Raw genomic sequence first — 43,575 nt, forward strand, 5'->3', positions numbered from 1 at the left:
AGCTGTTGGGTCTCTCAAACAAAAAGAATAAAACAGTCTACTCTGTAACATCGCGAAGTAAACTCGCTCCCACCACAACATCAACAAAGCGCAGCACTGGTAGGAGGCGGTTTACCCGCCGAGCTGTGTGACTAGAGACGAACGCATGGTAATAATCAACAATGCGATAGGCTTTCTAGCACGTGGATCCATTTACTGAAGTTTCTAGATTAAAGTTATAGTGATGAAGAGGGTTTGAAAAAACTCCATGCGATAAAACGGCTTATCTTATTACCTTGACCCATCTCTATTATTCTCACTTGTTCTGCTGCGACTTTTCTAATTTGCTTTTGAAGCGGTTTTATATTGTCTTTATTAGAGATGAGAGATGTAAACCAGTAAATTTGCTCTTTGTACATCGCACTCTCAGCTATCATATTAAGCAAGAAGCGTTTTTCTCCACCTTCACACCATAATTCTTGAGCCTGGCCGCCAAAGTTTAGTGAACTTTGTGGCGTTTTATTGAGGTTTCTCCACTTGCGCTGTGTTCCTTTGTTTGCTTCGGCTTCACTAGAATGAAAGGGCGGGTTACACATTGAAAAATGATAAAATTGGTTTGCTTTTATGATTGTCTTAAAAAATTGATTAGGCTGCTTTTGCTGAAGAACCTTTACTGGCAACTTATTTAATTCTGCAATGGTTTTAGCACATTTTACTGCAACAGGATTTATATCGGATGCTACAAAACGCCAGTTATATTCCCTTGAACCTAAGATGGGGTAGATCAAATTGGCACCGGTGCCAATATCTACGCCTTGAACTTTGTCAGGCAAATCACTTTCGTCGAGTAAATCTTTGAGCGCGTGAATGTAGTCTGCTCTGCCTGGCACGGGGGGGCATAAAAACTGTGGGGGGATATCCCAAACTTGGATATCGTAGTCTGATTTAAGCAATGCTTTATTTAACAGTTTCACGGCATCTGGGTTTGCGAAGTCGATACTTCTGATACCATCAGCTCGTTTGTAAGCAAAATCTTTTAAAATGGGTTCGAGTGTTATGAGCTTATCGAGATCATAGCCAGAGTTATGCTTGTTTCTTGGATGCACGGGGTTCTTCGAATAAATAAAAAGATTATAACACTTTTAATCGAACTCTTAAGTCTTGAAAAAATACTTTATCTTAAAGACATACCAACTTTTGCTTGCCTTGTTTTGGAGTTTACTTATCAACCACTCAACTGGTACGATGAGGAACAAACGTTTAAAAAATCAAAACAAAGAAATGGTAGAGCAAAAATCTCTGTTAGTAGATATAGAGGATGGGCACAAACTCCACCTCAGATATATAGCGAAACCCGGTAGTATTGGTCCTGTTGTATTCTTTATGCATGGTGCGGTCGAGAATGGTAAAATTTTCTACACTGAATCTAATAAAGGATTAGCCCCTTTTTTGGCTGAACATGGTTATCGTTGTTTTGTGGGTGATCTTCGTGGTCGAGGTGGAAGCACGCCAAAAATTGATTCAGAAGCGACTTACGGACAAACTGAATCAATTTTGTACGAAATTCCTGAAATGCTGAATTTTATCGAGCAATACACTGGCTCTAGAGCACAATATTGGGTTGGGCATTCTTGGGGGGGCGTATTGATGAATAGTGTTTTTGCACGCTTTCCAAGTGAAATTCAGCACGTGAAAGCTTGTGTCTATTTTGGCTCTAAGCGTAGCTTGTATAATAATCACCCCAGTAAATTACTTAAAGCAAACCTGTTATGGTTTAATGTTGCACATTACTACTCCAAAAAGTATGGTTATCTACCAGCGAAGAAGCTCGGTTGGGGAAGCGATGATGAGTCTTTAAAATCACATGCTCAAAGTGCTGACTGGGCACAAAAGAATCCTTGGATAGATTCAGACGATGGCTTTGATTACTCCTCTGTTTTACAACATATAATGTTACCACCGACTTTACACATAGCGGGAGTTAAAGATAAGGCGCTTGCTCAACCTGTTGATATTAAGGCTTTCATAAGTGAGTCAGGAAATGGGATCCAAGAGCTTAAGATTTATGGGAAAACACACGGCCATCAACATAATTATGGGCACATAGATATGTTAACCCATAAACATGCACGTGATGATCAATTTAAAGATTTGCTTGCGTGGTTTGATCGCTTTGCGGTTGGGGGATCATCTTCTCAATAAACCCTTCATAACGCTGCCACTTTTCTAGTGGTTGCGTACTGATTGGCTTTCTAACTTGGGCTTTGCTCAAGGTATGCACTGGCTTTTTAGACTTATGAAAGTCCAAGCATTCAGGTTCGTACTTTTGATACAAAAAGCCCAAACATTTCTTGATGGTTTTTTCTGGTTCAGCAATCAGTTGTTCGTAACTAAACGTGAAAATGTCCCTTTTCATAAATTGGTAAAAATGAGACATAAGGTCGCTTTGCGCTTGTGCATACAAGGCAAACTCACTTAAAGAGCAAAAATAAGGTTCACTTTCGGCGAAATGGTTACTGTATACTGACCAAGCTGTTGCTTTGAAATTGCGTGTTAAATGAATTACTCGCGCTTCGGGGAAGAGCTTGTGGATTAACCCCAGATTTTGAAAATTCGCTGGTAGCTTATTTATCACAACTTCTTCAGATACTCTATGTCTTTTTATTTCATCGACATAGAGAATGCGGCAATGATCTAACATCGAATTACTGAGTTGGTTTAAGCATGCGGGAAACTCAGCATTATTACGCATACTGAGGTAGGGGACAATTTTGTCACTGATCACTGTATTCTCGCCAAGAGTTCCAATATTTGAGTGTTGCACCAACATTTGCTCAAGGAGCGTAGATCCTGTTCTTGGCAGACCAACAATAAATACCGGTGTAAATGTTGTTTTTACTTTATCACTGGGTTTATTAAAGAAAGATTGGCCACAATATCGTTTAATCGATTCAAAAAATGGAAGCATATCTAGAGTGCGAAACTCACTCAAGGATAGCTGAGTTTCATTTGCTAGCGCAAAATGCTCCTGCGCGAGCTTGTAATCACCTAAACGCTCATGACATTTTGCTTTTGCATAGTAGACAACTGTTTTCAGTCTAGGGGTTTCAAACTCCTCCTCAAGTTTAGTTAATTGAATTAAATAGCTTGAGAGCGCGTTTGGTTTTGACATTTGTACGAGTTCATAAAGCATAAATGCAGTCACCGCGCTGTGTGGGCAACTCAACCCAGCTTTAAAAACATTTTTTGCCTGCTCGATGAAGCCATAGTCCAGATAAAATTGGCCGAGTTGATAATGGGCTTGGGCATTATGTTTTGCCACGCTAAGCGTGTATTCAAGTACGGTTTTGGCGTCGACTGGTGAGCCAACCGCTAAAAAAGCGTCTGCTAATGCAAAAAGTGGCTCGAGCATTTTTGGCAGGTGTTCACAGGCTCTTTTTAAGTAGTAGATTGCATTATCATACTGCTCTAAACGCATACAGATACGACCTACACCAAAAAGAGCCGCGCCATTTTTTGGTGATTGTTTTAAAACCGATTTGTACATAAACTCGGCTTCTCGAAGTTTGTTCTCTGCCAACAGCTCGTTGGCTCGCTGTAATAACAACATGTGCTAATAGAGTTACTTAATCAATTTTCAATAGAATAAAAATAAAAAGGCGAAATAGCTATTGCTAGTTCGCCTTTGTTTCTGGGTTACAGTAAAAGTTAGAACGTATATGTTGCTTTGACGTAGTAGAAGCCGCCATTTATACCGTATGGTGAGGTTTCGTAGTATTTGCCACCCCAGTTATTATTTGGAATGCCAGTTGCGTCATAAAAATCAAGTTCTTCAGGATCTTGGTCGAAAATATTATTTGCACCAACAGATAAGCTAATTGAATCTGTTGCAAAATAAGTTAACTCTGCATCGAACGTGATAGTTGCATCAGCTGTTTTAGCCGTTGCGTCATAATCTACGTGGACACCTTGATATTCACCGTAGTAGTTCATCCGAACAAAACCTGAAAAAGTATCCCACTGTTGGGACCAAGTTAGTGTGCCTCTGTGTTTTGGCAGGTCGTTTTCTAGACGAGATACCTTGAAATCACCAGTAATTGCAGAAAACCGGTCTACTTCGGTTTCATTCCAGTTGTAGGCTGCACTGAAGGTCGCGTAACCTCCAAGCATGTCCATCGAGTAGTTACCTACCAAGTCGACCCCTTGAGTAGTGGTATCGAAGTCGTTTGTAAAGAAACTAACTTGAGCTAGATTATCTACATTTGGTACACCTGCCGCTTTAAGTGCCTCTTTATCAGCATCACTCAACACAATTTTTTCTGATTGACTCAAGCGATCAGTGACTTCTATGTTGTAGTAATCCAATGTGATAAACAGGTCACCAGAACGGTATACTGCGCCTAAAGTAAAGCTTTCTGACTCTTCAGGAGTCAGCTCTGTACCACCTAGCTGCTCTGAGACAGGGTTAGTTGGTGGAAGTAATGCAGAGTCAACTAGCACACCGCTACTTAAGTTTGTTTGAACGTTAGAGACATTTGCTTGACCAACCGTTGGTGCCCTAAAACCGGTGCTCACCGAGCCACGTACAGAGAAGTCTTCGGTAACGTGATATTGACCAGTAATTTTGAAGTTGGTGGTTGAACCAAATGTATCGTAGTCTTCGTATCTTAGTGCCCACCCCATTAAAAAGTCTTCAGTAAATGGGGTTTCAATATCGATGTAAGCAGCGTAGTTACGACGAGTGTATTCTCCGGCTGCTGACGGTTTAAAGCCAGGGAAACCATTAGAACCAATACCAAAACCTTGCTGCGTAAGTGGGCCTGCGATAAATGATGCTTCATCGCCTGCAAGTACCTCAAAGGTTTCTTCATGCCATTCGAGACCCGCGGCAACATTCACGTCATATGCAAGATCAAAATCATAGCCTTTAGAAACATCGAAATTGAAATTCTTTTCTAATTGTATGTACTTACCTGGGCTGAAATCCATTGGCGTGTCAGCACCAAGAGATGCGTTTACCGTATTGGTAATGAAATAGCGTGACTCATTACGTCCTACTGAGCCACTTAAATCCCAGTAGCCACCTTCCAAAAAGCCATCTTGAAACTCACCTTCAACACCGATAGTCAAAGAGGTGTCAGTAATGTTGCCACCAAAGTTTGGAGTAAAACCGCCAGGTAAAATTTCATTAAACGCGAAACAGTTGCGGCCTAACTCGGTATCGGCTGCAATTAATTGATAAGCCGGAATATTTTCAACGTTTCTGTCAGTAAGGTTGACGACTGGACACTCAATACCAACGCCAACGCCATCTAGGTCTCCAACTAGTAGTGTTTCTCCACCGTCGTTAGAATACACACCGGGGCGGGTCTGAGGGTTCCGGTAGTAGAACCCCCCTTTGACGTCGCGTTCTGAGTAATTACCAAACATATAGAAGTGCGCATTATCTGTAACGTCTACACCAACATTACCAAAGATACTAATATCATCTTTAATTTCTGGAGCGCCCCATATTTGTGCTGGGTCACCAACACCTTCTACACCCGCACCGATGTAAGCGGCAGCGTCCGGACGTTGAACACTTCTGCTTGTCGCATCAGCTTCCTTATATTGGAAGCTAAGGTTTGCAAAGCCGTTATCGGTAAATGGCAAACCGACATTACCTTCTATAACAGTTGTGTCGCCATCCCCTTCATAATACTCACCTTGGCGCACTGAGAAAGAGCCTCCCTCACTTGCGTCTTTCAGTACGAAGTTCATTACACCAGCAATAGCATCTGAACCGTACTGTGCAGCAGCGCCATCACGAAGAACTTCAACCTGCTTTAGCGCAATACTTGGGATCACTGAAATGTCAGGACCTTGTGCACCGTCGTTAATACCGCCTCCAAGGAAAGCAATAACGGATGAGCGGTGACGACGCTTACCGTTTAATAGAATAAGCGTACTATCTGCTGGCAAGCCACGTAGGTTGGCTGGTCTTACTAAGGTTGCTGCATCGCTGATAGGGTTCGCATGCACGTTTAGTGATGGAACTGAACCTTTGAGCAACTCAAGCATATCTGAGCCGGCTGCTTTGGACATATCTTCTGCGCCGATGATATCGATTGGAACCGGCGACTCGCCAACAGAACGAGGCGCAGCCCTTGAACCGACTACAGCAATCTTTTCTATTTTCTCATCGACTTTGGGTTTATCGGCCTCTTCAGCTATGGCAGTTGTTGTAAGAAGTGATGTTGTTGCAGCTGATGCTAGCGCAAGGCGAATTGCACGGCGCAGCGTGTTACTATTTTGTTTCATCCTGTTTCCCCAGTTGATTGTTGTTGTCATACCAATAAAAAGGTCATTTATAATATTTTTACCTTTAATACACATATAATTTAATTTGCTATGTGTTGGCAAGCGCTTTTTTAAAATTAGCAGCGATTTAGAAAACTGCAACTTTCTGAATAACTTTTTGTTTCCGCTATAAAGAATGTCAAAACCCTAAATATAAGTTGTTGTTAAAGATGATGTTTTATGGCTTTTCTTTGGTTTCTCACATTAAGCTTAATTTGTTGCATATCTATGATGATAAAATAGAGGAGGAAGGTAACAGCGAATATTGAGTTTTTGTTTATTATTTAATCATAATTAAAGCTCACGTCTTGGTTGCAGAGGTGTGATCGAGAATTCTAGCTATGTCGTGGGGAAATCATATTGAGTCGGGTATTTTATACAAAAAAATTACCCCTCTACTTGGCTAGCACATATTTTTGTACTAATGGCTAATAGCTAAAAGCGCGTAAACTTTGATAGACTTGGGTTATCACTATTTTTGAGTTAATGAATGAAACTGATCAAAGTTGTTCACAAAGCACCGATGCGCGTTGCTCGGATCAGTAAACGCCGGCAGCAGATCAGATTACGCCGCGCTATGGTTGCGCTTAAATGTGCCCTTGAACAAGAAAAGCAAGAAACCAAAGAAATGCTTGAAATTTATAAACGCTACACCTTGGGAAAAGCAGATAGGACTGAACTAAAGACTGCTAACGCACAACTTGTTGATATACTGAAAGGCCTAGGACTAGGCGTATTTGCGATTTTGCCTTTTGCTCCTATCACTATTCCAATTATTGTAAAAGTAGGTAGCTTAGTGGGGGTCGATGTGTTGCCAAGCTCCTTTAATTTGAAAAAAAAGCCGACAGATACCAAGAATTCGTGAATTTTCTTTTTAGGCTTGTTAATCTACGTAAGGACATTATAAATTTGAGGCCTACATGAACAATCTAGTCGTTCACTCTTCTATGGGTACACCCATTTCTCTTTTTTCCGCGACAGACCTAGTATCGTGGCAAGCAAAGCAATCAGAAACCGTTCAATTACTTATTAATACTGCAAAACTTCAGTCACAAAAAACGATTGTCATTCCCGCTTTAGGCTCTAATGAGGTTGAGCGAGTCATCGTTTTGATTGAAGAAGAGGGAGATTTTTGGGCTTTAGGTAATCTTGCTAAACAACTACCAAAAGGCACTTACACTCTAGATGTTGCTGAGGAGCTGGTTGAAGCTAACGCTACTGCCTTTTTGCTCGGTGCATACCTGTTTGCCGCTTACAAAGAGCTTGCACCTATTGTTGCTAAGCTGGCTATTGCCGATGAGCAGACTTATCACAAAGTCAAAGCGACAGTTGAGTCGATAAACCTTGCTCGTGACTTAGTAAACACACCTGCCGCAGATATGATGCCACAGCATATGGCTGAAGTGATGTCAGAACTTGCTGAGCAATATGGTGCTGATTTTAATCAAATTGTTGGTGATGAATTACTAGAACAAAACTATCCGACTATTCATATGGTTGGTCGTGCCAGTGATAATGCGCCAAGATTATTAGACTTACGGTGGGGGGATGATAAGCACCCTAAATTGACGCTTGTGGGCAAGGGAGTGTGCTTTGATTCCGGTGGACTTGACCTGAAACCTGCGTCTGGTATGCGCAATATGAAAAAAGACATGGGCGGTGCTGCCCATGTTATTGCACTTGCTAATATGGTTATGGCAGCAAAATTACCGGTGCGGTTACGCGTGCTTATCCCTGCGGTTGAGAATGCTGTTTCGCGTAATGCTTTTAGACCAGGAGATGTGATAAAAACACGTAAAGGTATCACCGTTGAAATAGACAATACTGACGCGGAAGGGCGATTGGTGCTTTGCGATGCGTTAGCAGAAGCACAAACGGAATCTCCAGCGCTTTTAGTCGATTTTGCTACGTTAACCGGTGCATGTCGCATTGCTTTGGGAACTGAGCTTCCTGGTTTTTACTCGACAGATCAAAAAATTGCTGCTGAGTTAATGGAAATAGGGCTGAGCAATGCCGATCCAATTTGGCAGCTGCCGCTATTTGATCAATATAAAGCGTTATTTAAGAGTGATGTAGCTGATATTGCCAACTGTGGCTCAACGCCATTTGGTGGCTCTATTACTGCGGCACTTTACTTAAAAGAATTTGTTGAGCCTCAAACTACACCTTGGCTTCATTTCGACGTTATGGCGTGGAACTTAAGAGCACTTCCGGGTAGGCCGGTCGGCGGTGAGGCGCTCGGATTGAGAACGATGTTCAGCTATCTCGAGAAAAAGTTTAGCTAACTGCTTTATTTACCTGTTGTAAAAAAGCCCAGCGATGATTAAGCGTCTGGGCTTTTATTTATTAATTAAACGCTTTTTTCTGGAATATTTTCCAGTATTCCTTTCATTTGTTGCCAATACAGACCTACGCTTGCGATCTCTACTTTTTCTTCAGGAGAATGCGGAAACTTTATGGTTGGGCCAAAAGAAATCATATCCATATTTGGGTATGGCTCTTTAAATAGACCACACTCAAGGCCTGCATGGATCACCATTATATGCGGCTTCTCACCGTAGATAGATTCATACATATCGCGGAATATCGCCAAAACTTGCGAGTTAGGATCTGGCTTCCAGCCGGGATAAGCTCCGCTAAATTCAATGTCGGCTGCGCCCAGTTCAGCGAGTGATCGTAGCATACCTTCGACATCACTTCGGCCTGAATCAATTAATGATCGGATCAAGCAAAGCACCTCAAGGTTTTTCTCTGAGGTTGAAATCACCCCCATATTAAGAGAGGTCTCAACAACCCCTTTTATATCATCGCTCATTCGAATAACGCCATTTGGGCAGGCGTTCAGTAATGCTAATACTTTGCTTTGGCTTTTTGTTGTGAGTGCTAAATGATGGTTATCGATGGTGTTGAGTGCAAAAGTGATCCCTGATTCAATAGCGCTAAGCTCTTGCTTTACTGTGGTTTCATATTGTTCAACTAGAGACTGAAATTGGTCAACCTTGCTGCTGTCAAAGCTTACCATGGCATAAGCTTCACGAGGGATCGCATTGCGTAGCGAGCCGCCTCTAATATCAATAAGTTTGAAGTCAAAATCTGCAATGTGGTGCTTTAAAAAACGTGCCAAAAGTTTGTTAGCATTTGCGCGTCCAGTATGTATGTCAACGCCTGAATGCCCGCCGCGTAAGCCTTTGAGAGAAAGCTCGAAAACTTGATGATGTGCAGGTATTGCTTCTCTTTCAAGCGGTAGCGTCATTGAGGCATCGACTCCTCCTGCACACCCCATGTAGATCTCGCCTTCTTGCTCAGAATCTGTGTTGAGTAAGATTTCACCGTCTAACCAGCCTGACTGCAAGCCAAAAGCACCACTCATCCCAGCTTCTTCATCAACGGTGAGCAATACTTCCAGTGGACCGTGCTTGATGTCGTCTGCGTCCAGTACAGCAAGGCATGATGCCATACCAATACCATTATCAGCACCTAATGTAGTGCCGGTAGCGGTTACCCAACCATCATCAACAAATGGCTTGATAGGATCGGTAACAAAATCATGAGCAGTATCATCATTTTTCTGAGGCACCATATCAATATGTGCTTGCAGCACTACGGGTTTGCGGTTTTCCATACCAGCGGTTGCTGGCTTTTTAATGAACACATTACCAACTTCGTCACGGCGAACTGCTAGGCCTTTACTTTCGGCCCATTCAACAATGAAGCCTGCTAATGCTTCTTCATGTTTTGATGGGTGAGGGATAGCACAAATTTGGTCAAAGAATTTCCAAATGGCTTGAGGTTCTAATTGGCTGACTTCTGTATGCGCTTTAAGCACAGTGAACTCCTTGGGTGGATGGTAATAATGCAACAATGTTACCATCCACCCAAGGGCAAAATCGAGTTATTCAGGCCATACTTTACCTAAGGAGTACGGCTTGAGTGTAAAATAGGCGATTACTGACCTCTACTTACCGCAACCGCAGGTGCAATTAACTCAAGTCCGGTTTTATCACAAGGAGGTAGGCTGGCATCAGAGCTGGCAATTGGGGTTACTCTATCACCCCATTTTAGATAGCTTGCGGCCCATGTTAAGCCTGCTCCAAACGCCGCTGACATGATATTTGCGTGTGGTTGGATCAAGCCATTTTCTACAGCTTCACATAGTGCAATCGCAATGGTTGCAGCAGATGTATTGCCGTATTTATCGATATTAACCATTACTTTATCGTCTGCGATTTCCAATCGACTTTGAATGGCTTGAATAATACGAAGATTTGCCTGATGAGGGATAAGTACATCAATATCATCTAACGATAGTGAAGCTTGTTTTAATACGTCATCACAAGCTTCACTCATGCCCTTTACGGCACGCTTAAAAATTTCACGGCCTTCAAACGACAGATCCGACGGCCCAGTACCCGCACAGCGATCCATGTCGGTACCATAATTTGGGATGTGAAGAATGCTGCGATCTGAGCTATCACACCCTGTTTTGGTACCAAGTAAGCCCGCAGGCTCCTCGCTCGCCTCCAAAACGACTGCACCAGCACCATCACCAAACAAAACTGCGCTGTCACGCTTTGCCCAGTTAACGTACCAAGTCATGCGTTCAGCGGCTACTACAACCGCTTTTTTGATCATGCCAGCTTGGATTTGAGCTGTGGCGTTTTGTAATGCGTACAAAAAGCCGGAGCACGCAGCGTTAGTGTCACATGCTGCCGCACCAACTGCGCCAATGTTTTTCTGTACCAAAGAAGCAGTGTTTGCAACCATGGTTGAAGGGGTACAAGTTGCAAGTAGCACCAAGTCAATATCTTTGCCATCTACACCAGCACAGGCCAGTGCATGTTGGCTTGCAACCGTAGCGAGATCTGCAGTGCTAACATGACTGACACGTCTAGCTCTGATCCCTGTTCTTGTGCTTATCCACTCGTCGTTTGTATCAACGACAGTACTTATTTCGTCATTACTAATGCTTGCTGGTGGAATACATTTCCCCCAGCCTGTGATTTTTGCGTAAACCATAGTGTCTCTTAATCTAATCCGACCAGTCGGCCAATTTTTTCATTTATACCAAATCCTTCATGGTATTGCCATAAAAGCGATACATGCCATCGACTAAGACGTGATTAACTGATATTAATCACAGTAATTTTAACTAAAATCGGTATAATTTTGATAAAACCGTCAAACTCAAACCATATGATGAACATTGCGTTTTCACCAAGCTCTGCATTGGGGCAACTTTTATTATTGCGCTCAGTGGCAATTGTTATACAAATACTGATGTTGCTATTTGCAGCGCTGGTATTTGGCAAGCAGTTTGACTTTGTTGCTGTGGTCGGTGTTGTGGCAGCTGAGTCGGTTTTTCAATTACTGAGTATCTACGCCTACCGCCATACTAAAGAGGCTGAGCCGATAGGTATGACGATGCAGCTGCTAGCAGATATTCTATTTTTGACTATTTTGCTGGATTTGACAGGGGGAGCTACCAATGCGTTTGTATCCCTGTTGGTTCTGCCAACAGTGATTGCTGCGGTAACAATACCGACGTTGAATATGTTAGTGGTATCGGCAAGTGCGATTGGTGCTTACGTTTATTTGTACATAAAAATGTCCCATGAGCATGTGCATCATATGGATATGTCGACACACCTACTAGGTATGTTGGTAAACTTTACCTTTACAATCATTGTTGTGGCAACTGTTGTAAGTTTATTGGTAAAGCAAAATCGTAAGAAAGAGCGAGCTATAGCGTCACTGCGAGAACAACAGCTACAGCAGGAACAAATTATTGCGTTAGGAAGCGCTGCTGCACAAGCGACGCATCAGCTAGCTACGCCTATTGCGCATTTGGCATTGTTACATGAGGAGTTAGATGAACTTTATCCTAATGAGCCATGTGTAGCGGACATGTCTGAGCCACTGTTCCGTTGTAAGGAGCAGCTTGATGTATTCAGAGAGTTCACCGAGTATTTAAAGTCAGCATCAAAAATAACTATTACCATTGAACGCTTTGCTGAGCAGTTGAGCGAACTAGTTAGCTTACAGTTTCCAAACCAACACTTTCATTTTGAATTAGAGAATCTCGAAGGGGAGTTAACCGATGATCCCATGCTCGCGCCTTCTATTTTGAATCTGATCAGTAATGGTGTTAGAGCGAACGAGCAAGCTGGTCAAGTTGATATCAAGATAAAGCTAAATTCAACAGACTCAGAACACCGTATTACGATCCTTGATAGTGGATTGGGCATAGATGAAGAAAAGCTCAAGCAGCTTGGACAGCATGTGGTGAATAGTGAGTCAGGGTTAGGTATGGCTGTCCTGCTTAGCCACGCCACAATAGAGCGGCTTGGTGGACAATTAGCGATAGAAAATTGCATCTCAGGCGGAACAAAGTGCACTATCAAATTACCAAAGGTGAGAGATGAAATTATTACTCGTTGAAGATGATGTGCCATATGCACAAACGCTTATGCGTCGGCTAGAAAAACATGGGTTAACTGTTCAGCATGTCACAACTATAGATGAGATGTTAACAGCAGTTGATTCTTGCTCATTTGACTACTTTTTATTAGATATGAAACTGGATAAGGCAAACTCTGTTAATTTTATCGCCACAATCAAACAGCATCATCCATGCTCTAAAGTGGTACTGTTAACAGGCTATGCTAGTATTGCCACCGCGGTTGAAGCTATCAAACTTGGCGCAGATGATTACCTCACAAAACCAGCAAGCACAAGCTTGATTTTACAGACTTTATTGGGTGAAAAAACCGACAATCTTGAAGCCGAAATTATGTCTCCAGAGCGGCTTGAATGGGAACACATTCAACAGGTTTTAAAGGCGAATGACGGAAACATATCACAGACCGCACGTCAGCTAAATATGCACCGACGAACATTACAGAGGAAATTACAAAAGAAACCTGCTTATAAGTAAGTTTTCACATATACTGATTATTAACTAAACTGAAATATGCTGAGTCAGTCGATGATACTCTCATTTGAAGCATTGAATCTATGGGCTATTTTGCTTGCTGCGCTCTCGTCCTTCATGTTGGGCGGGATTTGGTATTCACCTGTGTTATTTCAAAAAACGTGGCTAGAGGGCTGTGGACTTACCGAGTTAGATTTACAAACAAGCGACCCAAAGATGACATTTGGTATGGCGTTTTTGTTATCGCTGCTAGCTAGCGTATTTATGGCGATGGTAATTGCACCATCATTTTCATTGATTGGTGCTACCGCCTTTGGAGCTGGAGTTGGGATCTGCTTTGTCGCGAGTGCCCTAGGAATAAGTTATATCTTTGAACAGCGTCCATTGAAGTTGTTTTTAGTCAACGGCGGCTACCATATGTTACAGTTCACACTTATCGCGTTTGTGTTACGTATAATGAGTTAAAGGAAGATGGCAAAGCCAAACAAAAAAGGCCCAGTAAGAACAGTCGATATTTTTTGCGCCAGTTGCAAACAAAAGTTGTTTAAGTATCGTAAAGGCGGAAAAGGAAGCCTAGTGAAGTGTTTCAAAGAACGTATAAGTCAAGATTTTACAGCGGAGCAGACAAGCTGCCCAAGTTGTGGCAGTGTGTTTGCCCGTGATTCACTTGTTCGTGGAGCTCCTGCATTGAAAATCATTGGCGGAAAAGTCACATTCAAATAATGGCGCTAATGTTTTTTTAGTTCTCGCTAAAAGACAGACAAATGTCCTGTCCTGATTTTTTTAGTTTGTTACTATCTCGCCGTTTGTCTTTGCTGTTTCAATGAATGAAAGCGACCCTTCCCATGGAACTGGGCCAGCCTATTGGGTCTTGCAAAATGGAAAAAACATGATCGATTTAATGTTCGATATTATAGGTATGAGCGGTACTTTCCTAGTCGTAGGTGCGTTCTTTATGTTGCAGCTTGAGAAAGCATCACCAGAGAGTTTAACCTACAATCTGATGAATTTAACTGGCGCGATTCTTTTGCTTATTAGCCTTTGCTATAACTTTAACTTAGCAAGCTTTGTTATTGAGCTATTTTGGATCGCAGCTTCGCTTATAGGCTTGTTTAAGTATTTTAAAGCTAAAAAGGTAGCAGCAGCCTAAAAGAAAAGATTAATCAAAAACTTGCGTAGTAGCAAAGAGCAAGTATTATTAAGTTAATCATATGCTGCTACGTAGGTTAGATTACTCTAACGCTACGAGTGAAGTGTGGGAACATAGAGCTCGTAATATATGAAAAATTTAAGTGCCTTAATTAAAGTTGCGCTGTTTATAACTCCTCTTACCGCTGTCGCAGAGCAAGAAGCGACAAGTTCAGATCTCTATCAACTCTCATTTGAAGAGTTGCTGAATGTTAATGTCTCAATAGCCACGAAAACCGATGAGACTAGAGCTTCAGTCCCATCTAGCATTACAGTATTCAACTCAGAACAGATAAATAGTTTAGGTGTTGATAATGTATATGATTTGATGAATTTCGTGCCTGGGTTTCAGTCGACGCGAGGTGATTGGGTCGGCGCTGTACCAAAAGAGCATACCCGTGGGGTGTATTTAGATACGGGACATGTGTTGGTGATGATTGATGGGCAGCGACTGAATGAGTCATCTTTTGGTAAAGCGTCCGTCTATACGCCGTTCATTCCTATTGATATTGTGTATAAAGTTGAATTTATCCGAGGCCCCGGCTCTGCGCTTTATGGTAGTAATGCTTTTCTTGGTGTTATGAATGTGATAACCAAAAAGCAAAGTAACCAGTTGTCTATTGGATACGCAGAGCATGGCGGTGTTCAGGCTGCAATAAATCTGTCTACACAACTAGCTGATGAGAATGAACTTTACGCTAACGTCGGGTTCAATAAACGCTCTGGAGAGGACTACTTTTCTGGCACCGTTAAGGATCCTTTGGAGTCACTATTCATTACGGTAGGTGGGAAAGCACAAGCGCTGAGCTGGCAAATTCGATATAACCGAACTCAACTTGATGAATTTCTTAACTTAGCGCGTTATTCTCGTGAAAATGAGCACAAAAGCGAAAACTATGCTGCGATATTAGCTTATCAATCGCAACTCTCAGAGCGACTAAAATTAACGCACACCGTGAGCTTTATCGAACATAATATTGACAGTGCTGGGCTGATCGTTACCGCTGACGAAATAGGGATCACGCAAGGAGGGGACTTTTTAGTTGGACCTGCTTGGCAGTCAAAGGATTTAACCTACAACTTAGATGGTGATTTTGAACAGAGTAACACATTGCACTGGAACTTTGGTATTGAGTTGTCAGAGGAAGAACAAAGCAAAGCAGGAGTCAGAACAACTTATTATGATCAAACTGTAGGCGATATTGTTATATATAATCGTAATTATCTAGGTGGTGTTCGGACTATCATGGAATATGCGCCATTTTACCCGTTACTTCAAGATTTTGACTCATATGCAGGCTATGTTCAGTCCAAATATCTTTTTAACGATAGACTTAGTATGTTTGCTGGAGTTCGCTATGACGAAGTCAAAGACATTGATGATAAGCTCTCACCAAGGCTTGCTTTTGTATATAGCTATAACAGTGTAAATACGCTGAAGCTACAGTACGGCGAGTCATTCCGTACGCCTGTCAGTAATGAATTGAACTCTAATGATGATGTGACGACGGGGAATTCAAATTTAACGTCAGAGTATGTAAAAACAACAGAGCTTGTTTGGCACTATCAAGACGAGTCTAAGCAGTTTGATGTCGTGTTGTTTGATAACGAATTGGAAGACTTCATTAATTTAGTGCCAATAGATGATGAACAGGCAGAGTTCACTTTTGACAATGTCTTCGAGACCAGCATGCAAGGTATTGAGATCAATGCCAATATAAACTTAAGTAGTACTACTTGGGTTCAAGCTGCGTACACACAGTTATTTGATGAGCCATTAAATGGTAGCTTTAAAAAGTTTTCGGCGCTTACCTTTACGTACAAAAAAGAGTCCGTGGAAGTGACGTTGAACGCAATTTGGCGTGATAGCACATTTATGTCAGCACCACCTGAATCGCCAATTGACGATTTTGAGCAACCGAGTTACTACTTAATTGGCGGGACAGCTTCTTTTCACCTAGATGACAGCGCTAAAATTCAACTGAAAGCAGAAAATTTATTCGATAAAAAGTTTACAGTATTTGACCCCCGACTCATTGATGGTCATGTGCCACAACAGGGGCGGAACTTATCTATCCAATATATTAAAAACTTTAATTAATCTAATACCAATTTGACTTAGTGCTTGCTCAATTTGAAGGGGTAAATCTGACGCTAACAGCGTTAAAATTTCTTATTTAGAACCACTAAATAGCAAAATTTTTGTCTTGCCTACACGGAGGTAGGTACCTTGGCGATAGCAGGACGCGGTAGCGGGGTTATCGACAAGATTTTCTCGCCTCAAAATAGACTACTTAATTAAGAGAATTGGTAAAAGATAGAGAGAATTAGCAAGAAAGGGCTGTGTTAAAAGAACAAAAGTGCCACCAGTCTGGTGGCACTTTTGTTATCTCTTAAAAGAAAGTGTAATCAACACGGAGGCTAATTGTACGACCGTTGAGGTAGTTAATGTATTCTTGAGCTGCCGAGTTATTGGCATTTCTCGAGCGTGCACGCATGTATGTTGCAGTTTCTTTATCAAATAAGTTGTTGACGAATACGCTAAGTTTTAAGCTATCGCTTAACTGAATACGTCCAGACACATTAAATACGCTATACGCTGGTGTCTTATCTTCATCACGAACGTTGAAGTGGGTTTTATATTCATCATAGAAAGAGTATTCACCTCGGATGTAAGCATCTTTACCGAATAATTGAATATTTTGATCAAGCGCGAGGTACGCATTCCATTCCGGTACCATTGTCATTTTATCACCAGCACTTGCTGAGATAGACTCATTATCTTGTGTGATCTCAGAGCTTGTATATGACGTGTTGAATGACATCGTTAGGTCGTCAGTTAAACGAGCTGTTGACTCAAATTCGAAACCTTCAGACTTTGCTTCACCACCGTTAGCTGTGTATGAGAAACCACAAGTGTCCATGTATACCGAGGTTTTTATGTCTGTCCAATCAATACGGTAGACTGCCGCTGAGAAGTCGACCTTTCTGTCAAGTACGCTTGCTTTAAAGCCCAGCTCATAGTTTTCGATAGCATCAGACGTGTAACGGTCTTTACGGTTTTTAGCAAGTGGATCTGCCTCACATGATGCTGCTAATGGACCGTTGTTACCACCTGGTCGATATCCTTCTGAATATAAGCCGTATACAGACATTTCTTCAGTCGGACGGTAAGAAACACTAAACTTATAACGATTACCTGACTCTTCACCGCTTAAGTTATCTTCCGAAGTAGCCCAAATACCTTCCTGTGTATAGTGAGAGCCATCTTTAAGCTCAAAGCGACGAACGCCACCATTTACCTCAAGACTACCAGAGTCCCCTAAATCAAATTCGTATGCAACATCAGCGAAGAAAGCAAGCTCTTCGGTGTAGTCACGAATATTCGTAAGATTCCAGTTGTTTTGTGGATTGCCAAACGTATCTATACCTATTTGAGTGGCATCTGCACCCCACCAGTTCAATGCGAGTGCTGATACTTTGTCGCCTTTTTCATGGTATTGATTTTGATAGTTTGGATCGAAGCCGTACTCTACTTCATCATAGTAAGCACCGATAGTCCAAGATAGAGGCGAATTTATATCAATATTTTGGAAACGTAGCTGATGAGTCACGCGCTCATATTTACGATGATCAATGATCCAAGTACGGAACATATCTGACGCGTCTAAACGGCTCCATGAAGTCTGAATACTATCTTCTTCATAGGTGCGATGAGAGCCCGCATAAGTTAATGAAGCAATATCGAAGAAGTTGTCATCCTGAATATTGATGGTGAAAAGGTCATTCGTTGCGTCAGACCATGGGTCCATTAAGTCCCAAATTTGGTATTTTTGTGGTACACCTTTGTTAGCAATAGGCGCACTGCCGGCGTTACATTGTGGACGCTCAGCAGTTTCAGGACAAGAAACCTTAAAGAAGTCAACATCATACCCGTAATCCGCTTCTTCATTTGCAGTCAAGCTATAGTCCCAGTAATAACCAGGTGTAGAGCGATCGCCTGTTGTTGTGCCTGTATCGCTGAAAGTTGTATGGGCATAACCTAGAGTAACAGAAGTTTCAGGATCAACTTGCCATAACAGTTGGCCACGTATGAAGCCTCTATCAGCATTTCCTTGAACGCCGGTATTCATGTTTACCATTTGGTAACGTTCATGCTCTGTATTACCACTGACTCGCAGTGCTAATGTATCGTCAACAAGAGGAATGTTAACGCCCATTGAAATGTTGCGGTGCAGGCCATCAACATCTTTTTCACTTCCAATTTGTGTTGACGCGAAAAATTCAAACTCATCAAGTACTGGCTTTTTGGTGATTATCCTCACGGTACCACCGATGGCATTCGAGCCATAAAGTGTACCCTGTGGCCCACGCAGTACTTCCACTCGTTCTACGTCGTTTAGATTTTCAAATGTGAAAGGAACATCATCCACAAATACACTAGTGGTATCAGGAAATGCTGTGTTACCTCCACTGAGGCCACGTAAAATAAGCTGGCCTCTAGGGGAGGCTGCGCCAGCGAGGGTTCTGTAGAAATCTTCAGCTGATACTAAGTTACGATCAGCGATGTCCATTGATGAGATAGTAGAAACCTGCATCGGGATCTCAATGATAGTTTCCTCTTTGCGGCGAGAGGTTACGGTAATCTTTTCGATTTGTTCATTGGCACCGTCATCAGACTGTGTTTCGGCGGTGGCGTAAAAGCTAGATGATGCAGCTAGCATGCTAAGACAAATAGTGCTCTTAGCAAATGGTATTTTACCCAGTGGTTTCATTGTGATTTCCTTTATTATTTTTATGTGAAATAAGCAATAGTACCGATATTTATACTATTGCCGTATTATCAATAGCAGGTAAAAATAATTTATTAATGTAAATTATTCAAGTTTAATGTAACTTTATTTTTTCCTAGGTGTATTGGAAACATGTTAAGTTTATAATGCAAATAAGGTTTTTATCGGGCTAGTAAGGGTAAAAATATGGAATTGGTTGAAGAACTAGTTAAATTTGGAATATTTAATTCGACAAAGCCGCTATTGATAGGAGTCTCTGGTATTCAAGGGTTGGGAAAATCGACACTGAGCCAGGCGCTGTGTAAACAGTTAACAGGATCTGCGATTGTTTCTGAGCATGTTTCTCTTGATGATTTTTACCTAGACCCTGAGGAGCGGGCGATCCTAGCTTCGCAAAGACACTCACTATTTCAGCAAAGAGGATTGCCGGGAACACATGATGTGGCTCTACTACAAGAAGTTATCTCCCAGTTTAAACAAGGAAGAGCGATAACCCTTCCGATATTTGACAAGTCAATAGACAGAAAAATACCAAAATCACAATGGCGAACTGTAGCTGCTGGACTTCAGGTACTGATTATTGAAGGTTGGTGCATTGGCCAAGTCCCACAACAGCATAACCAGTTAGTATTACCAGTTAATCGCTTTGAGCGGCAATACGATGCAGATGGAGCATTTCGTCTACAAGTAAATGAAATTTTACATCAACAGTATCAACCTATTTTTTCACAAATAGATACGTTAATTTATTTGAATGGGCTGAGCTTTGATAGGGTATATCGTTGGCGATTACAACAAGAGCATATGCTAAAAGCGATGACGGGAAAAGGGATGGGAGATGATGAAGTTGAGCGATTTATCCAGCCCTTTCAACGCTTGTCTGAATGGGGGATATTAAGCCTTCCTAACACCGCTGATATTGAGGTTAAGCTGGGAGAAAATAGGGAAGTGCTTGAGATAAAAACAAAGCTCGGCAATTAACCGAGCTTAGACTGCTTATCTTATACCTATTACCTTAATTAATCGCTCTATTTTGAGGCGAGGAAACCGTGTCGATAGCTGTTCGAAATAAGAAGTCTTTCACGCAGCTAGCGTCAGATTTACTCCTTCAAATTGATCATGTATTAAGACTAATTGGCATTAAATACAGGTTTTGGTCTCGCTTATTCAGCTAAGTCCTCAACGCCGACGATTAGCCAAGGCGCATCACCTGATGTTTTGCGCTCTAAATGCCAGATCTCAAGAATAGCCTCTTCTTGCATATCATTAAGGTCACGATATTTACCCGTGAACTTAATACTGATCTCCCATACATCGGCAGTTGTGTCTGCACGAACAAGCGAAGCATCTACAAACATGACTTCTGTCTTAACATCACCATGTTGCTCACGTTCACGCTTAAACTCTTCAACTAGTTCAGGGCTTAGGTACTCAGCCATCGTGGTAAAGTCGTTTTGATTCCATGCCGTTTGAATGGTTTGATAGTGTTGTCTGGCACCCTGTAAGAAACCGTTAACATCAAAATCTCGTGGTAGATTCATTGGTACACTGTTAGCGCCAAATCCACCGCTGGTGGCACCGTTGCTTTGAAATTGCTGTGGCTGTTGAGATGGGGTGCTCGGATGACCCATTTGTGGAGCCCCTGCAAAGCTTGGTTGCTGCTTTTTAGCTAGCATGCTTCTCACTAGTTTAAAGATAATGAATGCAGCGATTGCTAATAGAATCATTTCAAGGAATTGAAATCCTTCGAAATCATCACCAAGCATTGCAGCAATTAACCCACCAGCTAACAAACCACCAAGCACACCTGCCATAATCCCTTTTTTGTTTGACTTAGGTTTAGCTGTTGATTTTGCATTTAAAGCTTGGGTGTCCGTTTGCTGCTTTTGCTGAGTAGTTTGAGTTTGATGAGTTTTGCCTTTGCTTTTACTACCAAACTTTTTTCTTGCTTCAGCATCAAAGCTCGCTGTGAATAAAAAACAAACAAGTGAAAATAACACAATGAAATGTTTCATAAAGTTCCTATATACAAAAATAACTAACAACATTGTAAAGAAGTCATTTTGCTATTTGAATAGGGCTGTGTCTTAATTTATTTTGAATTTTGGTGGTTTAGTAAGGATCTTGAGACACCACAATTAGCTCATTGTGGTGTCTGGTTGGTTTACAGCCAACGTAAAGAGTTGTTTACCTCAGTTTGGAACCTCTCAAGTGGTGCACCACGGTTGGCGACTAAGATAGTATTGGCTTTTTCATGATGTGCGATTAGCCCTTCAAAACGACTGTCGCTAAAGTTGTCTTTCTGATCTTGTGTGCTTTGTTGATCTGCAGGCACTACAAAAACAGTCAATGGGCCAAATTCTGATTGCATCACCAAATGCAGGCTTTTTTGCCCCTTAAAGTTACAGAAAGTTGCGTAAACTATCTTGCCCGGTAAAGTATCGAACTTACCTCCTAGCATTGCTAATTTTTCATTAACTGTCTGAAGAGGAACACTTTCCTGCTTTTCCAAGGCATTTTGTTCATAGTAGACGTGTGCAAGCGCATGCTCAGCTGTATCTGTTGGGTGTGCCAAGCCACCGTAATAAAAAATCACAGCAGCAAATAGCATACTAGCGGCTACCGCCAGTGGGGCTGAAATACGCCTAAACCATGAAACATGCGTTACCTTGTCGTGTTCTTCCTCCAGCAATTGCTGCTTTGCAATAATTCTTTCAGCAAGTCCATCTGGAACGTCAATATCCAGAGAATGACTTAAAAACTTATCGAAATCGCGCATATCTTCTAGTTGCGCTTGCAATTCGGGTTGTTGTGACGCGTACTTTGCTACCTCTTCATCTTGAGGATCGGCAACAAGGCGACGTCGAAATTCGAGTTCATCCATTAGTTTGATGCCCCCTTTACTGGTTCATATTTAGTCGTTAAAGCGTCTTTGAGTTGGTTACGGGCTCGATATAATCTTGTCATGACTGTATTTTTGTTCAGCTCTAAAATCTCTGCAATTTCCTCACCTGAACATCCCATCACCACCTGAAGTAATAATGGCTCTCGATATTCAGCAGATAAGCTCGCTATTTGTCTCTGCACTACAGTTTGTTCCATTTCGTCATCTAAAGCTGAGCTTCTATCATCGACTAAGGTATCTTGCTCCACCTCCGCATAGTCAAATTGTTTACGCTCAAAACGACGTGCATTTTCTCGTCTTAAAATCGTTAATAACCAAGGCTTAGCGGCTTGTTCGTCTTGTAAAGAGTCAAGCGCACGCCATGCCCGTAAAAAAGTTTCTTGTACTAAGTCTTCGGCAATGCTTGGATCTCCACATAACCAATAAGCGAACTTATATAGCTCTTTGTGGTATGCCCGCACCAGTGACTCGTACTGATGTTGTTTAGTGGCCATATTGATGAGACCTATTTTTTGGCTGGTTTATTTCATCACAAACCAATTATTTTTATTAAGCATAACAGCAATACTCTCTTGTGTTGCTGATCGCTGCTCTATTTTTATACCAACAAGCTTAACTAAGCTTGCTAATTTGAGGCAAAAATCTTGTCGACAACACCGTTTTCGTACCCTGCTGATGCTGAGATATGTACATATATCTAGGCAAGAAAAATTTGCTATTTAGTTGTTTTAAATAAGAAACTTTTAATGCTGTTAGCGTCAGATTTATTCCTGCAAATTGGTTAAGTCTTATTATCAAACAAAAGTGGTAAAGAATAAAAAAGCGCCGCTAGGCGCTTAGTTGTAAAGCGTATCAAGTACTTGTTTAGATCTTTTGTCCGCTGCTTGCTTGATACTCCGTTTTACTTCAGTGAATAAAGCGGATAAATCAACGCTAGATTGGGTGTTGCTGTAAAGTGAACGTTGCAACTCATTCACTTGCGTTTTTAACGACTCAGGCTGTTGTTGCAACCATTTGGCCATAGACATGTTTTGTTGTCTAGTATGGTTGAGCAGTGCCTGATAAAACGCATTTGTGCTGTTTTGTTTAACGGCTTCTTCAAACGAAATCAAAGGCTGTGAGTTGGTTTGCTGACTCATTTTTGGCTGTTGTTTCACTGTTGATTTAGATGCCCTCCACCAGAACATCAATGTGACTAGCCATATTATGTAACCGCTCACTGCTAAAGCCCATACCCACAGCGGTACTGTATAGCTTGTGTGTTGTTGTGTTGAAGTCGACACCGCTTGACTTGGCTCATTACTACGCGTTTGCTGAGTCACTTTTGGTGTTAGTGGTAATACGGGTTGATTTGGATCTTGAACTACACTCAGAGATTTGCTCGCCAATGTAGCAATTTCTTCGCGCTTGGTAATGGTATTGAACCAAGGTAACGTGACTTCAGGTAAAACAAAATCACCAGCTCGCTGAGGCAGATAGGCAAACGAAACGATCAGTTGCGAGATAACTTTTCCATCTCTGGTAATTTGTTTTCGCTCGGAAGTATCAGGATAAATTCTAAATCCATCGGTATCCTCTATCTGAATATCTGGAAGCTGCTCTTTTGTTACTCCTACAGCGGTTAGGCTTAATGTTCGAGTGATTGGAGTCCCAACGGTAAAGGTTGACTCATTAGGTTGCCATTCCTCGGAAAAATTTAAGTATTCGCTTGGCAACCACGTATCGGCGGCATCGGCCGGGATAGGGGATACTGAAAAGTCAATGCTATCGCCAACGGCAGAGGTAGCCATACGGCGGTAATTATCTCTGATCTGGCCATTAAATACTGGCGGCTTGATGGTGAAGTCACCACTTTTTTGCGGTTGGATCATGTATTCACGCGTCAAAACCATATAACGTCGTCCATCAATAATCTCGTATTCTTCACTGGCTTTACCTAACTGTGTAAAGGTAGCACCATCTGAGATAGGATCACTCAGCTGGCCATCTAGTAAGTCCTTGCCAATATACAGCTTAACGGTGTAAAGCGCTGCTTGCTGCACATAAAGGTTAGGTGTTTTTAGTTCAGTCTTGACGAAAATATCTTTGCTTTGCTGTTGATCCTCACGAGCGACGACTGAGATTTCGATTGGCTGCGTTTTTGCGCCATCAACTTCGAACGCGGGAATGGTATAGGTTCCTGGGGAGCGAGCCACAAGCTGCATTTGCCAGGTTGTTGAGCTAGCAACACTGCCATTGATGATACTCGTTCGAGAGCTGGTATTTACAGGGCTTGTGACAAAGTCATTACTCAAAGCTGACACATCTGGAATTGTGCCTTTGACTTTTCCTTGCGCGACGATTGACAAGGTAAAATACTCACCCGCAAGCACTGGATTTTTGTCTACGCTTGCGGTGAGATTATCCACAGCGAGCGTTTTGTGGCTTATTATTAACAAAGACAGCAAAAATAAAATACGTTTTACCATGATTTCTCAACTCCTCTCGGTAGACGTCTTTGTTTACGTTTTTGTGCTTCTAATTGCATTTTATTTCTCAGTAATATCGCTGGTTCGTCAGGTACTTTTCTGAGTAACTGATTGAGCTGTTGTGCTTTTTCAATTTCTTCAGGTGTCAGAGGTCGACTTTCCTGCACCATGGCGGCATTGCGTGCTTGTTCATCTTGCGGTGTTTGTTCTGCGTCCGTCTCAGATACAGCTTGCCCCTGTTGTTGGCTTTGTTCATGTGCTTGCTGATCTGCTTCTTGTTGTTGTTGCATGGATGGATCTAGCTGCGGCTCATTATTATTTTGCTCTTGCTGACCCTGTTGGTCTTGCTGACCCTGTTGGTCTTGCTGACCCTGTTGGTCTTGCTGACCCTGTTGGTCTTGCTGACCCTGTTGGTCTTGCTGACCCTGTTGGTCTTGCTGACCCTGTTGGTCTTGCTGACCTTGTTGGTCTTGCTGACCTTGTTGGTCTTGTTGACCTTGTTGGTCTTGTTGGTCTTGTTGGTCTTGCTGACCTTGTTGGTCTTGCTGACCCTGTTGGTCTTGCTGACCTTGTTGGTCTTGCTGATTTTTTAATGCCTCAACGACGGCTTTATTATCCTTTGCCTGTGTGAAGTCGGGGTTCATGGCTAGCGCTTTGTCATATGCTGCAATAGACTCATCCAGCTTACCCAGCTGCGCCAACGCGTTACCTAAATTATATTGGCCTTGTGCTGAATCAGTTTGATTTAGCACCGAAGCCGCTCCTTCATAGTCGCCTGCTTTATACAAAGCAGCCCCCTTTAAAACAGGGTCATTAGCTGATGCCGCTCGTTCAAAAGCTTCATTTTGATAGGCTTGTAAGGCATTTTGATCGTTATTTTTAAACCATTGTAGCCATTCACTGGCTACAGCCTTTTGCTGTGGTAATAAAGTAAAAACAAGCAAAGCACTGAGCATAATTGCGTGGTTCCGTACCAATAAAAGTGCCAGTGGAACCAATAAAATAAGCAAATATACACCGGCATCTACACGCCACTTGGCACTTTCTTGCTCAGTTTTAACGATGGCAGTATTTGACGCTAAGCTAGGTTTAAATGTGTTGATGTCTCTGTTGTCGGTCGTATACGTGGCAAACTTACCGCCTTTGACTTTCGCAAGCTTTTCTAATCGAGTAGTAAAAAGTTTTGGTACTACAATTTGACCATATTGGTCTTTTAAGAAGCCGCCGTCATGAAGTTTTATCGGCGCGCCCTGAGTTGTACCCAACGCATAAATATTGAGCGAGTAGGGACTATCAGCCAGTAACGCCTGAATGTCCTCGGCATCCTCTTGCTCGAGCCCATCTGTAATTAAGATAATATCGCCAAAGGTTGCGCTCGCACCACTTAATAGGTTGATTGCCTCTTCGATACCGGCATAAACATTAGAACCTTTTGATGGCATGATTTCGGGGCGAAGGCTTGGAATTAAATTCTCTAGTGTTGCTACATCTGTTGTTAACGGAGACACAGTGAAGGCGTCACCTGCGTAAGCAACCAACCCTGTTTCACCTTCTTGAAATAACTTCAGCATGTCCAGAGTCTTAAACCTTGCTTGAGTAAGACGATTTGGTGTGAGATCGGTTGCATACATAGAGTAGGACATATCCAGCACCAATACTCTTGGTGCTTGTGTTTTGAAAACAGGTACTTCCTGCTTTTCAATACTCGGGCCTGCAACCGCAATAATGGTTAGCAAAGAAAAAATAACACCAAGTAAAGAGTTATTGTGTTTTTGTGATTGTTGCCCTTGTTCACCCATCACCACTTTCATTAAGTGTGGAGCGATAAGTTGATTATTATGTTGCTTACCTTTTTTAGACCACTGCATCAAACAGTAGATAGCCCAAGGAACGAATAACCAAAGTAATTGTGGGCGAATAAACTCAAATTCCATGCTCTTATCCCCTTACTTTTGCTCTAACAACGACGCTCAGTTGAGCCAAAAAAAGTAGCCCAAGAACTACAAGTAGCGGTATGTAAAACAATGAAACTTTTGGGCGAAATGTCTGTGTTTCATCACTGATTGGCTCTAGCTCATCCAGCATGGCGTAAATCTGTTGTAAACTTGCGACGTCTTTGGCTCGAAAATACTGTCCGCCTGTTTCTTTTGCGATGTGCTGTAGTGTTTTCTCGTCAATGCTACTGCCAGCCATTGAGTTAAAACCAAATAGACCAAACCCTCGTCTGCCATCGGAGCCTACGCCAACGGTGTAAATCTTGATGCCTTCTTCACGTGCCAAGATAAGCGCCTCATTTGGCTCAAGATTACCGGCAGTGTTTTGACCGTCGGTCAATAAAATTAATATACGGTTACTCAGTTCGCGAGCCTCAAAACGTTTGACTGACAAGCCAATCGCATCACCGATGGCGGTGGCGCGACCAACCAGCCCAATTTGGGCCTCAGTTAACATTTGACTGACCGTCGCTAAATCTCGGGTGAGGGGGGTTTGCAAAAATGCGGTATCACCGAAGAGAATCAGACCTAGTCTATCTCCCTGACGCGCTTCAATAAAGTCACTCACGACGGCTTTTACGACGGATAGTCTATCAACCAAACGGCCTTGATACTCCATATCCTGCTCTGTCATGGAGGCTGAAAGGTCAACTGCTAACATAATATCTCGCCCTTCGCTTGGAATAACAATCGGTTCGTCAAGCCATGTAGGATTGGCGGCTGCGCTCACCAGCAGTAACCAGACAATGGCTTCAAGGGGGCTGACTTTAGCGCGCTTATGTAATTGCTTTGAGTGGCCAAGCTGTAACTTGGCGACACTTGGCATGCGAATATGTATATTCGTTTGTGCAACACTTGGCTTAAATTTGGCAATCAGCCAAGGCAGTGGTAGTAATAAAAATGCCAGCGGCCATACAAACTCAAACATCGATACGCTCCTTGACTTTAAAGGTACTGATCGCCAGTGCAAGCTTTTTGCTAAGCTCAGGCGTTTGGGTCGGTGCGTACAATGAGTCAAGCTCTTGTTGCGTTAGCTCAACACGGGTGAGTTTTGCTTGTAATGCTAACCACTCTTTACCATAGCGGCTTGCGGCGACCTCCCCATAATAGTGTTTCACTAAACGCTTGAGCAAAGTATGTAAAATCTGTGGGTTATCTTGAGATTGACTAAGCCTTATCGCTTCTTTTTTGGCTTTTAAAAACTGTTGTCTGCGATACAGCAACCAAACTCCGCTGGCTACCAGTGCGAGGACGATAACAATAACTCCCCACATTGGATAAGAAAGTGGCCACCAGCTTACGCTTTGAGGGATGACCACATCATTGAGTTGGTCGAGTGGATTGACTTGCATTTAACCCCTCATTATTTGTAGTTCTATGGGTAACGACGCATCGTATTTTTGTAGCGTCATGCCTGAGCGTTGTAGTAACGCTAATCTTCGATTAAAAAAGTCGGCTGCATGTTGCGAAAATGAGTCGCGAAATTGCTTATCCATGAGCGGTAATGTCCAGTTGTGCTCTCCCGCCGATACTTCTATTGCTTGGCTGTACTGAGGTAATTGATGTTCAAATGGATCGCTTACCATACATCCGATCACTTCGTTATGGCGGCTGGCACGTTCCAACAATTTGAAACTTTCTTCATTAAGTTCAGTAAAGTCCGATATCAAATAGATAAGGCTACCTGGCTTTGCAAGATGAACAAGCCGCTTTAAATTTTCATTAAAACGGTTTTCAGACGTCGGTCGGTCTTTTTGCAATAAGGCTTGCTCATGCAGTGCACAAAATTGATGAGCCAACGCCAAAACACCGCGATCGCGAGCTGTTGGCTTTAGCTCATGGTGATGGCTGTCATTAAAGACCACACCACCGACACGATCGCCACGTTGGCAAGCTGACCAAGATACCAAAGCGCCCAAATGTGCAGCTAATACAGATTTGAGTAACAGCCTTGAACCAAAAAGCATGCTCGAAGAAAAGTCGCAAAAAATGAATACAGGGCGCTCTTTTTCTTCTTGGAATAGTTTGGTGTGTGCCTCACCGGTACGCGCGGTAACACGCCAATCAATAGCGCGTATGTCATCGCCGTATTGATATTGCCTCACCTCAGCAAACTCCATACCTCGCCCTTTGTGGGGGGCGAGGTATTGTCCAGCTTGCGCACTTTTTACTTTGCCGCGTGGTTTAAGTGAAAGTAAATGAGCCTTTGACTTATAAAACAGTAGCTCCTTGAGGCCTAGCTCGACGCCATTACTGTGGCTTTCTCTAAACCAGCTGGCTGCATTAAACTGTGTGACGTCGTTCATCATGTTATGGAACAGCAACTAATTCTAGAATTTTACTAATGACTTGATCTTTTGTGATGCCATCGGCCTGAGCCTCGTAGCTAAGAACGATACGATGGCGAAGTACATTGTGAACCACCGCTTGAATGTCTTCAGGTGTGACAAAATCTCGCCCCTGTAGCCAAGCATGAGCACGTGAACATTTATCTAATGCAATAGTGGCACGAGGACTTGCACCATACTCAATCCAGCTAGCCAAGGTAGGGTCAAAGCGCTCTGGTTGTCTTGTGGCAATGATTAGCTGCACCAAATATTGCTCAAGAGGTTCAGCTAAGTGCATACCCAGTACAGTTTTACGTGCTTCAAATAACGTTGCCTGACTAATTGGCGTATAAGCGGCTTGATACTCTTCAAGTGCTTCACCACGGGTTAATCTGAGTATGTCTACTTCAGTTTCGGCATCTGGGTAGTCAATGTTCAAATGCAGTAAAAAGCGGTCAAGTTGTGCCTCTGGTAGCGGGTACGTACCTTCTTGCTCCAATGGGTTTTGTGTGGCCATCACCATAAATAGCTCTGGTAATGGGTAAGTAGTTTTACCTACGGTGATTTGTCGCTCAGCCATGGCTTCGAGCAGCGCAGACTGAACTTTTGCAGGCGCTCGGTTAATTTCATCTGCCAGAATAAGGTGGTGGAAAAGGGGCCCCTTCTCAAATACAAACTCGTTCGTTTGTTGACGATAAATGTCCGTGCCTGTCACGTCAGACGGTAATAAGTCAGGGGTAAATTGAACGCGTTGAAAACTGCCTTCAATGCCTTTTGCCAGTGCGTTTACTGCTCGAGTTTTAGCAAGTCCCGGAGGGCCTTCCACCAACAAGTGGCCATCTGCTAACAGTGCAATAAGCAACGATTCGGTCAGTGCACTTTGTCCTAGAATTTGGGTATCTAAATATTCTTTTAGTTGTGAAAACTCGTTTACTGCCATGAGAATGCCTTTTAAACCGACAAAAATAAAAATAGTTATATGGTCGCTGGATCAATAATCAAGGAGATTAGACCGGTAAATTTAGAAAAGTTCATAAATTTTCAATAACAATTTCAAATACTTTGAGATTGTTTGAAAAAGCATCTAAAGTTGACGTTTGCGGTTTAAAAAGCAACCATTTCGCGCTTTACTATTGGCAACTTCGATTTGGTTGTTTAGAATCGAAGGAAATTAACAGGTCAGACCTGTCAGCGGGAGAGCAAATTCATGTCTGAACAAAATATATTAAAAACATCAAAAGGCGACCGAATCGCTATCGTTAGCGGCTTGCGTACGCCATTCGCAAAGCAAGCTACCGCTTTTCATCATGTTCCAGCATTAGATTTGGGCAAAATCGTAGTTAACGAAATGCTTGAACGACTTAACTTTGACCGCAAAGAAATCGACCAATTGGTTTTCGGTCAAGTTGTTCAAATGCCTGAAGCGCCAAATATCGCACGTGAAATTGTCCTTGGTACAGGGATGCCGGTATCTGTTGATGCGTATTCCGTATCTCGCGCTTGTGCCACGAGCTTCCAAGCGATTGCCAATGTAGCAGAAAGCATTATCTCAGGCCAAGTAAATGTAGGCGTGGCAGGTGGTGCTGATTCTTCATCGGTACTACCAATTGGCGTAAGCAAAAAATTAGCTGGCAGCTTAGTCGACCTAAACAAAGCACGCACTCTTAAACAGCGTTTACAAATTTTCTCAAAACTGAGATTAAAAGATTTATTACCGGTTCCACCTGCAGTTGCCGAGTATTCGACTGGCTTGTCTATGGGGCAAACAGCAGAGCAAATGGCGAAAACACATGGTATTAGCCGAGCGGATCAAGACGCGATGGCGCATCGTTCACATACTCTAGCTGCAAAAGCATGGTCAGAAGGCCTGTTGAGTAATGAAGTGATGGCTGCACATGTCGAGCCATACAAAGGGTTCATTGATAAAGATAATAACATCCGTGAAAACTCGTCACTTGAAGGGTACGCCAAATTAAAGCCTGTATTTGACAGAAAGCATGGCTCTGTTACCGCTGCGAATGCAACACCACTGACCGATGGTGCTGCAGCTGTATTGATGATGAGTGAAAGTAAGGCCAAAGCGCTCGGTTACGATATTTTGGGATATGTCCGTAGCTTCGCCTTCTCAGCGATTGGCGTACACGAAGACATGCTAATGGGCCCTGCACACTCGACGCCTATTGCGTTGGATAGAGCTGGGATCACATTAGCAGACCTTGATTTGATTGAAATGCACGAGGCGTTCGCAGCTCAAGCGCTGGCAAACATGAAGATGTTTGGCTCAGATAAATTCGCGCAGGAGAAATTGGGTCGCAGCAAAGCGATTGGTGAAATCGACATGGACAAGTTTAACGTAAACGGTGGCTCACTCGCTTACGGTCACCCATTCGCAGCTACGGGCGCGCGTTTAATCACGCAAAGCTTGCATGAACTTAAACGTCGTGGCGGTGGCCTTGCATTAACAACAGCCTGCGCAGCAGGTGGTCTTGGAGCAGCATTTGTATTGGAGAGCGCGTAATGTCAGTATTTTCTTATGAACTAAACGACCATAAAGTGGCCATCGTCACTATTGACGTACCAGGTGAAAAGATGAACACCTTACGCGATTCATTCGCTGATGAGTTGCTTGAAGTTATTGCTAAAGGTAAGCAAGACGATGTAACTGGGATGGTTTTTATCAGTGGTAAAGCAGACAACTTCATCGCCGGTGCAGACATCAAAATGCTGGACAACGCCAACACGCGTGACGACGCGTTAGCGATATCAGAAATGTGTCATAAAACTTTCTTTAAAATGGCAGAGCTGCCATTCCCAACCGTTGCGGCTATTCATGGCGTCGCATTGGGTGGCGGCCTTGAGTTTGCACTGGCTTGTGATTATCGAGTTTGTACTGAAGACAGTAAAACAAAACTGGGTCTTCCAGAAGTACAACTTGGTTTATTGCCAGGTGGTGGTGGTACGCAGCGCCTACCAAAATTAGTTGGAATACAAAAAGCACTTGAATGGATGTTGACTGGTAAACAAGTGCGTCCAAAGCAGGCGAAAAAGACAGGACTGGTTGATGATGTGGTGCCACACAGCATTTTATTAAACGTTGCCGTTAAGCTTGCAAGAAAAGGCAAGCCTAAGCCTCGTAAACCAAACCTAGACAAAATTAGTCAACTATTAGAATCAAACCCGTTTGGTCGAAATATCATTTTCAAAAAAGCACAAGAAAATGTAGAGAAGAAAACTGGCGGACACTATCCAGCACCACTTGCGATTATCAAAGCGGTGAGAGCTTCTATCGAATTGGATAAGCTTAAGGGCTACAAAACTGAAGCAGAAGGGTTTGCTGATCTGGTTATGTCAGAAGTGTCTCGCTCACTGCGAGGTATTTTCTTTGCCACAACGGAAATGAAAAAAGATTTCCAAGTTGAAGACTTGGCGGCTGTAAACCGCGTAGCTGTGCTTGGTGGTGGTTTGATGGGTGCTGGTATTACCCATGTGAGCGCGGTAAAAGCAGGGGCGACGGTGCGTATTAAAGATGTTGCCCATCAGGGGATCAGTAACGCACTAAATTACAGCTACAAGATTTTATCTAAGCGCCAAAAGCGCCGTATTATTTCAAAGGCAGAAATGCAGTCTACCCTGAATATGATCACAGGTACTACTGATTATTCTGGCTTTAAGCACACAGACATGGTGATCGAAGCGGTATTTGAAGATTTAGAGTTAAAGCAATCCATGGTAGCGGATATTGAACGTGAATGCGCTGAACAAACCATTTTTGCGAGTAATACTTCGTCATTACCGATAGGCCAAATCGCTGCGAAAGCCGCGAGACCGGAAAACGTGATCGGATTACATTACTTCTCGCCAGTGGAGAAAATGCCATTGGTTGAAATTATTCCACACGATACCACCAGCGATGAGGTAATCGCTCGTACAGTTGCGTTTGCACGTAAACAGGGTAAAACGCCAATCGTTGTAAAGGACAAGGCTGGCTTTTATGTTAACCGTATTTTAGCGCCGTACGTCAATGAGGCGGCTAATCTACTATTAGCCGGTGAGCCAATTGAAAAAATCGACCAAGCTTTGGTGGAATTTGGATTCCCAGTTGGCCCCTTGGCACTTTTAGATGAAGTAGGTGTTGATATTGGTTCTAAAATAGCCCCTATTTTGGAAAAGGAACTCGGGGAGCGATTTAAAGCACCCGATGCTTTTGCCCGTATGATAGATAGTAAACGTTTAGGTCGTAAAACAGGCCGAGGCTTCTACAATTATGAAGGCAAAAAAGGTAAGCAGGTTGACGAGTCTGTCTACGAATTGCTGGGTATTACCCCATCTCCAAAATTGAACAAGCAAGAAATAGCCAATCGTTGTGTTGCGCAAATGCTAAATGAGGCTGCGCGTTGTTTGGACGAAGGCATTATTCGTAATGCTAGAGATGGAGATATTGGCGCTATTTTTGGTATCGGTTTCCCACCGTTCTTAGGTGGTCCGTTTAGTTACATGGATAAAAAAGGCGTTAACAAGATTTGCTCTGAGCTATCGACGTATGCGTCTGAAAATCCAACTTTTACGCCTGCCGAGCCGTTGCTAGCGATGGTGGAAGCGGGTAAAGGTTATTACTGATCTCTACGTACATTAGCAATTCACTGGTAAGCCGCATTTTATGCGGCTTTTTTTATTTTCTGGTCTATATTTAAACGAATAACCTGAGCTCGGGATAATGACTTGTTCTCCAGTAGCCGTTACCCCTTATACGAATTATCTTAACTAAATGGTCTATTTTGAGGCGAGAAATTTTGTTAACAACACCGCTAGAGCGTCCTGCTATCGCCAAGGTCACTAAATCAGTGTAGGCAAGGCAAAAATTGTACTATTTAGTGTTCTAAGTAAGCAATTTTTAACGCAGTTAGCGTCAGAGTCACGCCTTCAAATTGAGCAAGAATTAAGGCAATTGATATTACATATTATAGGTCATATCAACTGGTAACAGCATGAATAGCTTACAGATAAACTGTCGAGTTACCAATAACCTCTATATTGTTGGTGGTAACACGGATGAATAGGCGTATTTTCTTACTAATAATAGCGCTTTCTATTTTTACAGTGCTTGTTAGTGGGAGCTTAGTTTATTGGTCTGCTGTACTTAATCAGTCAATCTCTTCTTTTCATCAATCGTGGCAGTCTGACTCTGAAGTATCAATAAAGCGTGCGGCCTTGCTCGCGGAGCTTGAGCGCAGCTTGGGCTATAATGGTTTTATTCATCATTTTAAAAACTACATTCTGCGTCAACAAAATGTTTACTATGACACGGCGTTATTAGATGTAGAATCGACAAATAACGCAATTGTTAAGCTTCGGGGTTTGGGCTTAACTGAGCAAGAAGACGCTGCATTGGATGCAATACAGTCAACCTTTGATAACTACACGCACATGCTAGCGGTTGCAAAATCGACTACAACAAGTAGCAATATCACACCAACTATGATGGATAGCCTTGTTAAAGTTGACGATGCAGATGCTGAAGCCGCGTTTAACTTTTTGCGCCACTCGATAGGCGCGCAGTTTTCACTCGCAAAACAGCAGCAGGCTACAATGTTTACACAAACACAGGCATTGGCTAGTTACGGTACGTTATTATTTATCCCAATTATGCTGTTATTTGCATGCTTAAACATAGCTACACTCATCTACACTTTAAAACTATTAAAAGAAAAGCGCCGGCTCTTTAATGCAACGCCAGACGCAATTTTGTATTTTGACAGAAACAATAAGCTTAAGGACGTTAATCAAGCATGCACCAAGTTGTTTGGATATAAGCACCATGAGCTGTTGGGGATGAGAGTGGGAGATTTAATTCCACAACATCGTTTTGCCGAGGAGGAGTGTGGCCAAGCTGGTGCAGGTGATCCGCAGCTGAAAGGGAAAAAAATGTTAGCGCTTCATCAGTCAGGTAGCAAGCTTCCTGTAGATGTTACGATTTCTACGGTGTCCGTCTCGAAAGGTGATGTTTACATTGCAGTCATACGAGACTTACGGCAAGAACAAGAGCTAAGGTCACGTGCAGAACTTGATTTTTCGACTCAAGTAAAAAATCGCAGGAAAATAGAAGTGGTCCTGCGAGAAGAGGTACAAAGGGCGATCCGTTACCATCGCTCACTGTCTCTTTTGGTTGTCGACATAGACTACTTCAAGCAACTCAATGACAGTGCGGGACACCAAGATGGGGATACAGCACTTAAAGAAGTTGGACAGTTTTTGACTGAACAGGCAAGGCCGAGCGATCATATCGGTCGCTGGGGAGGAGATGAATTTGTCATTATTTGCCCCGAGACAGCGCCTGACGCAGCGTTGAATTTTGCCGATAGACTTGTCCATGATTTTCTTCGTTTTAGTAGCTATGGACTTACGTTTAGTATTGGTGTTGCTGGCTATGAATTAATTGGTGAAAGCTTTAATCACCAACGCTGTTTTGAAGAGGCTGACATGGCCTTATATGAGTCCAAGAAGGCTGGCAGAAATCAAGCCACTTTATATATCGCTCCTTGTAGCTCGTTCGATAAAAAGGCTTGATGCCTTTTACATTGTCCCTCAAAAACCTTACAATTTGCGCCCTGTTTGAATTTGTGGCGGATGTTGATGCATAAAATAGAAGACCTCATTGCCGTTTTTAATGGGCTATTCTTGGCACCTCTCAACACAGAGCTTGTCGCTGGGCTCGAAGAACCAATATACCTTCCCGCGAGTGAGGCATATCCGCATCACCGAATCATATTTGCCCATGGCTTTTATGCCAGCGCTCTACATGAAATTGCACATTGGTTAGTAGCAGGTAAGGCGCGCCGCGAGTTGGAAGACTATGGTTACTGGTATTGTCCTGATGGTCGCGATGAGACGAAACAAAGAGAGTTTGAGCACGTTGAAGTAAAACCACAAGCGATAGAGTGGGCATTGAGTGCTGCGGCAAATTTTTCTTTTAATGTCTCAGTAGATAACCTCAGTGGTGCGCAAACATGTCGATTCAATTTTCAAAAACGTGTTCATCAACAACTCATTAGTTTATTAGATATCGGTTTCAATGAGAGAGCAACATGCCTGCTTGAAGCCTTGAGTCAGTTTTACAATACACCTTGGCCGTTAAATAAAAGCCAATTTAATTGGAATATTCCATCTGATTTAAGTGTGGGGATAGAAAATGAAATTTAAACTGGGACTGATTGTTAATCCGCTCGCAGGGCTTGGTGGTAGTGTTGGTTTAAAAGGCAGCGATGGGGAGGATACCGCTCAAAAAGCATTTGCTTTAGGAGCCGAGCCCCGTGCCAATCAAAGGGCTAAAGCTGCGCTTAGTCAACTTGTCTCACACCGAGAAAATATAGAAGTTTTTACTGTTAATGGCGAAATGGGTGAGCGTATTGCCGAAGAACTTGGTTTTAGCACTCAGGTGATATATCAGACCCCAAGTGTGCAGACCAGAGCTGAACATACAGAATCCGCAGCACAACTTTTGCAGCAACAAGGTGTGGATCTGCTTTTATTTGCGGGTGGTGATGGTACAGCTCGTAATATTTGCCATGCAGTAGGTGATACTTGTCCCGTACTTGGGATCCCCGCAGGATGTAAAATTCATAGTGGTGTGTATGCCATCACGCCCAAAGCTGCAGGTCGAGTGGTTGAGCTTTTGGTCACAGGAGAGCTGGTATCTATTGGTGAAGCTGATGTAATGGATATAGATGAGGCTGCCTTTCGAGCCGGTACCGTAAGAGCCAAACGGTATGGAGAAATGCAAGTACCCACTGAACTTAGATATGTACAAGCAGTAAAAAATGGCGGCAAAGAAAGCAACGAGTTGGTATTGGCTGATATAGCCGCTTATGTTGTTTCTGAAATGGATGAAGATGAAACCTATATCATGGGATCTGGTTCTACCGTTGCTGCCGTGATGGAAGAAATGGGGCTTGAGAATACCTTACTTGGTGTAGATGTAGTGAAAGATCAAGCGCTGGTTGCACAAGATCAAACAGCACAGCAATTGCTTGCATTGGCTAATGATAAAACCAAACTGGTGATCACCCTAATTGGTGGTCAAGGGCATATTTTCGGCCGCGGTAACCAGCAATTAAGCCCAGAACTGATTAAGAGAGTGGGAAAAGATAATATTATTGTTATCGCTACTAAATCAAAACTGAAAGCGCTCAATGGTCGCCCGCTTATCGCTGACACAGGAGATGAGCAACTTGATGAATCTCTCACTGGATTTATTAAGGTGATCACGGGATTTAACGACCATGTCATGTATGCCATTGGTCATCAGGAATAACCTAGGAACACAAATGTTATTAGTAGAGTATGTAGAAAAAGCACAGCAATTTTTTGATGATCTTGTAGATAGAGCAAGTGATGATGAGTTATTTGCTGGTGGTTATTTACGGGGCCACTTCGACTTGGCTGTGGGATATGCACAGGTAGAAGAGACTGATCTCACCGTAGAAGAGTTAAACGCTCAGGTTGAGAGCAGCTTGGTCAAAGCGTATCGAAACGGTGAACTTAATGATGATGACAAGGCGCATGTCGTTACTATTTGGGAACAGGTGCAAAACCTAAAGTAAGCGGACTTAGTTAATAGGCTTATACCAATTTGACTTAATACTTGTTCAATTTGAAGGCGTAAATCTGATGCTAACTTGCGTTAAAGGTTTTTATTTAGAACAACTAAATAGCAAATTTTTTGCCTTGCCTACACGGATGTAGATACCTTGGCGATAGCAGGACGCGGTAGCGGAGTTATCGCCAAGATTTTCTCGCCTCAAAATAGGCCACTTAATTAAGCAAATTGGTATTAATTAAAATCGTTGGTATAAATCAATTTGCAAGCCTCCAAAATATAAATAGCAGTGCAAAACCAATCAAATAAATAAGCCCAAGCTTTGTTAATACCTTGACTACAACAGATTGACGACTGAATATTTCACCTTTGACCAATCCCAAATTCATCCAAGCAAATACTGGGGTAGTAACAAACGCTGAGCTCATTGCAAACATCAACATATTTTTTAAATCAGCTTTAAAGAATAGCACGACTAACATTGCTAGTAGCGCCTGAAGTAGCAAAATGCCTAAGTAATATTTTTTCGTTTTGCTGGGTCGCAGTAGCTGTAACGATTCACTCAGTACTCTTGAATAACCATCTAAAACGGTAATAGTGGTACCAAACATACATAAAAAAGCAACGCCAGCGATAAGCCATCTTGCCCACTCTCCTATCGTATTTGCATACATATCAATTAGTTGCTTGGAAAAAGCAACACCTGCAAGCTCTACTGGGTTGTTTTGTCCATACTGCATTAACATGCCAAGTAAACAGAACACGACAGCTAATCCTAAGGTAACGAAATAGCCGACCTTAAAATCTAACATGATCTGTTGGTGGGAAAGCGTTTGCTTGGATATTTTCGTTTTCAGCCAAGATGAGTTTATTGCTGATATTTCAATAGGTGCTGGCATCCAGCCCATTAAGGCAACTAAAAATCCAAGCAGTGCAAGGTCATAAGGCGATATTGGTGTCTGTGGTGATGGATGTGCTGCGCCATTTATCATGGCGATAATAAGTGCACTCACGGTGGATAGCGTTAAAATTATCATTACCCACTTACTGGTTATATCTAAAATTTTGTAATGGCCTAGCAATAAAATAGCCAAGCAAGTGGTAAGCAATAGGAAGCTTAGTGATTCAATACCAATAGTAAAAGGAAGTGAGTAGCTAAGCAAGCTTGCAGTTAAGAGCAAAACACCAGCCGTATTTACAATGGCTGCAAAAATATTGAGTAGTACGAATATTTTAAAACCAAAACGATAGTTATTGTAATAGCCCTCCACCACTGTATGGGCAGTTTGACTAGTGTATTCAACCGCATACTTGAAAAAAGGGTACTTAAGTAAGTTAACGACAACGATGAGCCAAATTAGCTGTGTACCAAACAGCGCGCCGGCTTGTGTTGAAGAAACCAAGTGTGAGCCACCGATAGCGGCGGTAGCCATCAAAATGCCAGGGCCAAAAACTGCAAACCTTTCCTTTAGCGAGCGCATTGCGATCAATGTTATTTCCTTTGTTTGTATTGTTATTATTGTAAGCCTGCACGCAGTCTACGAAGTTTTACATATTGCCGCAATATAGATGAAAACGAATTTTACATTGGACGGCAAATTAAATTTTGGTACTTAAGTGTGCCCAAAAGTGGATTTTTAACAATACCGCATGTGTAATCTCATTGCTCCTCTAAAAAGTAGTCTTCTAAATCCTCTTTGATGTCTTGATAATCGTCTTCGTCTAGGTTGAGTGCTTTCAGTACATCGCTTTTCATCAAGTACCAGTCAGGCGATGCGACAAAACGTTTATTGATGTGAACGAAGTTTTCAGCCATTTTTAGCGCAGCAAATGCCAATTGTTGTTCTTCATTTTTACACTGGGGTAAAAACTCGGGGTCGTGATGACATAAAATCATCTGACAAATATCTTTTGGTAGATTCCAAGAAGTTGCCAGAAAGTAACCTACAACTGCATGATTTGTTTGATACTTTTTCTCTTCATGTGCTACTAGGATCTTATCATAATCTTTGTTAGCTGCGACTAAAGTTTCCATATAATCAGGATAATTTACTGCCATGGCCGCAATCCCGGCATCATGAAACAAACCGAGTAAATGCAGATTTTCAATAGGTACACGTGCTTTTATTTTATTACCAATCACCATAATACTGTCGGCAATATCGGATGCGTTATCCCAAAACCGCTCAAGACTAATACAGCACTTGCTTTGTTCAAAGGATTGCTTGAGTAAAAAGCTAGTGACTAGAGTTGTGATAGCACTAAGTCCTAAAAAGACAACGGCTTGCTTGACGTCTGTAACGGTTCTAGATAGGCCATACAGTGGAGAGTTAATAATCTTTAACACCGCAGCTGATGCGCCTACGTCATGGGCTATGATAGTTGCGACGTCATTGAGATCTGGATTTGAGTCTGATAACGCATTTTGTAGCTCGGTTATTAGGCTTGGTTTTGGCGGTAAACTGAAGCCATGCTTTACGTCGGATAACACGGTGTCATCTAAATCAATCATCATTAAATCCTTCATTTTGGATATCTAAAAGCATAGCGTATTTTCTTTTTTGGACACGAAGTGGTAAGAAAAAATCTCAATCCGACTACTAAATCAGCAAAGTGTCCCAATGTTCTGAACGTATACTTGCCTATCATGTAAATATTAAGTTATGGTTAAGCAATTTTTTTCTCAGGGCAACGGTATGCACGAATCACAACAAGCGAATTCGCAAAACTCTGCGATCACCCGTTTTTTAAATGGGATCGAGCGGGTCGGAAATAAACTTCCTGATCCTGCCATTATCTTTCTATCAGCAATGTTGCTGATCTGGCTTCTTTCTTGGCTATTCTCAGGTGTGGAATTTAGCGCCATTGATCCTAGAACTAATGAAGCAATAGTAGTACACAATCTATTAGACCCCGGTGCGCTTGCCGGGTTTATGGCAACGATGGTAAAGACCTTTACTGGATTTGCACCTTTGGGCGTTGTTTTAGTTGCAATGTTGGGTGTGGGTGTCGCTGAACACTCAGGTTATATCAATACTGGGCTTAAGATTATGCTTAAGCGCACACCACAGATATTGTTAACACCGTCAATTATCCTGATTGCAATTGTTAGCCACACCGCTACCGATGCGGGATATGTACTCGTTATTCCGCTCGCGGGCGTGATTTTTTATGCGATGGGTAGGCATCCACTGGCAGGTATTGCGGCAGCGTTTGCCGGTGTGAGTGGTGGCTTTAGTGCCAACTTCATTCCATCTGGTATTGACCCGTTATTGCAAAGCTTTACACAAAGTGCTGCACAAATTATTGATCCTGAAATTGCAATAAACCCTCTTAATAACTGGTTTTTCACGTCTGCATCTAGTTTGTTTATCATTTTATTGGGCTGGTATATCACAGACAAAATTATTGAACCGAGATTAAAAAACACAGCAATCGATGGTGACACCGATAGCCTACCTTCATTTGATGAGATCACGAGCAAAGAGAAAAAGGGATTTGTAATTGCATCTCTAGTTATGCTTGCAGGCATCGCTCTACTGGTTTATGCGTCAAGTGGTGAAGATTCAGCACTGCGCAGCCCATCAGGTGCGCTAACGGACTTTAGTGCTCCATTGATGCAATCAATCGTGCCGCTAATTTTCTTATTGTTTTGGATCCCCGGAGCGGTATATGGGTTTGTAGTTGGGACATTTAAAAGCTCCAAAGACATGATTGACGCCATGACAAAAGCGATGAATAGCATGTCTTATTACATCGTAATGGCATTCTTCTGTGCGCTCTTTATTAGTGCTTTTAGCCACTCTAATTTAGGTGCATTGCTTGCTATTGAGGGAGCACAAGTGTTAAAGGCAATGGCATTGCCTAGTTATGTCACTGTTATTGGAATTATTTTCTTGACCGCATTTGTGAATTTGTTTGTTGGCTCAAGCTCAGCCAAGTGGGCGCTACTAGGACCTATTTTTGTTCCTATGTTGATGCAGTTGGGGATCTCTCCAGATCTAACACAAGCTGCGTATAGAGTAGGGGATTCAGGCTCAAATATTATCACTCCGCTTATGCCGTACTTTCCATTAGTCGTGGTTTACTGCCAAAAGTACGTTAAATCAACGGGTATTGGTACATTAATAGCAATGATGCTGCCATATTCAATCGCATTTTTGATTGGATGGAGTATTTTCTTATTAATATACTGGACTTTAGGTATACCTCTAGGGTTACAGGCAAGCTATATTTACCCATCTGGTATGTAACACCTTGGAATAGAAAGTTAAATCAAGTGTAGTCAGCTTGGGTTAAATTTTTAATCATACAGAGTGGAACCATAAGATAAGCGCTGCTAATACAGCGCTTATCTTTTAATTTGAGTTTCAGGTATAAGGACTAGAATTCAGCCAAGCTATTTGTCTGATGAGACAGCCAAAACCGGTCAGTTATAGCAATTTCCTTAATTAAGTGGTCTATTTTGAGGCGAGAAAATCTTGTCGATAACCCCGCTACCGCGTCCTGCAATCGCCAAGGTACCTAGCTCAGTGTAGGCAGGAAAAAATTTTGCTATTTAGTTGTTCTAAATAAGAAATTTTTAACGCTGTTAGCGTCAGATTTACTCTTTCAAATTGAGCAAGTATTTAAGTCAAATTGGTATTAGAGCGATTTCTCATAAGTTAGCAAACTAGTTCTATTCTCAACTCGTTAGCGCCATACAGAAAAATATTTAATTAATGATTACGCTTACTCCTCGTTATTTAATTTAGAATCACCAGCCGTTGATAATCACTTTATCGTCGGTGTTATGCTTTTAATGTATTGATTCAGCCTCTTCTTATCATACTCGTTCTTAGCAAGTTTTAACGCGACATTGGCATTTTCTATCGCGTGTTCGCGATTGTTATTCGCCTCATATGCCTTTGCTAATGATTCATAAGCTTGCCAAGATTTAGGCTGATACTTGGTGTAACGTTGAGCGACTTCAATTGCCTCAGCTGCTCTGTTTTGCCTGATCAAGTATGTACTAATAAAACCCAGTCTATTTACACTATTCCAGCGAGTTGCTCTGGGCAAAATAGCAAAACCGTAGTGTTGACTTAATTGGTCAAAATATTTATCAAGGTTTTTCAGAGCGTTACCAGGCTTGGCAACAATGTCACGATATTTTGCAGACCAAAGTGATTTTGGGTATTTTATTTCGAGCACATCCAACATGGCTTTTATTAGCGTGTCATAATGTCCTTCATTATCATATATCCGAAGGGTAAAAGGCAGGCCTTCTATTTGGCTCAATTTGCTTTTAAGTTTATCTACATTGGTTTGATATTTTTTTTGTTTTTTCAGGTCGTCATCAGCGACCATAAAAAAGATGAGCGGATTTACTTTTGAGCTCTTAGATAGCCGGGCTGCTAACCCATCCACCATGGTTTTATTTGGCGTGTGTCCCATCCCAATGATATCCGCTGCAGCCAAAAAAATGTAAGTGTCGAACAAGTGTTTGTCATGAATAAGATTATTTAGTGGGAAAAAACTACTTGTCGAAATAGCAACTACACTACGTTTATTGTTTGCGCGATACTGCTTTTCTAGAAAGGGAAAGAGTTCATCTTGGTAAAACTGATGATACATATCTGGCTCTCCCCATGAAGGCCATTTATTACTTGGCTGATTACTGAACATATTGTTGTGATAAATGTCAGGGGAGGGGCTTCCTCCATCAATACTTACAACAATAGTTTCTGGCATCCGCTCAACATCAGCCAAATGTTTAACGATCCCATTCACGGTATGAAAATACTGATGACCATGTTTACCAACAATAAAAATAACCGGATAAGTGTGATGTTCAGAAGAGAGAGTAAAGTTGCTAGGCAACGAAATTTTGAGAGGAATTTCCTTGTTTAAGATTTCTGATTTTAATAATAGCTCTTTCCCTATTACTACAGCAGGGCGGGATCGCACTTTTAGCTAATTTATGATCAAATAGCGCCAATCCCATTGCTAGGCGCAACCAATGAACCTGATTGAACACCTTACAGTTGTAGAAGAAACTCGCTCTGATATTAACAAA

General features: G+C 42.2%; 36 protein-coding genes. 17 read left to right on the plus strand and 19 right to left on the minus strand.

Annotation, left to right across the window (positions count from 1 at the left end; translation table 11 throughout):
- Nucleotides 1-215: 215 nt before the first annotated feature.
- On the minus strand, nucleotides 216-1,085 hold the full coding sequence (gene rlmF / locus F9Y84_RS18865) for a 23S rRNA (adenine(1618)-N(6))-methyltransferase RlmF (protein ID WP_147390805.1): 870 nt from the start codon (nucleotides 1,083-1,085) through the stop codon (nucleotides 216-218).
- A gap of 175 nt (nucleotides 1,086-1,260) precedes the next feature.
- Here rlmF and F9Y84_RS18870 point away from each other — a divergent pair, with 175 nt between their 5' ends.
- The gene (locus F9Y84_RS18870; protein ID WP_147390806.1) at nucleotides 1,261-2,181 is read left to right on the plus strand and encodes an alpha/beta fold hydrolase; all 921 of its coding nucleotides are present in this window, start codon (nucleotides 1,261-1,263) and stop codon (nucleotides 2,179-2,181) included.
- On the opposite strand, the gene F9Y84_RS18875 is transcribed toward F9Y84_RS18870, so the two are convergent.
- Together F9Y84_RS18875 and F9Y84_RS18880 are read right to left on the minus strand one after the other, a co-directional pair.
- Nucleotides 2,123-3,589 (minus strand): tetratricopeptide repeat-containing sulfotransferase family protein, encoded by a 1,467-nt coding sequence (locus tag F9Y84_RS18875; RefSeq protein WP_147390804.1) that lies wholly within the window; start codon nucleotides 3,587-3,589, stop codon nucleotides 2,123-2,125. The two genes, F9Y84_RS18870 and F9Y84_RS18875, sit on opposite strands and share 59 nt — an antisense overlap.
- Before the next feature lie 98 nt (nucleotides 3,590-3,687).
- Nucleotides 3,688-6,279, minus strand: coding sequence for a TonB-dependent receptor plug domain-containing protein (locus tag F9Y84_RS18880; RefSeq protein ID WP_128731301.1), 2,592 nt, complete (start codon nucleotides 6,277-6,279; stop codon nucleotides 3,688-3,690).
- A gap of 529 nt (nucleotides 6,280-6,808) precedes the next feature.
- On the opposite strand from F9Y84_RS18880, the gene F9Y84_RS18885 reads away from it, so the two are divergent.
- Nucleotides 6,809-7,183 carry a hypothetical protein gene (locus F9Y84_RS18885; protein WP_125252776.1) on the plus strand — a complete coding sequence of 125 codons (375 nt, stop codon included), beginning with the start codon at nucleotides 6,809-6,811 and terminating at the stop codon, nucleotides 7,181-7,183.
- A gap of 55 nt (nucleotides 7,184-7,238) precedes the next feature.
- The gene (locus F9Y84_RS18890) at nucleotides 7,239-8,603 is read left to right on the plus strand and encodes a leucyl aminopeptidase family protein (RefSeq protein ID WP_147390803.1); all 1,365 of its coding nucleotides are present in this window, start codon (nucleotides 7,239-7,241) and stop codon (nucleotides 8,601-8,603) included.
- A gap of 65 nt (nucleotides 8,604-8,668) precedes the next feature.
- Here the strand turns inward: F9Y84_RS18890 and F9Y84_RS18895 are convergent, their stop codons facing one another.
- Both F9Y84_RS18895 and F9Y84_RS18900 read right to left on the minus strand, forming a co-directional pair.
- Nucleotides 8,669-10,144, minus strand: coding sequence for an aminoacyl-histidine dipeptidase (locus F9Y84_RS18895; protein ID WP_147390802.1), 1,476 nt, complete (start codon nucleotides 10,142-10,144; stop codon nucleotides 8,669-8,671).
- 119 nt (nucleotides 10,145-10,263) lie between these two features.
- Nucleotides 10,264-11,334, minus strand: coding sequence for a ketoacyl-ACP synthase III (locus tag F9Y84_RS18900; RefSeq protein ID WP_125252779.1), 1,071 nt, complete (start codon nucleotides 11,332-11,334; stop codon nucleotides 10,264-10,266).
- 150 nt (nucleotides 11,335-11,484) lie between these two features.
- Here F9Y84_RS18900 and F9Y84_RS18905 point away from each other — a divergent pair, with 150 nt between their 5' ends.
- The 6 genes from F9Y84_RS18905 (at nucleotide 11,485) to F9Y84_RS18930 (ending at nucleotide 16,538) form a co-directional block, all read left to right on the plus strand.
- The gene (locus tag F9Y84_RS18905; RefSeq protein ID WP_225740809.1) at nucleotides 11,485-12,756 is read left to right on the plus strand and encodes a sensor histidine kinase; all 1,272 of its coding nucleotides are present in this window, start codon (nucleotides 11,485-11,487) and stop codon (nucleotides 12,754-12,756) included.
- Nucleotides 12,737-13,252 carry a response regulator transcription factor gene (locus tag F9Y84_RS18910; RefSeq protein WP_125252780.1) on the plus strand — a complete coding sequence of 172 codons (516 nt, stop codon included), beginning with the start codon at nucleotides 12,737-12,739 and terminating at the stop codon, nucleotides 13,250-13,252. Before F9Y84_RS18905 ends, F9Y84_RS18910 begins: the two co-directional genes overlap by 20 nt.
- Nucleotides 13,253-13,303: 51 nt before the next feature.
- Entirely contained in the window at nucleotides 13,304-13,714 is a 411-nt protein-coding gene (locus F9Y84_RS18915; RefSeq protein WP_128731305.1) for a DUF1761 domain-containing protein, read from the plus strand.
- Between the two features lie 6 nt (nucleotides 13,715-13,720).
- Nucleotides 13,721-13,972 (plus strand): hypothetical protein, encoded by a 252-nt coding sequence (locus F9Y84_RS18920; protein WP_125252782.1) that lies wholly within the window; start codon nucleotides 13,721-13,723, stop codon nucleotides 13,970-13,972.
- 166 nt (nucleotides 13,973-14,138) lie between these two features.
- Entirely contained in the window at nucleotides 14,139-14,399 is a 261-nt protein-coding gene (locus F9Y84_RS18925; RefSeq protein ID WP_125252825.1) for a CBU_0592 family membrane protein, read from the plus strand.
- Nucleotides 14,400-14,528: 129 nt separating this feature from the next.
- Nucleotides 14,529-16,538, plus strand: a complete 2,010-nt coding sequence (locus F9Y84_RS18930) for a TonB-dependent receptor plug domain-containing protein (RefSeq protein ID WP_147390801.1) — start codon at nucleotides 14,529-14,531, stop codon at nucleotides 16,536-16,538.
- A 292-nt stretch (nucleotides 16,539-16,830) separates the two neighbouring features.
- On the opposite strand, the gene F9Y84_RS18935 is transcribed toward F9Y84_RS18930, so the two are convergent.
- Nucleotides 16,831-19,212, minus strand: coding sequence for a TonB-dependent receptor (locus F9Y84_RS18935; RefSeq protein ID WP_125252784.1), 2,382 nt, complete (start codon nucleotides 19,210-19,212; stop codon nucleotides 16,831-16,833).
- Between the two features lie 204 nt (nucleotides 19,213-19,416).
- Here F9Y84_RS18935 and F9Y84_RS18940 point away from each other — a divergent pair, with 204 nt between their 5' ends.
- Entirely contained in the window at nucleotides 19,417-20,211 is a 795-nt protein-coding gene (locus F9Y84_RS18940; protein ID WP_147391227.1) for a kinase, read from the plus strand.
- Between the two features lie 182 nt (nucleotides 20,212-20,393).
- Here F9Y84_RS18940 and F9Y84_RS18945 read toward each other — a convergent pair whose 3' ends face one another.
- The 9 genes from F9Y84_RS18945 to F9Y84_RS18985 all read right to left on the minus strand — a co-directional run bounded on the left by F9Y84_RS18945 (nucleotide 20,394) and on the right by F9Y84_RS18985 (nucleotide 29,864).
- Complete coding sequence (locus tag F9Y84_RS18945) at nucleotides 20,394-21,245, minus strand: Tim44 domain-containing protein (RefSeq protein ID WP_147391226.1); 852 nt, start codon at nucleotides 21,243-21,245, stop codon at nucleotides 20,394-20,396.
- 149 nt (nucleotides 21,246-21,394) lie between these two features.
- A complete protein-coding gene (locus tag F9Y84_RS18950) occupies nucleotides 21,395-22,114 on the minus strand; it encodes a DUF3379 family protein (protein WP_125252787.1) in 720 nt (239 codons plus the stop codon).
- Complete coding sequence (locus F9Y84_RS18955; RefSeq protein WP_125252788.1) at nucleotides 22,114-22,629, minus strand: sigma-70 family RNA polymerase sigma factor; 516 nt, start codon at nucleotides 22,627-22,629, stop codon at nucleotides 22,114-22,116. Before F9Y84_RS18955 ends, F9Y84_RS18950 begins: the two co-directional genes overlap by 1 nt.
- A gap of 342 nt (nucleotides 22,630-22,971) precedes the next feature.
- Complete coding sequence (locus F9Y84_RS18960; RefSeq protein ID WP_147391225.1) at nucleotides 22,972-24,603, minus strand: BatD family protein; 1,632 nt, start codon at nucleotides 24,601-24,603, stop codon at nucleotides 22,972-22,974.
- Nucleotides 24,597-26,537 carry a vWA domain-containing protein gene (locus F9Y84_RS18965; RefSeq protein WP_168756780.1) on the minus strand — a complete coding sequence of 647 codons (1,941 nt, stop codon included), beginning with the start codon at nucleotides 26,535-26,537 and terminating at the stop codon, nucleotides 24,597-24,599. Before F9Y84_RS18965 ends, F9Y84_RS18960 begins: the two co-directional genes overlap by 7 nt.
- 4 nt (nucleotides 26,538-26,541) lie before the next feature.
- Nucleotides 26,542-27,525 (minus strand): vWA domain-containing protein, encoded by a 984-nt coding sequence (locus F9Y84_RS18970; protein ID WP_128731065.1) that lies wholly within the window; start codon nucleotides 27,523-27,525, stop codon nucleotides 26,542-26,544.
- The gene (locus F9Y84_RS18975) at nucleotides 27,518-27,949 is read right to left on the minus strand and encodes a DUF4381 domain-containing protein (protein ID WP_125252793.1); all 432 of its coding nucleotides are present in this window, start codon (nucleotides 27,947-27,949) and stop codon (nucleotides 27,518-27,520) included. Before F9Y84_RS18975 ends, F9Y84_RS18970 begins: the two co-directional genes overlap by 8 nt.
- Nucleotides 27,950-28,903, minus strand: coding sequence for a DUF58 domain-containing protein (locus F9Y84_RS18980; RefSeq protein ID WP_125252826.1), 954 nt, complete (start codon nucleotides 28,901-28,903; stop codon nucleotides 27,950-27,952). It lies immediately after the preceding gene.
- 4 nt (nucleotides 28,904-28,907) lie between these two features.
- On the minus strand, nucleotides 28,908-29,864 hold the full coding sequence (locus F9Y84_RS18985; protein ID WP_128731064.1) for an AAA family ATPase: 957 nt from the start codon (nucleotides 29,862-29,864) through the stop codon (nucleotides 28,908-28,910).
- 267 nt (nucleotides 29,865-30,131) lie between these two features.
- On the opposite strand from F9Y84_RS18985, the gene fadI reads away from it, so the two are divergent.
- The 6 genes from fadI (at nucleotide 30,132) to F9Y84_RS19015 (ending at nucleotide 37,521) form a co-directional block, all read left to right on the plus strand.
- Nucleotides 30,132-31,442, plus strand: a complete 1,311-nt coding sequence (gene fadI, locus F9Y84_RS18990; RefSeq protein ID WP_125252795.1) for an acetyl-CoA C-acyltransferase FadI — start codon at nucleotides 30,132-30,134, stop codon at nucleotides 31,440-31,442.
- Nucleotides 31,442-33,541: a fatty acid oxidation complex subunit alpha FadJ gene (gene fadJ / locus F9Y84_RS18995; RefSeq protein ID WP_147391010.1), complete on the plus strand. Its 2,100-nt coding sequence runs from the start codon at nucleotides 31,442-31,444 to the stop codon at nucleotides 33,539-33,541. Before fadI ends, fadJ begins: the two co-directional genes overlap by 1 nt.
- A 432-nt stretch (nucleotides 33,542-33,973) precedes the next feature.
- Nucleotides 33,974-35,488, plus strand: a complete 1,515-nt coding sequence (locus F9Y84_RS19000) for a sensor domain-containing diguanylate cyclase (protein ID WP_147391009.1) — start codon at nucleotides 33,974-33,976, stop codon at nucleotides 35,486-35,488.
- Nucleotides 35,489-35,554: 66 nt separating this feature from the next.
- Nucleotides 35,555-36,121 carry an elongation factor P hydroxylase gene (locus F9Y84_RS19005; RefSeq protein ID WP_128732124.1) on the plus strand — a complete coding sequence of 189 codons (567 nt, stop codon included), beginning with the start codon at nucleotides 35,555-35,557 and terminating at the stop codon, nucleotides 36,119-36,121.
- Nucleotides 36,111-37,232 (plus strand): ATP-NAD kinase family protein, encoded by a 1,122-nt coding sequence (locus F9Y84_RS19010; protein WP_147391008.1) that lies wholly within the window; start codon nucleotides 36,111-36,113, stop codon nucleotides 37,230-37,232. The genes F9Y84_RS19005 and F9Y84_RS19010 overlap by 11 nt, the downstream gene beginning before the upstream one ends.
- 13 nt (nucleotides 37,233-37,245) lie before the next feature.
- Nucleotides 37,246-37,521, plus strand: coding sequence for a YfcL family protein (locus tag F9Y84_RS19015; RefSeq protein ID WP_147391007.1), 276 nt, complete (start codon nucleotides 37,246-37,248; stop codon nucleotides 37,519-37,521).
- A gap of 253 nt (nucleotides 37,522-37,774) precedes the next feature.
- Here F9Y84_RS19015 and F9Y84_RS19020 read toward each other — a convergent pair whose 3' ends face one another.
- Together F9Y84_RS19020 and F9Y84_RS19025 are read right to left on the minus strand one after the other, a co-directional pair.
- Entirely contained in the window at nucleotides 37,775-38,998 is a 1,224-nt protein-coding gene (locus F9Y84_RS19020) for an NRAMP family divalent metal transporter (RefSeq protein WP_373865602.1), read from the minus strand.
- A gap of 179 nt (nucleotides 38,999-39,177) precedes the next feature.
- Entirely contained in the window at nucleotides 39,178-40,029 is an 852-nt protein-coding gene (locus F9Y84_RS19025) for an HDOD domain-containing protein (RefSeq protein ID WP_147391416.1), read from the minus strand.
- 184 nt (nucleotides 40,030-40,213) lie between these two features.
- On the opposite strand from F9Y84_RS19025, the gene F9Y84_RS19030 reads away from it, so the two are divergent.
- Entirely contained in the window at nucleotides 40,214-41,770 is a 1,557-nt protein-coding gene (locus F9Y84_RS19030; RefSeq protein WP_125252802.1) for an AbgT family transporter, read from the plus strand.
- 520 nt (nucleotides 41,771-42,290) lie between these two features.
- Here F9Y84_RS19030 and F9Y84_RS19035 read toward each other — a convergent pair.
- Together F9Y84_RS19035 and F9Y84_RS21995 are read right to left on the minus strand one after the other, a co-directional pair.
- Nucleotides 42,291-43,379 carry an alpha/beta hydrolase-fold protein gene (locus tag F9Y84_RS19035; protein ID WP_225740841.1) on the minus strand — a complete coding sequence of 363 codons (1,089 nt, stop codon included), beginning with the start codon at nucleotides 43,377-43,379 and terminating at the stop codon, nucleotides 42,291-42,293.
- Nucleotides 43,372-43,575 (minus strand): hypothetical protein (locus F9Y84_RS21995; protein WP_211091688.1); only part of this gene is annotated, 204 nt, incomplete at its 5' end. The genes F9Y84_RS21995 and F9Y84_RS19035, both read right to left, overlap by 8 nt.

This window comes from Pseudoalteromonas peptidolytica, assembly GCF_012641745.1.
GTDB classification, from domain to species: Bacteria; Pseudomonadota; Gammaproteobacteria; order Enterobacterales; family Alteromonadaceae; genus Pseudoalteromonas; species Pseudoalteromonas peptidolytica.

Coding starts and splice junctions, on each gene's coding strand:
- F9Y84_RS18870 (WP_147390806.1), top strand. CDS start 1,261: ATGGTAGAGCAAAAATCTCTGTTAGTAGATATAGAGGATGGGCACAAA.
- F9Y84_RS18875 (WP_147390804.1), bottom strand. CDS start 3,589: ATGTTGTTATTACAGCGAGCCAACGAGCTGTTGGCAGAGAACAAACTT.
- F9Y84_RS18880 (WP_128731301.1), bottom strand. CDS start 6,279: ATGAAACAAAATAGTAACACGCTGCGCCGTGCAATTCGCCTTGCGCTA.
- F9Y84_RS18885 (WP_125252776.1), top strand. CDS start 6,809: ATGAAACTGATCAAAGTTGTTCACAAAGCACCGATGCGCGTTGCTCGG.
- F9Y84_RS18890 (WP_147390803.1), top strand. CDS start 7,239: ATGAACAATCTAGTCGTTCACTCTTCTATGGGTACACCCATTTCTCTT.
- F9Y84_RS18900 (WP_125252779.1), bottom strand. CDS start 11,334: ATGGTTTACGCAAAAATCACAGGCTGGGGGAAATGTATTCCACCAGCA.
- F9Y84_RS18910 (WP_125252780.1), top strand. CDS start 12,737: ATGAAATTATTACTCGTTGAAGATGATGTGCCATATGCACAAACGCTT.
- F9Y84_RS18915 (WP_128731305.1), top strand. CDS start 13,304: ATGATACTCTCATTTGAAGCATTGAATCTATGGGCTATTTTGCTTGCT.
- F9Y84_RS18920 (WP_125252782.1), top strand. CDS start 13,721: ATGGCAAAGCCAAACAAAAAAGGCCCAGTAAGAACAGTCGATATTTTT.
- F9Y84_RS18925 (WP_125252825.1), top strand. CDS start 14,139: ATGATCGATTTAATGTTCGATATTATAGGTATGAGCGGTACTTTCCTA.
- F9Y84_RS18930 (WP_147390801.1), top strand. CDS start 14,529: ATGAAAAATTTAAGTGCCTTAATTAAAGTTGCGCTGTTTATAACTCCT.
- F9Y84_RS18935 (WP_125252784.1), bottom strand. CDS start 19,212: ATGAAACCACTGGGTAAAATACCATTTGCTAAGAGCACTATTTGTCTT.
- F9Y84_RS18940 (WP_147391227.1), top strand. CDS start 19,417: ATGGAATTGGTTGAAGAACTAGTTAAATTTGGAATATTTAATTCGACA.
- F9Y84_RS18945 (WP_147391226.1), bottom strand. CDS start 21,245: ATGAAACATTTCATTGTGTTATTTTCACTTGTTTGTTTTTTATTCACA.
- F9Y84_RS18950 (WP_125252787.1), bottom strand. CDS start 22,114: ATGGATGAACTCGAATTTCGACGTCGCCTTGTTGCCGATCCTCAAGAT.
- F9Y84_RS18955 (WP_125252788.1), bottom strand. CDS start 22,629: ATGGCCACTAAACAACATCAGTACGAGTCACTGGTGCGGGCATACCAC.
- F9Y84_RS18960 (WP_147391225.1), bottom strand. CDS start 24,603: ATGGTAAAACGTATTTTATTTTTGCTGTCTTTGTTAATAATAAGCCAC.
- F9Y84_RS18965 (WP_168756780.1), bottom strand. CDS start 26,537: ATGGAATTTGAGTTTATTCGCCCACAATTACTTTGGTTATTCGTTCCT.
- F9Y84_RS18970 (WP_128731065.1), bottom strand. CDS start 27,525: ATGTTTGAGTTTGTATGGCCGCTGGCATTTTTATTACTACCACTGCCT.
- F9Y84_RS18975 (WP_125252793.1), bottom strand. CDS start 27,949: ATGCAAGTCAATCCACTCGACCAACTCAATGATGTGGTCATCCCTCAA.
- F9Y84_RS18980 (WP_125252826.1), bottom strand. CDS start 28,903: ATGAACGACGTCACACAGTTTAATGCAGCCAGCTGGTTTAGAGAAAGC.
- F9Y84_RS18985 (WP_128731064.1), bottom strand. CDS start 29,864: ATGGCAGTAAACGAGTTTTCACAACTAAAAGAATATTTAGATACCCAA.
- fadI (WP_125252795.1), top strand. CDS start 30,132: ATGTCTGAACAAAATATATTAAAAACATCAAAAGGCGACCGAATCGCT.
- fadJ (WP_147391010.1), top strand. CDS start 31,442: ATGTCAGTATTTTCTTATGAACTAAACGACCATAAAGTGGCCATCGTC.
- F9Y84_RS19000 (WP_147391009.1), top strand. CDS start 33,974: ATGAATAGGCGTATTTTCTTACTAATAATAGCGCTTTCTATTTTTACA.
- F9Y84_RS19005 (WP_128732124.1), top strand. CDS start 35,555: ATGCATAAAATAGAAGACCTCATTGCCGTTTTTAATGGGCTATTCTTG.
- F9Y84_RS19010 (WP_147391008.1), top strand. CDS start 36,111: ATGAAATTTAAACTGGGACTGATTGTTAATCCGCTCGCAGGGCTTGGT.
- F9Y84_RS19015 (WP_147391007.1), top strand. CDS start 37,246: ATGTTATTAGTAGAGTATGTAGAAAAAGCACAGCAATTTTTTGATGAT.
- F9Y84_RS19020 (WP_373865602.1), bottom strand. CDS start 38,998: ATGCGCTCGCTAAAGGAAAGGTTTGCAGTTTTTGGCCCTGGCATTTTG.
- F9Y84_RS19025 (WP_147391416.1), bottom strand. CDS start 40,029: ATGATTGATTTAGATGACACCGTGTTATCCGACGTAAAGCATGGCTTC.
- F9Y84_RS19030 (WP_125252802.1), top strand. CDS start 40,214: ATGCACGAATCACAACAAGCGAATTCGCAAAACTCTGCGATCACCCGT.